Annotated in this window: 60 protein-coding genes (1 of these 60 cut by a window edge); 29 read left to right on the top strand and 31 right to left on the bottom strand. The window is 60.7% G+C overall.

What is annotated here, in order from left to right:
• From JKL48_RS02985 to JKL48_RS02975, 3 genes are all read right to left on the bottom strand, one after another.
• A protein-coding gene (locus JKL48_RS02985; protein WP_201978264.1) for a YggS family pyridoxal phosphate-dependent enzyme crosses the window boundary here: on the bottom strand, positions 1 to 262 show its beginning. The gene continues 404 nt to the left of window position 1, outside the view; the window shows 262 of its 666 coding nt (coding positions 1-262); it begins with the start codon at positions 260 to 262; the stop codon falls past the left edge of the window.
• Between the two features lie 276 nt (positions 263 to 538).
• A complete protein-coding gene (locus JKL48_RS02980) occupies positions 539 to 1,561 on the bottom strand; it encodes a VWA domain-containing protein (RefSeq protein WP_201978262.1) in 1,023 nt (340 codons plus the stop codon).
• 184 nt (positions 1,562 to 1,745) lie between these two features.
• A complete protein-coding gene (locus JKL48_RS02975) occupies positions 1,746 to 2,672 on the bottom strand; it encodes a hypothetical protein (RefSeq protein ID WP_201978260.1) in 927 nt (308 codons plus the stop codon).
• Positions 2,673 to 2,909: 237 nt separating this feature from the next.
• Here JKL48_RS02975 and JKL48_RS02970 point away from each other — a divergent pair, with 237 nt between their 5' ends.
• Positions 2,910 to 3,389: a hypothetical protein gene (locus tag JKL48_RS02970; RefSeq protein WP_201978258.1), complete on the top strand. Its 480-nt coding sequence runs from the start codon at positions 2,910 to 2,912 to the stop codon at positions 3,387 to 3,389.
• Between the two features lie 303 nt (positions 3,390 to 3,692).
• Here JKL48_RS02970 and JKL48_RS02965 read toward each other — a convergent pair whose 3' ends face one another.
• Positions 3,693 to 4,583: a DUF58 domain-containing protein gene (locus tag JKL48_RS02965; protein WP_201978256.1), complete on the bottom strand. Its 891-nt coding sequence runs from the start codon at positions 4,581 to 4,583 to the stop codon at positions 3,693 to 3,695.
• 204 nt (positions 4,584 to 4,787) lie between these two features.
• Here JKL48_RS02965 and JKL48_RS02960 point away from each other — a divergent pair, with 204 nt between their 5' ends.
• Positions 4,788 to 5,192, top strand: a complete 405-nt coding sequence (locus tag JKL48_RS02960; protein WP_201978254.1) for a DUF4296 domain-containing protein — start codon at positions 4,788 to 4,790, stop codon at positions 5,190 to 5,192.
• Between the two features lie 186 nt (positions 5,193 to 5,378).
• Here the strand turns inward: JKL48_RS02960 and JKL48_RS02955 are convergent, their stop codons facing one another.
• From JKL48_RS02955 to egtB, 6 genes are all read right to left on the bottom strand, one after another.
• A complete protein-coding gene (locus JKL48_RS02955; RefSeq protein ID WP_201978253.1) occupies positions 5,379 to 5,723 on the bottom strand; it encodes a tRNA-binding protein in 345 nt (114 codons plus the stop codon).
• Positions 5,724 to 5,833: 110 nt separating this feature from the next.
• Positions 5,834 to 6,469 carry a DUF922 domain-containing protein gene (locus JKL48_RS02950; protein WP_201978251.1) on the bottom strand — a complete coding sequence of 212 codons (636 nt, stop codon included), beginning with the start codon at positions 6,467 to 6,469 and terminating at the stop codon, positions 5,834 to 5,836.
• Positions 6,470 to 7,075: 606 nt separating this feature from the next.
• Positions 7,076 to 8,464 carry an MATE family efflux transporter gene (locus JKL48_RS02945; RefSeq protein WP_201978249.1) on the bottom strand — a complete coding sequence of 463 codons (1,389 nt, stop codon included), beginning with the start codon at positions 8,462 to 8,464 and terminating at the stop codon, positions 7,076 to 7,078.
• Between the two features lie 270 nt (positions 8,465 to 8,734).
• Positions 8,735 to 9,844, bottom strand: coding sequence for a pyridoxal phosphate-dependent aminotransferase (locus JKL48_RS02940; RefSeq protein WP_201978247.1), 1,110 nt, complete (start codon positions 9,842 to 9,844; stop codon positions 8,735 to 8,737).
• An 11-nt stretch (positions 9,845 to 9,855) separates the two neighbouring features.
• Positions 9,856 to 10,818, bottom strand: coding sequence for an L-histidine N(alpha)-methyltransferase (gene egtD / locus JKL48_RS02935; RefSeq protein ID WP_201978245.1), 963 nt, complete (start codon positions 10,816 to 10,818; stop codon positions 9,856 to 9,858).
• Positions 10,819 to 10,952: 134 nt separating this feature from the next.
• On the bottom strand, positions 10,953 to 12,320 hold the full coding sequence (egtB, locus tag JKL48_RS02930; RefSeq protein ID WP_201978244.1) for an ergothioneine biosynthesis protein EgtB: 1,368 nt from the start codon (positions 12,318 to 12,320) through the stop codon (positions 10,953 to 10,955).
• Positions 12,321 to 12,591: 271 nt separating this feature from the next.
• On the opposite strand from egtB, the gene JKL48_RS02925 reads away from it, so the two are divergent.
• The 4 genes from JKL48_RS02925 (at position 12,592) to JKL48_RS02910 (ending at position 15,732) form a co-directional block, all read left to right on the top strand.
• On the top strand, positions 12,592 to 12,849 hold the full coding sequence (locus JKL48_RS02925) for a KGG domain-containing protein (protein WP_201978242.1): 258 nt from the start codon (positions 12,592 to 12,594) through the stop codon (positions 12,847 to 12,849).
• 40 nt (positions 12,850 to 12,889) lie between these two features.
• Positions 12,890 to 13,960 (top strand): o-succinylbenzoate synthase, encoded by a 1,071-nt coding sequence (locus tag JKL48_RS02920; protein ID WP_201978240.1) that lies wholly within the window; start codon positions 12,890 to 12,892, stop codon positions 13,958 to 13,960.
• Between the two features lie 63 nt (positions 13,961 to 14,023).
• On the top strand, positions 14,024 to 15,289 hold the full coding sequence (locus tag JKL48_RS02915) for an aspartyl protease family protein (protein ID WP_201978238.1): 1,266 nt from the start codon (positions 14,024 to 14,026) through the stop codon (positions 15,287 to 15,289).
• Positions 15,290 to 15,354: 65 nt separating this feature from the next.
• A complete protein-coding gene (locus JKL48_RS02910; RefSeq protein ID WP_201978236.1) occupies positions 15,355 to 15,732 on the top strand; it encodes a DUF423 domain-containing protein in 378 nt (125 codons plus the stop codon).
• Positions 15,733 to 15,920: 188 nt separating this feature from the next.
• On the opposite strand, the gene JKL48_RS02905 is transcribed toward JKL48_RS02910, so the two are convergent.
• The 4 genes from JKL48_RS02905 to JKL48_RS02890 all read right to left on the bottom strand — a co-directional run bounded on the left by JKL48_RS02905 (position 15,921) and on the right by JKL48_RS02890 (position 19,178).
• Entirely contained in the window at positions 15,921 to 16,457 is a 537-nt protein-coding gene (locus JKL48_RS02905; protein ID WP_201978234.1) for a DUF1573 domain-containing protein, read from the bottom strand.
• A gap of 187 nt (positions 16,458 to 16,644) precedes the next feature.
• A complete protein-coding gene (locus JKL48_RS02900; RefSeq protein ID WP_201978232.1) occupies positions 16,645 to 18,075 on the bottom strand; it encodes an ATP-dependent DNA helicase in 1,431 nt (476 codons plus the stop codon).
• 165 nt (positions 18,076 to 18,240) lie between these two features.
• Entirely contained in the window at positions 18,241 to 18,696 is a 456-nt protein-coding gene (locus JKL48_RS02895) for a CdiA C-terminal domain-containing protein (RefSeq protein ID WP_201978230.1), read from the bottom strand.
• 17 nt (positions 18,697 to 18,713) lie between these two features.
• Positions 18,714 to 19,178: a PaaI family thioesterase gene (locus JKL48_RS02890; RefSeq protein ID WP_317191885.1), complete on the bottom strand. Its 465-nt coding sequence runs from the start codon at positions 19,176 to 19,178 to the stop codon at positions 18,714 to 18,716.
• Between the two features lie 201 nt (positions 19,179 to 19,379).
• On the opposite strand from JKL48_RS02890, the gene JKL48_RS02885 reads away from it, so the two are divergent.
• From JKL48_RS02885 to coaD, 4 genes are all read left to right on the top strand, one after another.
• Positions 19,380 to 19,985, top strand: a complete 606-nt coding sequence (locus JKL48_RS02885; protein WP_236668585.1) for a DUF4126 domain-containing protein — start codon at positions 19,380 to 19,382, stop codon at positions 19,983 to 19,985.
• A gap of 107 nt (positions 19,986 to 20,092) precedes the next feature.
• Positions 20,093 to 20,599, top strand: coding sequence for an NUDIX domain-containing protein (locus JKL48_RS02880; RefSeq protein WP_201978228.1), 507 nt, complete (start codon positions 20,093 to 20,095; stop codon positions 20,597 to 20,599).
• Between the two features lie 106 nt (positions 20,600 to 20,705).
• Positions 20,706 to 21,578, top strand: coding sequence for a DUF3822 family protein (locus JKL48_RS02875; RefSeq protein ID WP_201978227.1), 873 nt, complete (start codon positions 20,706 to 20,708; stop codon positions 21,576 to 21,578).
• Between the two features lie 86 nt (positions 21,579 to 21,664).
• On the top strand, positions 21,665 to 22,129 hold the full coding sequence (gene coaD, locus JKL48_RS02870) for a pantetheine-phosphate adenylyltransferase (RefSeq protein ID WP_201978225.1): 465 nt from the start codon (positions 21,665 to 21,667) through the stop codon (positions 22,127 to 22,129).
• A gap of 9 nt (positions 22,130 to 22,138) precedes the next feature.
• On the opposite strand, the gene JKL48_RS02865 is transcribed toward coaD, so the two are convergent.
• The gene (locus JKL48_RS02865; protein WP_201978223.1) at positions 22,139 to 22,615 is read right to left on the bottom strand and encodes a hypothetical protein; all 477 of its coding nucleotides are present in this window, start codon (positions 22,613 to 22,615) and stop codon (positions 22,139 to 22,141) included.
• A gap of 16 nt (positions 22,616 to 22,631) precedes the next feature.
• The gene (locus JKL48_RS02860) at positions 22,632 to 23,336 is read right to left on the bottom strand and encodes an NUDIX hydrolase (RefSeq protein ID WP_201978222.1); all 705 of its coding nucleotides are present in this window, start codon (positions 23,334 to 23,336) and stop codon (positions 22,632 to 22,634) included.
• A 136-nt stretch (positions 23,337 to 23,472) separates the two neighbouring features.
• Here JKL48_RS02860 and JKL48_RS02855 point away from each other — a divergent pair, with 136 nt between their 5' ends.
• Positions 23,473 to 23,976 carry a metallophosphoesterase family protein gene (locus JKL48_RS02855; protein ID WP_201978220.1) on the top strand — a complete coding sequence of 168 codons (504 nt, stop codon included), beginning with the start codon at positions 23,473 to 23,475 and terminating at the stop codon, positions 23,974 to 23,976.
• A 133-nt stretch (positions 23,977 to 24,109) separates the two neighbouring features.
• Here JKL48_RS02855 and JKL48_RS02850 read toward each other — a convergent pair whose 3' ends face one another.
• Positions 24,110 to 24,526, bottom strand: coding sequence for a hypothetical protein (locus JKL48_RS02850; RefSeq protein WP_201978886.1), 417 nt, complete (start codon positions 24,524 to 24,526; stop codon positions 24,110 to 24,112).
• 241 nt (positions 24,527 to 24,767) lie between these two features.
• On the opposite strand from JKL48_RS02850, the gene JKL48_RS02845 reads away from it, so the two are divergent.
• The 4 genes from JKL48_RS02845 to JKL48_RS02830 all read left to right on the top strand — a co-directional run bounded on the left by JKL48_RS02845 (position 24,768) and on the right by JKL48_RS02830 (position 28,619).
• Complete coding sequence (locus JKL48_RS02845; RefSeq protein ID WP_201978218.1) at positions 24,768 to 25,811, top strand: threonine aldolase family protein; 1,044 nt, start codon at positions 24,768 to 24,770, stop codon at positions 25,809 to 25,811.
• Between the two features lie 162 nt (positions 25,812 to 25,973).
• On the top strand, positions 25,974 to 27,239 hold the full coding sequence (locus JKL48_RS02840) for a cation:proton antiporter (protein WP_201978211.1): 1,266 nt from the start codon (positions 25,974 to 25,976) through the stop codon (positions 27,237 to 27,239).
• Between the two features lie 57 nt (positions 27,240 to 27,296).
• Positions 27,297 to 27,986 (top strand): metallophosphoesterase family protein, encoded by a 690-nt coding sequence (locus tag JKL48_RS02835; protein WP_201978209.1) that lies wholly within the window; start codon positions 27,297 to 27,299, stop codon positions 27,984 to 27,986.
• Positions 27,987 to 28,619 carry a DNA-3-methyladenine glycosylase family protein gene (locus JKL48_RS02830; RefSeq protein ID WP_201978207.1) on the top strand — a complete coding sequence of 211 codons (633 nt, stop codon included), beginning with the start codon at positions 27,987 to 27,989 and terminating at the stop codon, positions 28,617 to 28,619.
• A gap of 132 nt (positions 28,620 to 28,751) precedes the next feature.
• Here the strand turns inward: JKL48_RS02830 and JKL48_RS02825 are convergent, their stop codons facing one another.
• Together JKL48_RS02825 and JKL48_RS02820 are read right to left on the bottom strand one after the other, a co-directional pair.
• On the bottom strand, positions 28,752 to 29,429 hold the full coding sequence (locus JKL48_RS02825) for a 2'-5' RNA ligase family protein (protein WP_201978206.1): 678 nt from the start codon (positions 29,427 to 29,429) through the stop codon (positions 28,752 to 28,754).
• Entirely contained in the window at positions 29,426 to 29,992 is a 567-nt protein-coding gene (locus JKL48_RS02820; RefSeq protein ID WP_201978205.1) for a DUF1572 family protein, read from the bottom strand. The genes JKL48_RS02825 and JKL48_RS02820 overlap by 4 nt, the downstream gene beginning before the upstream one ends.
• A gap of 171 nt (positions 29,993 to 30,163) precedes the next feature.
• Between JKL48_RS02820 and JKL48_RS02815 the strand changes: the two genes are divergently transcribed.
• Positions 30,164 to 32,371 carry an AsmA family protein gene (locus JKL48_RS02815; RefSeq protein WP_201978204.1) on the top strand — a complete coding sequence of 736 codons (2,208 nt, stop codon included), beginning with the start codon at positions 30,164 to 30,166 and terminating at the stop codon, positions 32,369 to 32,371.
• 351 nt (positions 32,372 to 32,722) lie between these two features.
• Complete coding sequence (locus tag JKL48_RS02810) at positions 32,723 to 33,478, top strand: acyl-CoA desaturase (RefSeq protein WP_201978203.1); 756 nt, start codon at positions 32,723 to 32,725, stop codon at positions 33,476 to 33,478.
• Between the two features lie 67 nt (positions 33,479 to 33,545).
• On the opposite strand, the gene JKL48_RS02805 is transcribed toward JKL48_RS02810, so the two are convergent.
• Positions 33,546 to 34,415 carry a hypothetical protein gene (locus JKL48_RS02805; protein ID WP_201978202.1) on the bottom strand — a complete coding sequence of 290 codons (870 nt, stop codon included), beginning with the start codon at positions 34,413 to 34,415 and terminating at the stop codon, positions 33,546 to 33,548.
• 250 nt (positions 34,416 to 34,665) lie between these two features.
• Between JKL48_RS02805 and JKL48_RS02800 the strand changes: the two genes are divergently transcribed.
• A complete protein-coding gene (locus JKL48_RS02800) occupies positions 34,666 to 36,576 on the top strand; it encodes an ABC-F family ATP-binding cassette domain-containing protein (protein ID WP_201978201.1) in 1,911 nt (636 codons plus the stop codon).
• Between the two features lie 182 nt (positions 36,577 to 36,758).
• Here the strand turns inward: JKL48_RS02800 and JKL48_RS02795 are convergent, their stop codons facing one another.
• From JKL48_RS02795 to JKL48_RS02785, 3 genes are all read right to left on the bottom strand, one after another.
• Positions 36,759 to 36,968, bottom strand: a complete 210-nt coding sequence (locus JKL48_RS02795; RefSeq protein ID WP_201978200.1) for a helix-turn-helix domain-containing protein — start codon at positions 36,966 to 36,968, stop codon at positions 36,759 to 36,761.
• 3 nt (positions 36,969 to 36,971) lie between these two features.
• Entirely contained in the window at positions 36,972 to 37,367 is a 396-nt protein-coding gene (locus JKL48_RS02790; protein ID WP_236668601.1) for a DUF2975 domain-containing protein, read from the bottom strand.
• A gap of 285 nt (positions 37,368 to 37,652) precedes the next feature.
• Positions 37,653 to 38,498 carry a class I SAM-dependent methyltransferase gene (locus tag JKL48_RS02785; RefSeq protein ID WP_201978196.1) on the bottom strand — a complete coding sequence of 282 codons (846 nt, stop codon included), beginning with the start codon at positions 38,496 to 38,498 and terminating at the stop codon, positions 37,653 to 37,655.
• A 278-nt stretch (positions 38,499 to 38,776) separates the two neighbouring features.
• Here JKL48_RS02785 and JKL48_RS02780 point away from each other — a divergent pair, with 278 nt between their 5' ends.
• Entirely contained in the window at positions 38,777 to 39,334 is a 558-nt protein-coding gene (locus JKL48_RS02780; protein WP_201978194.1) for a GNAT family N-acetyltransferase, read from the top strand.
• Positions 39,335 to 39,419: 85 nt separating this feature from the next.
• Positions 39,420 to 40,751 (top strand): type IX secretion system plug protein, encoded by a 1,332-nt coding sequence (locus JKL48_RS02775; protein ID WP_201978192.1) that lies wholly within the window; start codon positions 39,420 to 39,422, stop codon positions 40,749 to 40,751.
• 129 nt (positions 40,752 to 40,880) lie between these two features.
• Here the strand turns inward: JKL48_RS02775 and JKL48_RS02770 are convergent, their stop codons facing one another.
• Positions 40,881 to 41,768, bottom strand: a complete 888-nt coding sequence (locus JKL48_RS02770; protein ID WP_201978190.1) for a hypothetical protein — start codon at positions 41,766 to 41,768, stop codon at positions 40,881 to 40,883.
• A gap of 242 nt (positions 41,769 to 42,010) precedes the next feature.
• Here JKL48_RS02770 and JKL48_RS02765 point away from each other — a divergent pair, with 242 nt between their 5' ends.
• Entirely contained in the window at positions 42,011 to 43,474 is a 1,464-nt protein-coding gene (locus JKL48_RS02765) for a M48 family metalloprotease (protein WP_201978187.1), read from the top strand.
• Positions 43,475 to 43,665: 191 nt separating this feature from the next.
• On the opposite strand, the gene JKL48_RS02760 is transcribed toward JKL48_RS02765, so the two are convergent.
• Entirely contained in the window at positions 43,666 to 44,310 is a 645-nt protein-coding gene (locus tag JKL48_RS02760; protein WP_236668584.1) for a DUF6134 family protein, read from the bottom strand.
• A complete protein-coding gene (locus JKL48_RS02755) occupies positions 44,300 to 45,085 on the bottom strand; it encodes a DUF547 domain-containing protein (protein WP_201978181.1) in 786 nt (261 codons plus the stop codon). The genes JKL48_RS02760 and JKL48_RS02755 overlap by 11 nt, the downstream gene beginning before the upstream one ends.
• Before the next feature lie 124 nt (positions 45,086 to 45,209).
• Between JKL48_RS02755 and JKL48_RS02750 the strand changes: the two genes are divergently transcribed.
• From JKL48_RS02750 to JKL48_RS02740, 3 genes are all read left to right on the top strand, one after another.
• Complete coding sequence (locus JKL48_RS02750) at positions 45,210 to 45,902, top strand: TIGR04283 family arsenosugar biosynthesis glycosyltransferase (RefSeq protein WP_201978179.1); 693 nt, start codon at positions 45,210 to 45,212, stop codon at positions 45,900 to 45,902.
• Complete coding sequence (locus JKL48_RS02745) at positions 45,902 to 46,894, top strand: NAD-dependent epimerase/dehydratase family protein (RefSeq protein WP_201978171.1); 993 nt, start codon at positions 45,902 to 45,904, stop codon at positions 46,892 to 46,894. Before JKL48_RS02750 ends, JKL48_RS02745 begins: the two co-directional genes overlap by 1 nt.
• An 87-nt stretch (positions 46,895 to 46,981) precedes the next feature.
• Positions 46,982 to 47,821 carry an SDR family oxidoreductase gene (locus JKL48_RS02740; RefSeq protein WP_236668583.1) on the top strand — a complete coding sequence of 280 codons (840 nt, stop codon included), beginning with the start codon at positions 46,982 to 46,984 and terminating at the stop codon, positions 47,819 to 47,821.
• Positions 47,822 to 48,039: 218 nt separating this feature from the next.
• Here JKL48_RS02740 and JKL48_RS23700 read toward each other — a convergent pair whose 3' ends face one another.
• The 5 genes from JKL48_RS23700 to JKL48_RS02715 all read right to left on the bottom strand — a co-directional run bounded on the left by JKL48_RS23700 (position 48,040) and on the right by JKL48_RS02715 (position 51,939).
• Positions 48,040 to 48,315, bottom strand: coding sequence for a transposase family protein (locus tag JKL48_RS23700; protein ID WP_201978169.1), 276 nt, complete (start codon positions 48,313 to 48,315; stop codon positions 48,040 to 48,042).
• Positions 48,316 to 48,446: 131 nt separating this feature from the next.
• A complete protein-coding gene (locus tag JKL48_RS02730) occupies positions 48,447 to 48,938 on the bottom strand; it encodes a hypothetical protein (RefSeq protein WP_201978167.1) in 492 nt (163 codons plus the stop codon).
• A 78-nt stretch (positions 48,939 to 49,016) separates the two neighbouring features.
• Positions 49,017 to 50,189: an acyltransferase family protein gene (locus JKL48_RS02725; protein WP_201978165.1), complete on the bottom strand. Its 1,173-nt coding sequence runs from the start codon at positions 50,187 to 50,189 to the stop codon at positions 49,017 to 49,019.
• Positions 50,190 to 50,248: 59 nt separating this feature from the next.
• Positions 50,249 to 51,349: a redox-regulated ATPase YchF gene (ychF, locus tag JKL48_RS02720; RefSeq protein WP_201978164.1), complete on the bottom strand. Its 1,101-nt coding sequence runs from the start codon at positions 51,347 to 51,349 to the stop codon at positions 50,249 to 50,251.
• Between the two features lie 221 nt (positions 51,350 to 51,570).
• Positions 51,571 to 51,939 carry a DUF3276 family protein gene (locus tag JKL48_RS02715; RefSeq protein ID WP_201978162.1) on the bottom strand — a complete coding sequence of 123 codons (369 nt, stop codon included), beginning with the start codon at positions 51,937 to 51,939 and terminating at the stop codon, positions 51,571 to 51,573.
• A 276-nt stretch (positions 51,940 to 52,215) separates the two neighbouring features.
• On the opposite strand from JKL48_RS02715, the gene JKL48_RS02710 reads away from it, so the two are divergent.
• From JKL48_RS02710 to JKL48_RS02690, 5 genes are all read left to right on the top strand, one after another.
• On the top strand, positions 52,216 to 53,133 hold the full coding sequence (locus JKL48_RS02710) for a DUF58 domain-containing protein (RefSeq protein ID WP_201978160.1): 918 nt from the start codon (positions 52,216 to 52,218) through the stop codon (positions 53,131 to 53,133).
• Positions 53,134 to 53,266: 133 nt separating this feature from the next.
• Complete coding sequence (locus tag JKL48_RS02705; protein WP_201978158.1) at positions 53,267 to 53,494, top strand: hypothetical protein; 228 nt, start codon at positions 53,267 to 53,269, stop codon at positions 53,492 to 53,494.
• 98 nt (positions 53,495 to 53,592) lie between these two features.
• Positions 53,593 to 53,790 (top strand): hypothetical protein, encoded by a 198-nt coding sequence (locus tag JKL48_RS02700; RefSeq protein WP_201978156.1) that lies wholly within the window; start codon positions 53,593 to 53,595, stop codon positions 53,788 to 53,790.
• A 63-nt stretch (positions 53,791 to 53,853) separates the two neighbouring features.
• Positions 53,854 to 54,312, top strand: a complete 459-nt coding sequence (locus tag JKL48_RS02695) for a hypothetical protein (protein ID WP_201978154.1) — start codon at positions 53,854 to 53,856, stop codon at positions 54,310 to 54,312.
• A gap of 84 nt (positions 54,313 to 54,396) precedes the next feature.
• The gene (locus tag JKL48_RS02690; protein ID WP_201978146.1) at positions 54,397 to 54,570 is read left to right on the top strand and encodes a hypothetical protein; all 174 of its coding nucleotides are present in this window, start codon (positions 54,397 to 54,399) and stop codon (positions 54,568 to 54,570) included.
• Positions 54,571 to 54,784 lie beyond the last annotated feature (214 nt).

Raw genomic sequence — 54,784 nt, 5'->3', positions numbered from 1 at the left:
TTTGGATGGTGTGCACGAAGGGCGCCAGCAGCTTCACCTTGTTGGTCTGGAGCTGGCCAATGAGGTGCCACTCCACATCGGGCGGCAGCTGGGGCTGCTTGGCGGCCATTTCCTGGGGCCGGTTTTCGCCGAAGCAACGGGCGCCGGCCGCGTAGGCTTCTTCCAGTTTCTCCACGGGGTGGGTTTTGGTGACGACGCACAGGCGGGCGGCCGTGCCCGCCAGTTCGGCGTTGATGCGGTGAATGTTATCGGCGATGGACATGCTTTCAATTAACAATGAGCAATGGGCAATGGGCGATGGGCAATGGGCAATGGGCAATGAACAATGGGCAATGAACAATGGGCAATGAACAATGGGCAATGAGCAATGGGCGATGGGCGATGGGCAATGGGCAAGAGGAACGTCATGCTGAGCGCAGTCGAAGCATCTCGCTCGCTTCGTTCACCGATTTATTTACTACCACACGCGAGATGCCTCGGCTGCGCTCGGCATGACGTTCCTTTTGTTCATTGCTCATTGTTCATTGCTCATTGTTCATCAGTCCTCCAGCGGGTTGCTCAAGAAAGTGCCTTTCAGCAGCAGCCACAGCAGCCAGAAGCCGATGCCGAGCCAGAGGTAGGGCGGGTAAAAATCTTTGGTGTTGCGGAAGCGCAATTGCTTGATTTCGGACTTTTCGAGGCGATTGATTTGGGTGAAGACCTCGCGCAGCGCCCCGGCGTCGGTGGCCCGGAAAAACTGGCCGTCGGCGGCGGCGGCCAGCTGGCGCATGGTGGTTTCGTCGAGGCGGGTTTCCACGTAGCGCGGGTGGCCTTCGTCGTCGTGGCCGTAGGGCACAAAGCCGTCTTTGCCCAGCCCGATGGTGTAGATGCGAATGCCAAACGCGTGTGCCAGCTGGGCGGCCAGCTGCGGGTCGAGGCTGCCGGCATTGTTTTCGCCGTCTGAAAGCAAAATGACTATCCGCGAGCGGGCCGTGGACTCGCGCAAGCGGTTGGTGGCCACGCCCAGCGCCGTGCCAATGGCCGTGCCGTCATTCGGTATCATGCCCACGCGCAGGCCGGCCAGGTCCTCGCGCAGCAGGTCGTAGTCGGTAGTGAGGGGGGCCAGCGAGTAGGCATCGCCGGCAAACGCCACCAGCGCCAGCCGGTCGCCCACGCGACTGCCGAGGAAGTCGGCGGCCAGGCGCCGGGCCGCGGCGAGGCGGTTGGGGCGCAGGTCTTCAATCTCCATCGAGCCCGATACGTCGAGCGCCAGCACTATGTCGATGCCCCGGCCCGACTGCTCCACCCGTTCATCGGTGCGCTGGGGCCGGGCCAGGGCCACCACGATGAAGCTCAAACCCAGGCCCAGCACCACATCGGGCAGGAAGCGCAGCACCGCCGTCCAATTGCGCTGCGCCGGGCCCGGCGCAAAGGCCACCTCCACCCGCGCCCGCCGCCGGGCCAGCAGCCGCCGCAGAAAAAACAGCAGCGGCACGGCCGCCAGCAGCAGCAGCAGGCGCGGGTGCTGCCACTGGTAGCCGGCCAGCGTGGTGTAGCGCAAAAGGGTGAAAAAGTCGTTCAACTTGATTCAATGAGCAGGGAGCAATGAGCAATGAGCAATGAGCAATGAGCAATGAGCAATGAGCAAAAGAACGTCATGCTGAGCGCAGCCGAAGCATCTCGCGTGCCGAAGTAATTCAATCGTGAGGACGAAGCGAGCGAGATGCTTCGGCTACGCTCAGCATGACGTTCCTTTTGCTCATGGCTCACTGAATGATGGAAGCGTATCGGCGCTCGGCAAAGCCCCGCAGGCGCTGAAAGGCCCGGTCGACTTCGGCGGCTTCTTCGGTTTGCAGGTTGCCGTAAATCACTTTGTCGGTGGCGTTAAGGGCTTTGCGCACGTCGTTATCGTTCTCGAAATACGCCACCAGCTCGCGGGTCGTAAAGGAATTCAGGTCGCTGTTTTCCAGGCGAGCGAGGTAGTTTTTCCAGAGCACCACGGCCCGCTCCACGTTGGTGGCGGAGCGCGACAGCTCGAAGCGCTCGACGTGGCGGGCAAACTGGGCCAGGAAGTAGCCGTGGTTTTTGCGCAGCTTGTAGGCCTGGTAGCGCCGCGTGAGCCGCCGATGGAACAAAGCCGCGCCCCCCGCCAGCAGCAGCAGCACCGCCAGCGTGCCGGCCAGCCAATACGGATAGTTGAATACCGGCTCTACGGGCACCAGGGCCAGGTTTTGGCGCAGCCTGGGCGGCGCGGTTGCCCCGGCGGGCAGGGGCCTAGCCGTGCGGCGCAGGCGCACGCGGCTGGGCAGGGGCAGGATGCTCAGCGTGTCGGGGCCTTGCAGCACGGCCACGGGCAGCGCCAGGGTTTGCACCGAATCGAGCCGGAAAGTGCGCAGGTGATAGATGGCGCGGTCGAGGCTCACGCCGTTGCGCGTGCGGGTCGGATAGAAGGTTTTGCCCGCGTACTCAAACGGCGCAAACCGGGCCAGCGAATCCGGAAACACCACTTCCAGGTCGGGGGCGTGGGCGTAGCGCAGCTCGTAGTCCAGCGGCTCGCCCACCAGCACCGTGGGCTTCAGGAAACGGCCCTGCGGCGCGGGCAGCGGCGCGGGCTGGGCCGCCAGCAACCCCGGCAGCAGCAGCAGCACCGGCAGCAGGCAACCCCAACGCAGAAGTAAGCAAACGGACAGCATAGCGGGCAAAACAAGGCCAAATGTAGCCACAGGACTGGGTTGGGGACGTGTGCCGTAGGGGCGGGGCCTGCCCCCGCCCGGCCGTTGAACGGAATCATTGCACCGACACCAGCGTCCGGGCGGGGGCAGGCCCCGCCCCTACTCCAAGCCGTGCTAGGTTCCTAGCAACCCGCCCCTTACCTTGCCCATACTTCCGGCAACGTTGCCGGCTTTCATTCCCCCTTCTTCTACTTTTTTATGCAGAACCTGTTTTCTACCCCCATCCCCGACGCCACGCTGAAAAAGGCGCTGGGCTTCTTCCAGCAGGGCGCCGCCGAGCTGCGGCCCTACCTGCAAGCCCTTACGCCCGAAGAGCGGTCGGCCATGCTGAAAATGGGCGCCAAAACCGTCGACTTCGTGCAGAAGGCCTACGGCTACGCCCTGAGCAACCCCAGCTTCGTGCCCGCCTTCCTCGACCTGGAGGAGTTTGCCAGCGACTCGGCGGCCCTCGCCGGCCTAGCCCCCATTCAGCAGCTGCTCGACGGGCTGGCCCTCGACGCCAGCTCCACGATGATGCTGGCCGGCTCCGACGCCTACGCCGCTGCGCTGGTGCTCTACAACAACATTAAGTTTCTGGCCAAAAACAAGCAGCCCGGCGCCCAGGCCGCCTACGACGACCTGAGCCAGCGCTTCCCCGGCAACGGCGGTGGCCGGCCTCCGAAGCCCCTGAAAGGCTAGGCAACGCCCCGGCCCCGCCAAACAAAGGCCCGGTTTCGACTCGCTGAGGGTTGGAGCCGGGCCTTTGCACGTCCCTTGCTGGGCTCCAAGGGGCGAAATGGATGCTTAAGCAGCTCATTTGCACCCTCGGAGGGGGGTTATGGCAGGGTCGAGGGGGGTTATGGCAGGATTTACTGACAGATTGACACTGCCTATAACCGCGCTAGGCCCCGCCCAGCCGCCGCGCCTCACAGGCGCCGTTGGCGGCTTGCAGGTTGCGGTTGAGGGATTGGGATTGCATAAGAGCGAAGGTAAAAAACAAAGCTACCCCCGCCGCCCGAACTGCTGCCGATGCCGAAACAGATTCACCAGCTGCGGCACAAAGTCCGCTTCGGTGCTCAGGGCCAGAAAGCCGGTGCGGTGGCGGCGGCAGATGTTGAGCAGCTCGGCCTCCTGGCGGTCGGCGGTGGCCTCCACGCTAGCCCGGAAATCGGGGCTGGCGGTGTTCACCCAGCGCGTCTGGCCGGTTTCGGCGTCGCGCAGCGGCACAATGCCCAGGGCCGGAAACTGCCGCTCGCGCGGGGCCAGTACCTGCACCACTATCAGGTCGTGGCGCTGGGCCAGCATGGTCAGCTCCCGCTCGTAGTGGCCGTCGATGAAGTCCGACACCAGCACCACCAGCGTGCGGCGCTTCAGCAAGCCCATGGCCTGCCGAATGCCCGCCCCCACCCCCGTGCGGCGCGAAGCCGGCACCAGCCCAAACAGCCGGTTGATGAGGGCATACGCCGCCCGCGGCCCTTTCACGGGCGGCAGGTACAGCTCCTTCTGGTCCGAAAACGCAAACAAGCCCAGCGCCGAGCCCTGCCGGGCCGCCGCCAGCGCCAGCAGCCCGGCAATGTCGCGGGCCACGTCCAGCTTGCGGCGCTGCCCGTCGCCCACGTCCAGCGAGCCGCTCACGTCGAGCAGCACCAGCACCTGCTGCTCTTTCTCTTCCTTGTAGGTTTTCACGAAGGTGCCGTGGCCTTTGCTGCTCACGGCCCAGTCGATGGCGCGCACCTCGTCGCCGTACTGGTACAGGCGCACGTCGTCCACCTCCAGGCCGGTGCCTTTGAACACGGAGTGAAAATCGCCCTGGAGCTGCGCCTCCACCGCCTTGCGAATGCGGATTTCGAGGTGGCGCAGGCGGCGCACCAGGTCGGTGAGGGGCGAATTCATATGCTAGCGCTTGTTCGTTGTCAGTTGTTCGTTGTCGGCATCGGGCCCTAACGGCAAGTTTCCTCTTTGCTCCCTGCCTAGAGCGGTTTTGGGGTCGCTGTATCGTAGCGCAAACTACAAAGTTCGCGCTACGATACAGCGACCCCAAAACCGCTCTCAAAAACCACCGAAGGCGAAGCTACGGCTTGGGACTAACTTTGCGATGTGAAATCATTCCGTCGTTGCTGCCTGGGCCTGTTGATGGCCGCCTTGCTGGTGGGGGTCTCCGCCTGCCAAACGCCCGAAGAGGCCCCCGTGCCCGCCGATTTGCTCCCAAAAGAGAAAATGATTCCGCTGCTGGCCGACCTGCACGTACTGGAAGCACAGGTCGAAAACAGCCGCCTCTCCCCCGATTCGGCGCGGGCCCTGTTCTTGGTGCAGCAGAAGGCCGAGCTATGGAAGCGGGAGATAACCGATTCGGCGTTTCACCGCAGCTTCCGCTACTACAGCATCCACGGCAAGGATTTGGACGAAATCTACGGGGCAGTCATCGACACGCTCAACAAGCGCGAAGCCAAATTTGCCCCTAAACCCGCGGAGAAGGCCGTGCCGCCGGGCTGGGCCAAGTAACCTATTGGGGGCTGACGAAGCAGATAGAAGCGGGTTGAGCAAGGAAGAACGTCATGCTGAGCGCAGCCGAAGCATCTCTACCCCGTAGGTAATCAGATTTATTCCTGCGGAAGAGCTGCTTCGGCTGCGCGCAGCAGCACGTGCTGGATTGATTGTTCGGGTAGGTTTGTCCCGTCAATCAAATTCCTACACCAGCCGGCTGCCATTGGGCACGGCCGCCGCCACCGCCGCCAGCACAACGTGGCCTTCGGCGTCGGCAAAGCCGGTGACGAGCACCTCCGAGCGAAATTTGCCGATTTGCTTGGGCGGAAAATTCACCACGGCCAGCACCTGCCGGCCCAGCAGCGTTTCGGGCGTGTAGTGGTGCGTGAGCTGGGCGCTGGATTTTTTCAGTCCGATTTCGGGCCCGAAATCAATCAGCAGCTGGTACGCCGGGCGGCGGGCCTCCGGGAAAGGCCGCGCCTCCACGATGGTGCCCACGCGCAGGTCTACCCGCTCAAATTCGGCCCAGGTCAAAGGCGTAGTGGCCATAGGCAATGTTGCTCTGTACTGGAAATGGCAAATTGCTGCCATTCGGCGTTGTTATGCTGAGCGCAGTCGAAGCATGACGTTTCAGCGTCGTTTCAATGATTTCTCCCGGCTTACTGCGGCAGGGCAAAGGCCTGGAGCTGCTCCAGCTTGGCCTGGGTTTGCTTTTCCCAGGAGGCCTGGCGCACGGCATTCAGGCCGTGGTTGGTTTCCTGGTCGTAGCGGTTTTGCTCCTTGTCCCACAGGTCGTACACGCCTTTGGTGAGGTTGTTGAAGGCGGGCTGCAGCTTCAGGCAGTCGGCTTTGGCCTGAAACAGCACCATTTTCTGGCGCATGATGCGGGCGTACACTTCGGTAATGTCGAAGTGGGTTTGCTCGTGCCGCAGCAAAGCCTCCGAGGCAGTTTTGGGGTTCCGAAACCACGACTTATTCGGGTCGAACGTGGCCAGCACCGTGCTGCTGAAGACAAAATCCTTGCACGCCGCGTTGGCTTTGATGTCGCTGGAAGTGGAGGAAGCCAGCGGGTCGCCAGAGCCGGGGCGGCCCAGAAAGTCGGCCACCGCCAGCTTGCGCGTTGCCGACCATTGAATGGGCGGCGCGGGCGCGGGCTTGGCCGCCACCCCAGCCGCAGCCGGGGCCGGCACCGCCGACGCGGGTACGGGCTTGGCCGCAGGACCTTGGCCGGGCTTAGCCGCAGGCCCTTGCAGCAGCGAGGCCACTACCAGAAACGAAGTCAGAAAGGAAAGCATAGTCACGTAATTTAGGGCAGCACCTTTGGTTAATCAGGCCACCGAAACACTTCCGGTCGCACAAAAATTGCCTCTTTAGAGGGAATTAGCATTCGCCGGAAAAAATTTCCCATTGAAGCTGTTTAGAAAGTCAAAATCGTTGTCATCCTGAGCGCAGCGAAGGACCTTATCACGGCAGAACAACGCCTATTCTGCCGTGATAAGGTCCTTCGCTGCGCTCAGGATGACAGATGTGTAAGCAAATCAGACTTTCTAAACAGCTTCATTGGCAATATGCAGCCGCCGCTTGCAAGCGGTGGAAATGGTTTAAGAATTCAACCGTCAGAGCTTGTTTGTCATCCTGAGCGCAGCGAAGGACCTTCTCACCAATGAACAGTTGGCAGTGAGTAGTTAGAGCAGTTTCGGAGTCGGTGTACCGTAGCGCGAACTATGTAGTTCGCGTCCCCGCGCCGTCTTATCGAAGCGACTGGCGCGGGGACGCGAACTGCAAAGTTCGCGCTACTTCCAGCGCCTGTACACCGACTCCGAAACCGCTGTAGGCAATTATTTACGCTACGCAGGCGTGATAAGGTCCTTCGCTACGCTCAGGATGACAAACGCCACTTATCACGCCGCGGCTGGCTCCTCCGCCGCCACGCGCCGCGCCGCCACGTAGCCCGGTGCCGTTTCGCGCCGGAAGCGCAGCAGCAGCACCCCGGCCACTATGCTGAGCCCCACCAGCAACCCCGTCCACAGGCCCGGCGCGCCCCAGTGCATGCGGATACCCAGAAAATAGCCCAGCGGCAGCGCCACCGCCCAATACGCCAGGAGCGCCACCACCGAAGGCACCTTCACGTCTTCCAGCCCGCGCAGGGCGCCTAGCCCCACCACCTGCAAGCCATCGGATACCTGAAACAAGGCCGCGATGAGCAGCAGCGTGGCTGCCTGGGCCACTACCGCCGGGTCAGGCCCGGCGGCCGGACTGTAGAGCAGCGGCGCCACGTGCCGCGTGGCAATAAACAGCACCGCCATGGTGCCCATGAAAGCAAACCCCAGCAGATACGCGGCAAAACCGGCCTGCCGGGCCCCGGCCAGATTGCCGCTGCCAAACAGCTTGCCCACTCGGATGGTAGCCGCCGCCGAAATGCCACTGGCGGCCATGTAAGTAATGGAAGCCAGATTGATGGCAACCTGGTGCGCCGCCAGCGATACCGCCCCCAGCCGACCAATCATGAGGGCCGCCGCCGCGAATGCGCCCACTTCAAAGGCCATTTGCACGCCAATGGGGGCGCCCAACCCCAGCAGGCGCGCCAGGGTGGCGGCATCGGGCAGCCAGTTGTGCACGGCGGCGCGGTACGTATGCAGACGCGGGGCTAGCAGCACGTAAGCCGCCATTAGCACCGCCATCAGGATGCGGGCCATGAGTGTGGCCCAGGCCGAGCCCATCAGCCCCAAAGCAGGCGCGCCCCAGTGCCCGAACACCAGCGCGTAGCACAGGGCCGCGTTCACCACATTGGCCAGCACCGACAACCACATGGCCTGCCGCGTGAGGCCCAGCCCTTCGGCAAATTCCCGAAACCCCTGGAACACCATGAGCGGCAGAAACGACCAGCTGATGACCCGCACCCAGGGCGCGGCCAGGGCCTCCACGGCGGGCGGCTGGCCCAGGAAGTGCATCAGGGGCGGCACCAGCTGGCCCAGGCCCACCAGCACCAGCCCGGCCAGCACGCTCAACCACACCGACGACACCAGCAGGCGGGCCAGCGCCGGGTGGTCGTGGCGGCCATCGGCGGCGGCCACTAGGGGCACGCTGCCCATGCTCAGGCCAATGCCCAGAATCAGGATAACGTTCGTGCTGTTCACGCCCAGGCTCACGGCGGCCAGCTCAACCGTGCCGATTTTGCCCACCAGCACCGAGTCGACAAAACTCACCATAATATGGCCCAGCTGCGAGAGCACCACCGGCACGGCCAGCAGCACAGTTGGCCGCAAATGCGGACGAAGGTCTTTCAACATAACAACAAAAAAGGGCCGACAAAGGTACGGGCCCAGCCGGCGGGGTAGGGCCGTGATGCAGCAGGCTATCCAATTGCCCAGCTACAGCGCTTTCGGCCTCCGTATCCAGGTGGGATGTAGAGACGCATCCTTGCGTCTGCCGTTAGACGAGCGGAACCAACGACGAGACGCAAGGATGCATCTCTACACCCTCCCATATACGGACTATGAATCGGCTGTAAGTCGCAGGCTTCGCCCAGACCCCACCGGCCGGCAACTGAGCGCAGGAGACTAATCTGCCAAGGTTTCCCGCATCCGTACCAGGGCCTGTTGCAGGGCATTCTCATCCACAGCATAGCTCAACCGGACGAAGCCGGGAGCGCCACACGTAGCACCGTCAACTACTTCCACGCCGGCCGCTGCCAGCCGCTGCACCAGCGCCGCCGATGCCTCAATGGCTGGCAACTCCGGGCCAAGAAACCGTGTGAAATCAGCAAACACGTAGTACGTGCCTTCGGGCGCGGTCACCACCGGCGCACCCGGCAGCGCAGCCAGAGCATCCAGCAGTAGCTGCCGTCGCGCAAGAAGCTGCGCGCACAGCATCGCCCCAATGGCATCGGCGTCGCGCGTAGCAGCCAGAGCGGCAGCCTGGTTGGGCAGCGGAACCGGCACGCCGGTACTGAACAGGCGGGCCGCTACCGCCTGCGCCAGTTCCGGCGGCGCCACCAGGCAGCCCACCCCCCAGCCCGCCAGCGCCAGCGACTTCGAAAAGCCGCTCACCACCACGTGCCGCTGGTGCGGGTCGGGCTGGGCCAGCAGCGTAGGCACCGGTACCGAACCAAAGCTGATGCCTTCGTAAATCTCGTCGCTGAGCACCCACAGCTGCGGAAATTCGGCCGTTACGGCCAGCAGCGCCGCCCACTCGGCAGCCGAGTACACGCGCCCCGTGGGGTTGCCGGGGTTGCTGAGGAGGAGCAGGCGGGTACTGGGGCCGAGAGCCGCCCGCAGGGTTTCGGGGCGCAGCGTGTAGTTGTCGGCGGCGGCCAGCGGCAGAGGGCGCACCACCCCACCGGCCCGCCGCACCAGGTCGTAGAAGCCAAACCAGTTGGGCGTGGGCAGCAGCACTTCGTCGCCCGGCGCCAGTATTTCGCTGAGCACGGCGAATAGCCCCGATTTAGCGCCGCCTGTGACCAGTACCTGCTCGGCGGTGGTTGCGCTGGCGCCGCGCTGCCGGTAGCGCTGGGCCAGGGCCTCGCGCAGCTCCGGCAGCCCGGCTGCCGGGCTTATCGCCAGCGGGTTTCCCTGCTGCCCGGCGCTGGTCAGAACGGCCTGCGCGGCAGCCAACGCGGCTGGCGGGATGGCAAAATTTCCGTAGCCGGAAGCAAGGCTGATGCGGTCCATTCCTAAAGGGGTTATTGTTCCTGCGTAGCCAGTACAACGTCGGCAAAGTCGGTGGCCGCGTCCGTGAATGTGGCCACCACCCGCAGGCCGGCTTCGGTGGCCAGGGCCTCAATCTGGGGCAGGGTAAATTTGTAGGAGTTCTCGGTATGAATCACCTCCCAGGCGGCAAAATCGAAGGTTTCTTCCAGCGCCGCAATGTGCACCTGCTGGGCGCGGGTGCTCACCAGAAAGGAGCGCACCGCCCCATTCACCGGGTTGTAGTCGGTGTAGTGCTGCCAATGGGCCAGGTCGAAATCGGCGCCCAGCTCGCGGTTGAGGCGGGTGAGCAGATTGAGGTTGAAGGCGGCCGTCACGCCCTGGGCGTCATCGTAAGCGGCCCGGATGCGGCGCGGGTCCTTCTGCAAGTCGAACCCGATAAGCAGGCGGTCGGCGGGCGTGAGGGGCGCGGCCAGCTGGCGCAAAAAATCCAGGCGCTCGGCCGGACCAAAATTGCCAATATTCGAGCCCAAAAACAGGACGGCTTTGCTGTCCGGCCCGGCCCGCAGTTGCTCCAGAGCGGGGCCATAAGCTTCCACCACGGGCGCCACGCGCAGGGCAGGCAGCTCTTGTTGCAGGGCCGCTACCAGGCCCGTCATGGCACCGGCCGAGATGTCGACGGGTGCGTAGGTGAAGTCCGGGCCACTGGCCAGCAGCTCGCGGAGCAGCAGCTTGGTTTTGGCGCCGTCGCCCGCGCCCAGCTCCACCAGGGTAAACCCCTCCCCTGCTTCGGCGCGCAGCGCAGCCGCAATGGCCGCGCCGTACTCCCGAAAGATGGCAAACTCCGTCCGGGTAGGATAATATTCCGGCAGTTCCATGATTTGCTGGAACAGCCGGCTGCCCACGTCGTCGTAGAAATACATTGACGATAACGCTTTGGGGCTGCGTCGCAGGCCATCAGCAACGTGCTGGGCCAGCTCGGTCAGAACATTTACCATGTAGAAATTACGAGTTTATGGTCCGCCAAACGGCAGCCTTCGGCCAGCGCGTAGCGAAAAAATGGATGCAAAAAATAGATTTAGTAAAACGGCCGGCGCGGTGGCGCTGCTCCTGAAACGTACCCGAGGGTTCGTTAGCTACGCACGGACCTGGCCAGCCGGATGCCGGTGAACTGCCAGCGCTTGTCGGCGTGGAAAAAATTACGGTAGCTAACGCGAATGTGGCTTTCTGGGGTGGCACAGGAGCCCCCGCGCAGCACCAGCTGGTTCACCATAAACTTGCCGTTGTACTCGCCCAGCGCGCCGGCCGCGCGGGCGTAGCCGGGGTAGGCGTGGTAGGCCGAATATGTCCACTCCCAGCAGTCGCCGAGCAGCTGATGGCACTGCGTGGGGTCGGCATCGGCGGGCAGGGGCTGCGGGTCAAACTGGCCGCTTTCCAGCCAAGTCCCGCCTTCGGTGCCGGCACCGAAATGGCGGGCGGCCGTTTCCCATTCAAATTCCGTGGGCAGGCGGGCACCGGCCCAGTGGGCATAGGCATCGGCCTCGTAGAAGCTGAGGTGGGTGACGGGCGCGGCGGGGTCTACGGGCCGCATGCCGTGGTGCGTGAAGCGCTGCCAGCGGCCGTTTTGCTGCACCCAGTACAGCGGCGCCTCCCATCCCTGCGCCTGGGCCAGGTCCCAGCCCTCGCCCATCCAGTAGCGGAAGTCGCGGTAGCCGCCGGCCTCCATAAAAGCCAGGTATTCGGTATTGGTCACCAGCCGGTTTTGCAGCTCGAAGGGCGCCAGCAGCACCTCGTGCGCCGCCAGCTCGTTATCGAAGCAAAAGCCCTCTTCCTGAAAACCCACGCGGTAGATGCCACCCGGCACCGGCAACCAGGACGCTTCACTTAATGAGGAATGAGGAATGAGGAATGAGGAATTATCAGGCGTCCCCAATTCTTCATTCTTCATTCTTAATTCCTCATTAAGCGCAGCGGAACGCGAAGCGTAGGCTGGCGCCAACGGGCTGGTGCTGAGAATGTACTTTATGTCCGTAGCCAACAGCTCCTGGTGCTGCTGCTCGTGCTGCAGGCCCAGCTCCAGTAGCTCAAAGAAAGCAGCGGGCAGGTCCTCCCTTTCGCGCAGCAGCGTGCCGAAGGCCGCGTCGACGTAGGCGCGGTAGGCAAGCACGTCGGCCAGCGGCGGGCGCGAGAGCGTGCCGCGGTCGGCCCGGTTCACGCGCGAGCCCAGGGAATTGTAATAGGAGTTGAATAGAAAGGCGTAATCGGGGTGAAATACCTGGTAGCCGGGGGCATACTCTTTCAGCAGGAAGGTTTCCCAAAACCAGGTAGTGTGGGCCAGGTGCCACTTGGGCGGGCTCACGTCGAGCATGGGCTGCACCACCGTGTCTTCGGGCAGCAACGGCGCGCACAAGGCCTGGCTTTGCGCACGCACAGCAGCGAAACGTTCCAAGTAGGACAATGCAGTACGGGACGGGGCCGCGAGGGCCTGAACTTGGGACATGAGCGAGCGCAAAAAATAAAAACGTACGGCACTAACCGACTTGGCAACCGAGAGGTTGCCGCGGGTTTTCAAAACGGTGGAAAATTCCTACTTAAGGAAAGCAAATTAACACGCAGGCCCCGATGAAAAGTACGTAGAAGCTCCTCGGTAAAAAGTGGTATTTATGGCTTGATATGGCGAAAAACACAACGAAACAGCTCTAAGCGAGTAGGTTTCCCCGACAGTCAATGCTAGCATTGCACTACACATAACCTTCTTTTCCACTATTCCAATGGCCACTCCAACTATGTCCACGGCTTCGGCCGCCAAAAATCCTACCCGCCCTGCCAACCGAGTGGGCACCAAAAGCCGGCGGGGCTTTGCGGCCATGAGCCCCGAGACCCAGCGCCGCATTGCCAGCGAAGGCGGAAAAGCCTCGCACGCTAGCGGCCGGGGCCACCGCTTTTCGGCCGATGAGGCCCGCGACGCCGGCCGCAAAGGCGGCTTGGTGAGCCGCCGCGGCAAAACCACCAACGCCAAGCAGCAATAGGGCCACAGCCGGGCCGGCGCCGGGCGCGCATCTTTGCGGCATGCTCCAGCTCCGCTTCTCGCAGCGCGCCCTGCGCTTCAACTTTCCGGCCCGCACCTCCCGGGGTGCCCTGGCCGAGCACGTTGCCTACTACCTGCAGCTTACCGACGACGCCATACCGGCCGTTGCGGGCTGGGGCGAAGCCGCCCCGCTGGCCGGCCTCAGCCCCGATTACGGGCCTGATTTTCCCGATGCCGTGGCGCAGCTCTGCGCCCGATTCAATGCCGGCGCATTGGCCACCTTCGCGGCGGCCGAGGCGCCGGCGTTCGTGGGTCCGGGCCTGCCGGCCCTCACTTTTGCTCTCGAAACCGCCGCGCTCGACCTGGCCCACGGCGGCCGCCGGCAACTGTACGACAACGCCTTCAGCCGGGGCGAAGCCGCCATTCCCATCAACGGCCTGGTGTGGATGGGCGACGCCGAGTTCATGCGCGAGCAGATTCGGCAAAAGCTGGCGGCCGGCTATTCGTGCCTCAAGCTCAAAATCGGCGGGTTGGATTTTGCCACGGAGCTGGCCTTGCTGGCCGAAATCCGGGCCGTAGCCGGGCCCGAACGCCTCACGCTGCGCGTGGACGCCAACGGGGCTTTTGCCCCGGCCGAAGCCTTGGGCAAGATGGCTCAGCTGGCGGCTTTTCACATTCACTCCATCGAACAGCCCATTGCGGCCGGGCAGGGTGCCACCCTGGCCGCGCTGTGCCGCACCTCCCCCATCCCCATTGCGCTCGATGAGGAGCTGATTAATCTTCCCGACTCCACCCAGCAGGCCGCTCTGCTCGACGAGGTGCGGCCCGCTTATATTGTTCTGAAACCGACCTTACTGGGCGGCCACGCCGCCACCCGCCGCTGGATAGCGCTGGCCGAAGCGCGCGGCATTGGCTGGTGGATTACTTCGGCCCTGGAATCAAACGTGGGCCTCAACGCCGTGGCGCAGCTTACGGGCGAGTACGACGTGCGGGGCTTCCCGCAGGGCCTGGGCACCGGGCAGCTTTATCATAACAACGTGGCCGCCCCGCTGCACATCGGGCACGGCGCTTTGCGTTACGACCCGGCGGGTCCGTGGGAGCATCCCGGCTGATACGGCCCCGGCAGATAATGGCGCGTCTTTTCGCTTTATTTACCGAATCGATTGCGCTTCGCCATGCCTGTTTCGTGCTTTATTCGTTGGTGGCTTTTTCTGTGCTTTTGCGCAGGAATAAGTCCTGACGTGCAGGCCCAGGCCATTGGCCCGGCCGCGCCTTTTCGGTTTCAGAACGCCCGGCGCCACCGCACCATCGTGCCCATGCAGCTCAACCGCAACCTGCTGGTGGTGCAGGCCAAGCTGAACGGCTACGGCCCGTTCAACTTTCTGCTCGATACCGGGGTGGGCACTTCCATCATCACCTCACCTGCGCTGGCCGACTCGCTGGCCCTGCACCACGGGCAGAAATTTCGGGTGGTGGGCGCCGGCGGGCTCGAAGCGGGCCTGCTGGCCTATCAAACCGATAGCGTGCGCGTGACGCTTGCCGGCCTGGAGGCACCCCGCATGACCTGGCTGGTGCTGTCCGAAGACGTGCTTAACCTCTCGGGGTACGTGGGCGTGCCGATTTACGGCATCCTGGGGTCGGAGCTGTTCCACAGCTTCGTGGTGACGCTGCACCCCGAAACCGGCCAGCTGCTGGTGCAGGCCCCGGCCACCTTCCGTGCGCCACACGGCCGGAAGTGGGCTTCCGTGCCTATTTCGCTCGAAAACAACAAAGCCTACTTCACGGCCACCGTGCAGCTCACCGACTCGCTCACCATGCCCCTGAAGCTGGTGCTCGATACCGGCGCCAGCCACGCGCTTTCCGTGGAACTCGACTCCGACCCGTGCCTGGTGGCGCCCACCCCCCGCCTGGCTACTGAACTCGGACGCGGCCTCACGGGCACGGTGCGCGGCTTTTTGGGGCGGGTGCGGTCGTTCCAGTTGGGGCGCTACACCATGCGCTCGGTCCTCACCTCCTTTCCTAACGCGGCCGATGTGCACCGCCGCGTCGATGTGCCCCGCAACGGCAACGTGGGCTACGAGCTGCTCAAGCGCTTTTCACTCGTCATCGACTACCCCCACCAACGCCTGCTGCTGCGGCCCAACCTGCAATACTCGCAGCCCTTTGAGCACGACATGTGCGGGCTGGACCTGCTGGCCACCGGCCCCGACTACCGCCGCTACCTCGTGCTGCGCGTCGAGCCCAACTCGCCGGCCGCCCTGGCGGGCCTGTCCGCCGATGATGAGCTGGTCAACATCAACCTGCTGCCCGTCAGTTTCTTCTCCCTCACCCAGCTGGGCCGCCTCATGCACTCCGAAGACGGCCGGGTGCTGCTGTTCGTGGTCCGGCGGCCCAACGGTGAACTCTACACCACCAACGTGCGCCTCAAGCGGCAAATCTGAGCCCGGCTCAGGGCCTACCTTTGCGCAGGCTTTTAGGCCGCATCATTTCCCTGGTTGCTATTTGTATGACTGCTCGACTTCTGATTCAACTCGCGGCCCTGTTTGGCGGGCTCGGCGTAGCCGTTGGGGCCTTCGGCGCCCACGCTCTGCACGATACGCTGGTAAAAGCCGGCCGCCTCGACACCTTTGAAACCGCCGTGCGCTACCAGTTTTTTCATGTGCTGGCCCTGCTGTCCGTGGGCGCGCTGTGGGCTGCCCGGCCCGAGCTGCGGGCACTGGGCACCACCGGCTGGCTTTGGCTGGGCGGCATTGTGGTATTCAGCGGCTCGCTCTATGCGCTGTGTTTCACGGGCGTTACCAAGCTGGGTGCGGTAGCACCCATTGGCGGGCTGCTTTTCCTGGCCGGCTGGGTTAGCCTGATTCTGGCCTTGCGGGAGTTGTAATCCCTACCGTAGTCATGCTGAGCGGAGTCGAAGCATCTCTACTGCGCGGCTAACCCTTTCGATTGGATTTCTCTTGCGGTAGAGATACTTCGACTCCGCTCAGCATGACGACCTCAATGAAATGCCAATAAAAAGGCGATTCGCACCTGCGAATCGCCTTTTTTGTTGAACTCAGCAGCGGTTGAAGCTTACTTCACTTTGGCTTTCAGCTTGCTGTCGCCGCTTTTCTCTTTTACTTTTTTGCCGTTGTCCTTCACGCTAACCGCTTCGGTGGTGGGGGCTGCAGCCGGAGCAGCAACGCTGGCCGAAGCCGAAGCTTCTTTCACTTCGCCTACCAGCGATACGGTGGTGCTGCCAGCAGTGGCGTTCGACTCAATGGTCAGCACTTTGTTCTGCATGCCCATTTTACCGGCCGAGTTGAAGTGGGCCGCGATGGTGCCGGTTTTGCCGGGCATCACCGGGTCTTTGGTCCACTCGGGGGTGGTGCAGCCGCAGCTCACGCCGATGTTGGAAATCACGAGCGGCGCCGTGCCGGTGTTCTTAAATTTGAAGGTGTGGTCCACGGTACCACCTTGTACTACGGAACCGAAGTCATACTTCACTTCTTCGAAGGTGATGGCGGGACCAGCGGTGGCACCGGCTTTGGCGGCAGCCGGGGTAGCCTGGGCCTGCGCGGTGTAAGCGGCAGCGGTCAGGCTCAGGGCGAGGAGCAAGGTTTTTTTCATGAACGTAATTGGGTTGAGGAGAGTAAAGAGGAATGTGGGGTTTAACAAATTTACTGGTTTCGCCCGTACTCACAAATTTCCTACCAAACTAGCCGGGCGGACCTGAAGAAAGCGTGAAGTTTAGTAAACGTAGGGCATCGCCGTTAAATTCCGCTTGGGCGCTGCCGTTTCGGCAGCACTTCACCGGTCAGTCTTCCTCCGGAGCGTCACTGATTAGCTTTTGCTGGAAATTCAGTAGAAATAACCGCTCCGACGCGCGGGTGATGGCCGTGTAGAGCCAGCGCGCAAACTCGCCCGCCAGCGGCTCGTCGGGCTTTAGAAAACCGTGGTCGACAAACACGGCCTGCCACTGCCCGCCCTGCGCCTTGTGGCAGGTAAGGGCGTAGGCAAATTTAATTTGCAGGGCGTTGAGGTAGGGGTCTTTGCGCATTTCCTTGTAGCGCTCGGACTTGGTTTTGAGGTGGGCATAGTCCTCGTTCACGGCCATATATAGGGCATTGTTGCGGTCGGAAGGCAGAGCCGGGCTTTCGGTGTGCAGCGTATCGAGCAGGAGCTTGACTTCGATTTCGGGCTCGTCGGGGTAATCCACCAGCCGGACTAGTGCCTGCGCAAAATGAAAGCCGTATACCTCTTCGCGCCGAATGACCTTGCGGATTTCCAGAAAGTCGCCGTTGGCCAGGAAGCCGATTTCTGATTCTTTGGGCAGCCAGAAATAGTTGTTGCGCACCACCATGAGGTAGTCGCCGCCTTCAATCTCCTCCTCCGCATCAAACAAGGCCCGCCGGATGAGCTGGTTGTACTGGTTGGCGTTGCGGTTGGAGCGGCAGATAATGGTGGTGTTTTCGTGCCCGAACTGGCGGTAGGCCCAGCGCAGGCCGTCTTCCAGCTTGTCGCCGCCCATCTTGAAAATGTCCCGAAAGCCCTTGGTGTGCAGCTGAACATTGGGCTGCTCCTCGCGCAGTTCCTCGCGCAGCTCGGTGGCATTCACCAGAATGCCCGACTCCTGGGCCTGGCGCATCACTTGGCGCAACTCCACGCTGCCCACCGTGGCGCGGAAGCGGTGGGCCAGCAGCTCCGGGTCGAGGGCGGGGCTCAGAAGCTGGCCCACCGGCGGCAGCTGCGCCGTGTCGCCAATGAGCAGCAGCTTGTTGCTGGTTTTCTCAAACACGTAACCCATCAAATCATCGAGCAGGCCATTTTCACCAAAGGCTTTCTCGTCCGAAATCATGGAGGCTTCGTCCACGATGTAGAGCACCTGCTCGGTGCGGTTGGGCTGGCGCTGGAAGTTGAGCCGCTCGGAAGGCGCGCCGGAGGTTTGGCGGTAGATTTTCTTGTGGATGGTGCTGGCGGCCACGCCCGCGTAGCCGGCCATCACCTTGGCGGCGCGGCCGGTGGGGGCCATCAGGGTGTATTTGCGCTGCATTCGGTGCAGCCACTGCACCAGGGCACTCACCACCGTGGTTTTGCCGGTGCCCGCGTAGCCGCGCAGCACAAACACCTTGCGCCCCGGCAGCTGGTCTTTCAAAAACGCATCGAGCTGCGTGAAGAGCAGGGCCTGGTCATCGGTAGGCTCGTAGGGGAAATAGTCGCGAACGGACGGGGTGCGGATGGAGAGCACGAAGAAATCTGGATAGAACGAACAAATGTAAGCTTGAGGGAGAGGAGAACTTAGTACCCTTCAGCAGTGTATATTTGTGCAGGTTGGTGCTTCGGCACCAATTTAGGCCGGGGCGAAAGCCCGGGCCCCAAAGGGGTGCATGGTCGACCATGCACCCCTATTTTTTTACTGCAGGATGCCGCGGAAACGGTTGCTGACTATTTCTGAACGGCTGAATGTGTACAACGTTTGCCCCAGCAATACCGCCACGGCCGCGATATTGGGGGTGCGCTGCGAACGGTCGTAAATGCCATCTTCCAGCCACGGCAACGGAAACTCCGGGGGCAGCCAAAGTAAAATGCGGTCCGCCTGTCGACTACCATCCCGCAGGGCTTTGTCAATGGCGTTGCGGCTGATTGCCGACGGTTTTTTGAATTCCCAAATGCTGTCATCGCGAGTAGCGTCGGGATTCTTTGCGCCGGTTGCGGCGGCCACCGGCAGCAGGCGCACCCGTTCCCCGCGCGCTGCCAGGAACAAGGCAATGGGAATGTTCTGACGGCTTTCGAGCTTGCCGTGGGTTTCGTGCATATCGACAAAACTGCCGTCGACGCCCTGAAATAGCCGGAAGTAGCCCGGCAACAACTCAGGCACTACTTGGCTCATGTTGCCGGCTCAATCACCGCCATGGTGGCGCTGGCCTTGGCAATCAGGAGGTCGTCGCACCATACCTCGGCCTCGCAGAAGTGCAGGCGCCGGCCGGCTTTCAGCACCCAGCCAATGGCTTTGATGCGCTGCCCCACGCCGGGGTGCAGGTAAGAGATTTTCAGGTCAGAAGTGACTACGCCAAAGTTGTCGGGCACGAGGGTGACGGCAGCGAAGCCAGCCACCAAATCAGCCAGCGTGGCAATGAGGCCGCCGTGGGCAAAGCCGCGCTGCTGCAGGTGCTTGTCGGCAAGTGCCAGTTCGGCCTCGACCCGGCCGGGGGTAATCACCGTCAAATCAGCCCCGATGAGGTGCATGAAATTCTGACGAACCAGCTTGCGCCGAATGCGGGCTTCGAGGTCGTCGGCAGGTAGAGACGCAGGAGTATGTTCGGAGCCAGGGGCTTGGTTAGCAATTGACACGGTGAATCAGAATTATTGGCTAGCAGTAAGTTATAAGAGGAATCAGGCTTGTGAATATTTTGTGCCGCTTTGTACTGAACAGTAGAAATTAAAACCTTCTTGAGCTAAAATGCTCCTCCTGCAAGGTCTGACGGACATTTTGTGAGGCAAGGGCCAAAGGTACTGGCTTCGGGGTGGCGCCCGTATCTTTCCGCTTCACATTTGCTTCTGATACCGATGATGGAACAGGTGCCGGCAATACAGTTTTTGGTGGCGGGCGCGTTGGGCCTGGGGCTGGCGGCGTGTAGCGGGTTTCGGGTGTTTGTGCCACTGCTGGCGGCCAGTCTGGCTTACCACACGGGCTATTTGGTGCCGGCTGGGGGCTTTGCGTGGCTGGGCAGTTGGGCGGCCCTTATCACCCTGGCCACGGCTACGGTAGTTGAAATTGCGGGCTACTACATTCCGCTGGTCGACCACCTGCTCGATACCCTCACCACCCCGGCCTCGTTCGTGGCGGGCACTATTTTGATGACTTCGGCCCTGCCCCACCTCGACCCTACCCTGCGCTGGACGCTGGGCGTGCTGGTGGGCGGTGGCACGGCCGGGCTGGTGCAAACCGGTACGGCCCTGTTGCGCGGGGCATCAACCGCCGCCACCGCCGGCCTTGCCAACCCCGTGCTGGCCACCGCCGAAAACACGCTGGCCGTGGGCGGCGTGGCCCTCACGCTGCTGTTGCCGCTGGTAGCGGCCGGACTGGCGTTGCTATTGGTGGTGGTTATTCTCAGCCGGCTGCGGCGCTGGCGGGCACGGCGGCGAAATGCTGCTTGAGGGAAGAGCGTTGGGGATGCAGAAAATAACAATGGCGAAAAATCGGCGTTAACCGTACACGACTGCGCGCTGGACTTAACAGCGGCGCTAACTGGAGGAATACACCTATGCCCAATTCAACAACCAATTTTCCCGACGACTTGCTGCGGGCCTACTCCGGGCAGGTGCGTGTGCGCGTGGGCGGGCTGCTGCTACGCGACGGCGCCATGCTGCTAGCCGCCCACCGGGGCTTGCTGCCCAAGGGGGCACCGTTCTGGTCGCCGCCGGGTGGGGGCTGGCAGTTTGGCGAGAGCATTCGGGGGGCACTGGTGCGGGAGTTTGCCGAAGAAACCGGCCTGACGGCCCAGGTGGGCCGTTTCTTACACCTGCACGAGTTCAGCACCAGCAAGCTTCAGGCGCTGGAGCTTTTTTTTGAGGTGCAGGTGCCCGATGCGCACTCGCCCAAACTCGGCCACGACCCCGAGCACGCGCCCGACCAGCAGCTCCTGACGGAGCTGGCCTGGTTCACCCCGCGCCAGCTGCTGCAGCTGCCTCCGGCGCAGGTGCACCCCATTCTGCGCATGGTGCTGAGTCCCGACGATGTGTTCGTCCCCCAAACCCGGTTTGTTGATTGAGGCTGTTCGCAGGCGTTTCCCACCTTGCCTTGCTCCTTTTTCACACTCAATCCTAAGCGCGGCGTTATCTTTAGCCCCGGCCACTGTGCCGGTTTAGCTCTGTTTCGTGCCTGCTTCTATTTCCACGTCTTCGGCAGCCTCAGCCGCCCCCTCCACCCTGCTGCGTCTGCGCGACGAGACGTTTGAGCCGGCCAATCCGGCCGCTTACAACCTCTACCTGCTGGCCGGCCCCGCCCGCCTGCAGGTAGCAGCAGCCGATGTGGAGCGCCGCAAATTCGTAGCCCTCGAAGAATACCAGCTGCCGGTGGGTGGCGTGCCGGCGCTGGCGGCGCAGCACGATTTTTTGGAGCACCGGGGCTGGAACGCGGTGCGGCTGGCCGTCACGGGGCGGGCCTTCACGTTGCTGCCGGCCCCGCTGTTCCGGGCCGGCGACGAAGAGGCGGCACTGCGGCTGCACCATACCCCCACTTTTTTCGAAACGGTCCGCCACACCACCCACCCCAGCCTGGAGCTGGTGAACGTGTTTGCGGCCGATACGGCGGTGGCCGACTGGCTGGCATTCACGCATGGCACGGCGGGCCGGCTGCTGCACCACACCAGCGCGCTGCTGGCTGGCCTGGTACATCAGCGCGGGGCCAACTCGCCCCGCCGCCTCTACCTCAACCCCGGCCAGCAGGAGCTGACGCTGGTAGTACTGGGCCAGCAGCTGGAATATTGCAACGTGTTTTCCTGCACCACGGCCGAGGATGTGGTGTACTACACCATTTTGGTGATGCAGGAGCTCGCCCTCGACCCCGACCAGGACGAAGTGACCGTGTGGGGAGATTTAACCCCTGATTCCGCCATTTTCAGCCTGCTGCGCACCTATGTGCGCAACGTGCGCTTCGGCTCGCGCCCCGGCAACGCGCAGTACAGCTACCGCCTCAACGACGTGTTCGAATACCGGTATTTCGACCTGTTCAGCCTGCATTTTGCCTAAAAAAAGTTGCGTTTTGAATGTTGAGGATTGAATGCGGCACCTTCTTTTCAACTCAACATTCAACCCTCAACATTCAAACCTTCCCCATGTCCCGCATTGCCCTTTTTCCCGGCTCTTTCGACCCCTTCACCAACGGGCACCTCGACATTGTGCAGCGGGGCCTGGGGTTGTTTGATGAGGTAGTGGTAGCCATTGGCACCAACAGCAGCAAGCAACGTTACTTGCCCGTTGAGCAGATGCTGGCAATACTCAACAACTTATTTCAGGACGAGCCCCGCGTTTCGGTGCGCACCTTTACCGGGCTTACGGCCGAATTTGCGCGCGAAACCGGGGCCCGCTACCTGCTGCGCGGCCTGCGCAACAGCCCCGATTTTGAGTACGAGAAGCCCATTGCCTTCGGCAACCAACACGTGAACCCCGGACTGGAAACCGTGTTTCTGCTCACCTCGCCCGCGCTGGCCAGCGTCAGCAGCACCATTATTCGCGACATTCACCGCTTTGGTGGCAACGTCGATGCATTTCTGCCCTTTGCATTGCCGCCAAAGGCATAATAGCCTGGCCTATTGGTTTAAGTGAGTCGACAGCACTCGCAGGCCCAACAATTTGGTGGAGCGCCGCGCCTCGAATACGGGCAGCACGAGGTATTCCGTCGCCCCAAGTTTGAGTTTAGCCCGACTCATCAGCGCGTCCTCGTTCGAGCCCAGCAGCAGCAGATTGTTCACCCGGCGGGTGCTGTAGCTGTAGGCCACCACCATGGCCAGGCCCCGATAGCGAAAGAGGCACATGGAATCCGGCGTTTCCTGCCGCTGCTGGAGCGGGGTTAGCGTAGGGTCCTGGAAATTTGCAGGCACCGGCAGCAGCGGACCCACGCGCTGGCTCAGCTCATCAATGGACAACGGCAGTAGATTGGGCACGTCAAGCTCAGCGGCCTGGGGCGGAGCTGCCTGGTGGGCACGCTCATGCACCGGCTCGTGCGAGCCCGAGCAGGCGCCCAGGCCCAGCCCGACAATGAATAACCCTGCAAATACCGGCCGCATAGGCCGCAATATACGGCTACTTGCCGGCAGCCGGTTTTTCCTTGGATGGCTTGCCCGCCATGTTGCTCAGGTAATGGCGCACCACCAGGGCAATGGACGCGTAGGAATCCTCCAGCTTGGCCAGGGCCTCCTGGGGCGACATCCAGCGTACTTCTTCGATGTATTCCTCGGTCTGAGGCTTCATCAGCGAATCATCGAGGCACTTCATCAGAAACCAGCTGGTTTTCTTCAGCATCTTGTTGCCTTTGTAGGCGTAGCTGTGCCAGGTGCTGGGCAGCTTTTCGCCCAATTCCAGCTTGATGTTGGTTTCTTCTTCCACTTCGCGCAGGGCGCCAGCGGCCTGGTCCTCGTCGCTCTTGAGCTTGCCCTTGGGCAGGTCCCATTTGCCGAGGCGGTAAATCATCAGCACCTGGTCGCCCTTCACCACCAGCCCACCGCCGGCTTTGGCAATTTTGAACTGGTCCTTGAAATGCAGGGTGATGAATTTTTTCTTTTTGACCAGCATGGTCAGCGACTTCAGCTTTTTCAGCTTCTTCACTTCCATCAGGCGCAGCAGCCGGTCGATGAACAGCGGGCCGGCGTCGCGCACCAGCACGTCGCCCACCAAGTCCTTGGACGTGAATTCGTCGTCGGGGCTAAGGATGAGGTCGAACTTGTGCTTGTACACTTTTTCGCTGAGTTTTTTGATAACCAGCGGAATGTCGTTGATGAAAATATTCATCGGGAGGAGCGGCTTGGGGAAACGATAACGGGCAACACGGGCCGCCGAAATCAGAAAAAAGGAAGAATACAGCTTTTGGCAGCGGCTGCAAGATAAGGGGCCCGGCCGATTTACGGCCCGGCCCCATCTTTGCGGCATGACGCGCATTGGCCTGCTTTCCGACACCCACGGTTATTTCGACGAGCGAATTGCGCATCATCTGCGCGGCTGCGACGAAATCTGGCACGCCGGGGACTTCGGCGATGCCCACGTGGTGGACGAACTGCTGGACCTGGCGCCGCGCTTCCGGGGCGTGTACGGCAATATCGACGGCACGGACGTCCGCCGCACCCAACCTTTGGTGCAGGATTTTGAAATTGAGGGATTGCGCGTGCTCATGACGCACATTGGCGGCTACCCTGGGCACTATGCGCCGGCGGCCCGCCCGCTGCTGGCCAACGCCCGGCCGGGCCTGTTCATCACCGGGCATTCGCACATTCTGCGTGTGATGCCCGATGCCAGGCTGGGCCTGCTGCACCTCAACCCCGGCGCGGCCGGGCAGCACGGCTTCCATCAGGTGCGCACGCTGCTACGCTTCGGCATTGACGCGGGCAAGGTGGTCGACCTCCAGGTGGTGGAGCTGGGCAAGCGCGGCCACTAGCCTGGGCTAAGCCGATGCAAAACCAACAAGCCCCGCCACCTGCCGAAACAGGAAACGGGGCTTGATGCAAAGCAGCGGGGGCAGCCACAACACTACGGGTGTAGTTGAGAGCGGGGCCCCGGCGGCAGATTTTTTAGAGCGCGATTTCGGGCTTGGGGTGCTCGCCTTCCTGGCCGTCTTCGTTCACGGGCTTGGTTTCGGCATCGGCAGCGTCGAACGCCTTGGCGTTGTCGGCTTTCTCGTCGGTGCCCGAAACAGCTTCCTTCACCGAGTCAACGGCGTCGGCTACTACTTCTTTGGCTTTTTCAACCACGTCGCTTTGCACAACGGCATCGGCTACTTCTTTCACTTTTTCAACGGCAGCGGCAGCGGTGCTTTTCACGGCAGCCACGGCGCCGGCTACGCCGGTGGGAGCAAAGCGCGACTTCAGCTCTTCCAAATCCACGTTTTTCAGAACGGGCGTACGGAGCAACTCTTTGATGATGTGCTGCTTGTTGTTGGCGCGGGCAATGTTCTTGCGGTGTTTGCGCTTGAGGCGGGTAACGGTCATGGTACCGGAATGATTAGAATCTAGGGCTTACGAAACGGAGGGCAAAAGTAAGGCTTTCTTGTTGAAAGTGCAAGCCCATGAGGCATTTTGCTGAATTACTGCGCATTCGGCGGCTGGGCCAGCCAGTGGCTGCGGGGGCTACTTTTGCTTTTCCGCTGCGCGCCGGGGCTGGGGGCGGCGCAATCCATCCTGCTGTTTATCATTTTCCTTTTTTTCGCCCTGCTATTGCCTGCTGCTTATTATGACCACAGAAAACCTTTCCCTGCCCTTGGTTGACCTGCGCTCGGATACCGTGACGCGTCCCACGCCAGCCATGCTGGCCGCCATGCTGGCCGCACCCGTTGGCGACGACGTGTACGAAGAAGACCCCACCGTGCGCCGGCTCGAAGAAATGGCGGCGACCCGCTTTGGGCTGGAAGCCGGCCTGTTTTGCCCCTCGGGCACCATGACCAACCAGATTGCCATCAAGGCCCACACCGAGCCGCTGAGCGAGGTGATTTGCGAGCAAACGGCCCACGTATATCTGTGGGAAGTGGGCGGCATTGCGTTTCATTCCGGCGCTTCGGTGGCCCTGCTGCCCGGCGAGCGGGGCCGCCTCACGGCGGAGCAGGTCGAGGCCGCCGTTCGGCCCGAAAACGTGCATTACCCCATCACCCGCCTTGTGTGCCTCGAAAACACCCACAACCGGGGCGGCGGCAGCTGCTACGCCCTGGCCGACTTGCGGGCCATTAGCGAGGTGGCGCAGCGGCACGGCCTGGCCCGGCATCTGGACGGCGCCCGCATTTTCAACGCTTTGGTCGCCACCGGGCAGCGGAGTGAGGAATACGGCAAGCTGTTCGACTCGATTTCGGTGTGCTTGTCGAAGGGCTTGGGGGCGCCGGTGGGCTCGGTCCTGCTGGGCTCGGCGGCGTTTATTCAGCGGTGCAAGCGCATTCGCAAAGTGATGGGGGGCGGCTGGCGACAGGCCGGCTACCTGGCAGCGGCGGGCATTTACGCCCTAGAAAACAACGTGGAGCGCTTGGCCGATGACCACCGCCGCGCCGCCCGCCTGGCCGAGGTGCTGCGCCAGCAGTCCTACGTGGCCGAAGTGCTGAACCCGGAAACCAACCTGGTTATTTTCCGGCTGCACGAGGCCGCGCCGGCCGCTAAATTTCTGGCCACGCTGGAGCAGCAGGGCATCCGGGCCAGCAGCTTCGGGCCGCAGTGGATTCGCTTCGTGACGCATTTGGACGTGGACGACGCCGGGCTTGCGCGAGTGGAAGCGGCGCTGGCGGGAATATCATAGTTCTCTGCTGCTGAAAAAACGTCATGCTGAGCGAAGTCGAAGCATCTCTACCGCGCTACGTAACTGTTTACTGTTGCAGTAGAGATGCTTCGACTTCGCTCAGCATGACGTTCATTTTTCTTTTCCTGTACTCCTTATCTCCCTGCATTTCCCCTAACTAATTTGGACCTCTACACCGCCCTTGCGCTGCTGCTCGTCATCGCCGCCGCGTTTGCCTACGTCAACCACCGGTTCCTGAAAATGCCGCCGGCCATTGGGCTGATGGTGCTGGGGCTGGCGGCTTCGTTGGCGCTGGTGGGGCTGGCGCGCTTCGAGGTGCAGCCGGTGCTGCATCTGGCTAAGCTGGTCAACAAGCTCGATTTCAGCACCATTGTGATGCAGGTGATGCTGGGGTTCCTGCTGTTTGCCGGCGCCATTCATGTGGATGCGCGGCGGCTGGGCAAGCTGCGCTGGCCGGTGGGCGTGCTGGCGCTGGTGGGCACGCCGCTGAGCACGGGGCTGGTAGCGGGGGCTATGTACGGGCTGCTGCCGCTGCTGGGACTGCCCACGCCGTTTATTTACTGCCTGCTGTTTGGGGCGCTGATTTCGCCTACCGACCCGGTGGCCGTGCTCAGCATCCTGACCAAAGCCAACATCTCCAAGTCTTTGGAAACGAAGATTGTGGGGGAGTCGCTGTTCAACGACGGCGTGGGTGTGGTGCTGTTTGTGGTGACGCTGGAAGTGGCCCTGATGGGCCCGCAGGACTTCACCTTGGGGCACGTCCTGGCCGTGTTTGCCCGCGAAACGCTGGGCGGGCTGGCGCTGGGCACGGCCCTGGGCCTGGGCACGGCGTGGCTGCTGCGCACCATCGACAACTACCAGGTGGAGGTGCTGATGACGCTGGCGGTGGTGGCGGGCGGCACGGCCCTGGCCACGCGCCTGCACACCTCGGGGCCATTGGCCATGGTGATGGCCGGGCTGCTGGTGGGCCACTTCAGCCGCAGCCGCGGGGTGCTCTCGGATGAGTCGCAAGACTACGTGGACAAGTTTTGGGAGCTGGTAGACGAGGTGCTGAACGCCCTGCTCTTCGTGCTGATGGGCCTGGAGGTGCTGGTGCTGGACCTGCCGGGGCGCACGGTGCTGGCGGGCGTGGTGGCCATTGGGGTGGTGCTGCTGGCGCGGCTGGTGGCGGTGTGGGTGCCGCTGGTGCTGCTGCGGTTGGTACCGTCGTTTGAGCCGTCGGACCACGGCGTGGCGGTGCTCACCTGGGGCGGGCTGCGCGGCGGGCTGGCTGTGGCGCTGGCCCTGAGCTTGCCGGCCACCATGCCGCGCGAGCTGCTGGTGGGCATTACTTACGTGGTGGTGGTATTTTCCATCATCGGGCAGGGGCTGACCATTGGGCCGCTGGTGCGCTGGCTGGGCGTGGGGCGGGCGACGCCAGCCGAATAACTGGCAAAACGCCCACGAAACCGGACCAAAAACCGCGCTTTTAACGTTGTTCCGTCCATGAATCTGTTCATTATTGGCGACGTGCACGGCTGTTTGCTCACGTTTCAGGAGTTGCTGAAGCACTGGGACCCGGCTACCGACCACCTCATTCAGGTGGGCGACCTGGTGGACCGGGGCGCCCACAGCCCGGCCACCGTGGAGCTGGCCCGCAGCCTGAACCAGCAGTACCCGGACTCGACCACTTTCCTGATGGGCAACCACGAGGACGCCATGCTGCTGCACTTTGGCCCCAGCGGCCCCTACCCCGGCTGGCTGGGCTGGGGCGGCCGCAGCACCAATGCCCAGTACAAGCGGCATCCCGAGCTGCTGGCCCGGCACCTGCCTTGGCTGCAAGAACGCCCCCTGCTCTGGCAAAACGCCCACGTGCTGGTGAGCCACGCCGGCATCAGCGCCTCGCCGCACGCCTTCGACCCCGAAAGCGCCGACGGGCTGCTGTGGGCGCGCGGCCCCCTCCGGCGCCTCGACCACCAGATTCAGGTGGTGGGCCACACACCCATGAGCGACGGCGAACCCGTGCACGACCCCGAGTCGCACACGCTGTACATTGACACCGGGGCCGTATTTGGCGGCAACCTGACCGGCCTGCGCCTCTCCCCGACCGGCACCGTCCTCGACATTATTCTGATTCCCGTTAACCCCGACGATTTGCTGGAGAAACCCCGCCTTTCGCCCCTCACGCCCCGCTAAATGCTGAACCAAGCTGCCATCGAACACCTCTCCGCTGCCGACCCCGTGCTGGGCGGCGTTATTGCCGGCGGCCGCGCAATTCACCCGCGGCCCCACGAAGATTTGTACCTGGCGCTGCTGCGCGCCATTGTGAGCCAGCAGATTTCGACCAAAGCAGCGGCGGCCATCTGGAAGCGCTTCCAGTCGCTTTTCCCGCCCGAAGGCTACCCCGAGCCGCGCGAAGTGCTGGCCCTGAACGAGGAAGAGCTGCGCGCCGTGGGCCTCTCGCGCCAGAAAGCCGGCTACCTCAAAGCCATTGCCGAGTACAACGAGCGGGGCCTGCTCGACTACGAGCACCTCACCAGCCTCTCAGAAGAAGCTTTTACCCAGCACCTCACCGCCATCAAAGGCGTGGGCCGCTGGACCGCCCAAATGCTGCAAATGTTTGCCCTCGACCAGCCCGACGTTTTTTCGGAAGGCGACCTGGGCGTGCAAAACGCCATGCGCAGGCTATATGGCCTGGAGGAAACCGGCCGGGCGCTGCAAAAGCGCATGCTCGTCATTGCCGAAGCCTGGCGGCCCTACCGCACGCTGGCCTGCAAATACTTGTGGCAAAGCCTCGACCAAGGCACGCAGATTCCGCCGACGGTATAGGGCTTTGGTGGAAAAAGCAGGAAAACGTCTGTCATCCTGAGCGCAGCGAAGGACCTTATCACCTGCGAACAATTCGTTTCAACAAGATAAGGTCCTTCGCTGCGCTCAGGATGACAGACGCTTAACTACTCCCTATTTCACCACGCTGGCCCCCATTTTAAACACTTCCTCTTTCACAAACCGCTCGCCGTCCTGCCGCAAAATGGCGAGGTTGTCGATGCTGATTTTGAGGTTGTAGGTTTCCTGGTTGAGGTAGGCGAGCACGGGGCCGAGCAGGTCGGCGGTGGTGTCGTGCAGGGCCAGGGAGATGTGCGGCAGCCAGCAGTCGGGCCCACTGAACTTGTCGGTACGCAGGCACAAGGGCGCGGTGGCGGCCAGAATGCGCCGGTGCAGGGCGTTGAGGGCATCGGAGCGCAGCACGGGGATGTAGATGACCGGCCGCTCGCCCGGAAACACGCCCAACCCCGTGGTAAAGGCCGGAAACGGCTCGGTCGTATCGGCCACCTCGGCCAGCACTTCCTTGAGCGAAGCCAGCTTTTTGACGCCGGCCAGCTGGTAGGTCAGGTGCGGGTCGAGGGTGGCCTGCACGTCATCAAGGCCGAATTTCTCTTCCAGGCTTTTGATAATGGCGTTGATGCGCACGGCGTGGGCCTGGCTGAGCAGTGAAGTAATTGCGAGCATGGGGCTGGTACGTTCGTTGGCGGTGGTACGGTGGTTGGCCGGGTCAAATTTTCGGCGCAACAGGTCCGAGACGGAGGGCTCGGGGTGGGTGTGCTCGGCCCGCAATTGGCCTTTCAGGTTGAAGCTCATGCGTGGGAAGCAGTGGTCATTCGCTGGTTGAATTGTTCGCTCTGCCCCCGCGGAATGCTCAACGACTGAAAGCCTTCACCTCGGATGAGCTTGGCCAGCTGCACCAGCTGGCCGGCGTGGTAGGCGTAGTGCGCCACCTGCCGCTGCACAGCCGCCAGCACCGTGTGGGGCTCGGCCCGAATGGTGACCGTGCGCAGCAAGTTGGCCGGCGTCAACTCATCAAGCAGGGCAAACAGCACCTGCCAGGCCGCTTCCCATTCGGCCTGCAGGGCGGGCACCGCGGCTGCGGTGGCGGGCTCCTCAAATTCCAAATCGCGCTGACGGGTGGGCTTTTCGCCGTCGGTGGTCAGAAAATCGGTGAAGCGCGAGCGCAGGTTGCCGGCCATGTGCTGCACGATAACGGCGGCGCTGTTGCTGCCCGGCGCGGGCCGGTACAGCCATTCGGCGGCACTGAGCTGGGCCAGGGCGCGGTCGGACAGGGCTTTGTATTGCTGAAAACTGTGGCGAAACGTGGCCAGCAGGGCCAGGCCCACGGGGTCGGGAAAAGGCGACGGTGTTTGCATAAGCCCAAAGTAACGCACTGGGCCAGCCCCGCGCCACCAAAACTTTCCCGCCGCCAAGTCCTTGTATAAAGCGTCACGGTCGGGAGATTCCCGGCTTCCATCGACTTTGCCCATTCTTGCTTCATCCCAAACGGATTAATTCCCGTTACGCAAACCGTAACCCCTGACTTCGTGCTCGAAACACCTACCGCTGCCGACTCTTCCGCTGCGACTACTGCCGCGCGGCCCCGCCACTGGGGCCGCTGGCTGCTGGTGGGCCTGCTAGCACTGGTGGGGCTGGTGGGTGCGGCCTTGCTACTGCTCGACCCCTGGCTGCGCCGCACCCTGGAAAAGCAGGTTGCCAAGCAAACGCATGGCCAGTACAGCCTGCAAGTGGGCGAGCTGCACACCAGCCTGTGGTCCAAAAGCATTCGCCTGGGGCACTTGCGCCTGCACCCCGCCGCCCAAGTGGCCGATACCCTCCCCCGCCTGCGCCTCGATTTGGCCCAGGTGCACGTTACGGGCGTAGGTCTGTGGGCGCTGCTGCGCAAGCAAGTGGTGCCCATCGACAGCGTGGTGCTCGACTCGGCCAAGCTGGAGGTGCTGGCCCTGCCCCGGAAGTCTGGCAAAAACGCCGGGCAGCCCTGGCAGGAGCGCCTGCCCTTGCACGTTAAGGGCTTACAAATTGGCTATTTCGGTCTGTTGCACGCCCAGGGCGGCTACCAGCCCGACGCCCCGCTCACGGGGCGGCTTGGGCAAGCCACGCTCACGGCCCAGCACCTGCTCATGAGTCCGGCCGGCGCGGCCGATACCCAGCGCGTGGCTTTTGCGCAAGCCTGGCAAGTGGCCCTGCACCGGTTGCAGGTCCGCGCGGCCGGCCACCGCATCAGCTTCGGGCAGTTGCGCTTCACCACGGCTTCCCGGCGCGCGACACTGGATTCATTGCGCATTCGGGAGCCGGCCCCCGGCCAGGGCAAGCCCGGTGCCGTACGCATCAATTTCACTGAAAATCGGGTGGTGCTGACCGGGCTGCGGGCGGCCGAGTGGCAGCACCAGCGCCGCTTTCGGGCCGATTCGCTGCTTTTTGACGCGCCGGACCTAGCCTTCACGCCGCCCGCCAAGCGCCCGCCCGACCTCTGGAAGCTGCTGGCCCCGCTGGCCCGGCGCTCGGACCTGGCCTACCTGGCCGTACGCCACGGCCACATGAAGGTAAACGGCCTCGCCCACGCCCCCACCGTAGAAACCGTGGACGCCACCGGCTTCGGCATTCGCATCGACTCGGCGGCGAAGCAGATGCCCGCCCGCATTGCCTACGCCCGCGCATGGAAAGCCAGCCTGGGCGGCTTGGCGGCCAATTTTGAGGGCCCCGAATACCGGGCCAAAGGCGCCCACCTGCACCTCAACACGACGGCCCGCACCATTCGCCTCACGGGGCTGTCGCTCACGCCGCATTTCACGCCGGTGCAAATGAACCTGCGCCACGGCTACCAGATTCCGCAGTTCAGCGTTCGGGTGCCGGAGCTGGCAGTGGCGGGGCTGGATTTTGCCACCCTGATTCGGCACGGCGATGTGCACGCGAGCCGGGCCACGGTGCGCGGCGCGGTGTTTCACCTGGCCTCCGATGGCCGCGGCCCCATCAACCCGCACCGCTCCATTATCACGCCGGAAGAAATGCGCAAGGTGCATACCGTCATCGATGTGCGCCGGCTCGACCTGGTGGGCGGCAACCTCTACACCCGCTACCGCAGCCCGCTGAGCCCCGTGATTGGGACCATGAACATCAACCGCTTCAGCGGCACGCTCTACAACGTGAGCAACGACCCGCGCCACCAAACCACCGCCCACCCGCTCACCGGCACGGCCACCGCCTACCTCCAGAACCAGTGCCGCATGACGGTGCACGCCGCCATTCCGCTGCTCGACCCCAGCGGCCGCCACCGCGTGTGGGGCAATTTTGGTGCGGGCGCCTTCAGCAGCCTGAATGCCATGACGGTGCCCACCCGGCTGATTGAGTTCAAAAAAGGCCAGGTGCAGCGCATCGATTTTGCCTTGCAGGCCGATAAAAAACAGGTAACCGGCACCATGACGGCCCGCTACTCCGGCCTGCAGCTGGAGCTGCTGAGCTACAAAAAAGGCGAGGTGAAGCAGTCGCTCGGCAAGAAAATTATTTCCAAGGCCGCCAACGTGCTGGTCATTCGCGACGAAAATCCGCGCAAGGGTGGCCGCGTCGTCACCGGCGACATGACTTCGAAGCGGGAGCCTCGCTTTTCGGTGTTCGTGCTGTGGCGGCAGGGCGTGGTAAGCGGCTTGCTGAACAATATTGGCCTGCCCAAAGGCATTGCCCAAAAAATCAGCCAAAGCCAGGACGTGGCCCCCTTGCCGCCCGCCGGCAGCCGCTAAGAAGGTGTTTGGGTTAACAAAAACGGTCATGCTGAGCGCAGTCGAAGCATCTCTATCGCTGCGTTGTCACAATTGGATTACTACTGCGGTAGAGATGCTTCGACTGCGCTCAGCATGACGGGTTGGATTGTTTTCGACTAACTCAAACAGCTTCTAAAAGGGCTTCAGAGAAGCTTTTCTTCATTCGGTAGCAAACCCCATTCAGTATAGCTTCCAGGGAGGCCAACCCAAGCCCAACCGTGGGAAACGCCGTACCTTGCCGGGGCACTAGCCAAAGCGAAGCAACAGAGCCGCCATCGGGCCGCCGGGTTTCTTTTTATCGACCTGCGCGTCCGACCTCACTGTTGTTGTATGGCTGTCCTCCTGTTTTTTGTGGCGCACTGGTACCTGTCGCTCTTTACCCAGACGTTTTTCCAGCACCGCTACGCCGCGCATCGCATGTTCACGATGTCGCCGCTGATGGAACGGGTGTTTTTTGTGCTCACCTACCTGGCGCAGGGCAGCAGTTTCATGTCGCCGCGGGCCTATGCTTTGCTGCACCGCATGCACCACGCCTACTCCGACACCGCGCAAGACCCGCACTCGCCGCACCACAGCACCAATGCGTTTGTGATGATGTGGAAGACGCGCACAACCTACCAAGACTGCATCAAGGGGACTTCGGTGGCCGCCCAACGCTTTGCCGGCGACTACCCGGAATGGATTTCGCTGGAAGATTTTGCCCACAGCGCCTATTCGCGGCTGGCCTGGGGACTGGTGTACGTGCTGTTTTACATCAACTTTGCCACGGCCTGGTGGCAATACCTGCTGCTGCCCATCCACCTGATGATGGGGGCCGTGCACGGCGCCATCGTGAACTGGGCCGGCCACAAATACGGCTACCAGAACTTTGACAACCACGACAAGAGCCGCAATTCGCTGGTGTTTGACTTCCTGACCGGCGGCGAATTATTTCAGAACAACCACCACAAGCTGCCCAGCCGCGTCAATTTCGGCGTCAAAAAATGGGAAGTCGACCCCTCCTACCCCATCATCTGGACGCTGGATAGGTTAGGCATCATTCAGCTGAAAACGCCGAAATCAGCCGTGGAAGGAGTTGCGGCTTAGTCTCTCCCAAGCGACCAGCCGGCTTCGCGCCAGCAGTTCGCCTCATCAACCTGGCTCCGGTACAACCCTAATACCGCCGCCCCCAGAAGCGCGGCACCCATTCATATCCCATGAAGGTATGGCAGCGCCCGTACCGCGCCGTTTTGCGGAACAGCAGCGCCCGCACGGGCAGGCGCACCGGCGCGGCGGCCCACACCAGCGCCTGCCCCAGGCGCTTGGCCCGGTAGCCCAGGCTCAGCCGGCGCAGCTTTTCGTCGAGCGGCCGGGGCTCTTCCAGCGCGTGGCGCACGGCGGGGCGGTAGTGGGTGGCTTTGGTGGTCACGGTGTATTGGCGGGCTGGCAGGCGGAAACGTTGGTCACGCAACGCCTTCAGCATCAGGCTACGGCTCCGGCGCGTCAGGCCGGTCTTGGTGCGGTTGGGGTCTACGCCCACATCCACCACTTTGCCCACGCTATCGAGGGCAAACACCAGCACGGGCAGCGCGGCTTCCAGTTTGCGCATTTTGCTGGCCTTTTCGCGCAGCACCATGCTCAGGCGCTCGTATTCCACCGCCCGGCGGTCCAGGTCGAGGTTGTCCATCTGGTTGTTGAGCTGCCGCAGCGCCGCCGTGGGCTGCCAGCGGTAGGGCCCGCCGTAGTGCAGCCAATAGTTGCCGGCCAGCGGATGCTTCGAGCCGCTGTCGAGGTTGGTGGGGCAGCGCAGCAGCCGGTCGCGCAACGACACGTAGCCGCTGCCAATGCCCGTCCACACCGGCTGCGCCCGGAAGCGCAGCGTGGCCGAAACCGCCTCCCATTTGGGCACGTCGAACACCGGCCCCAGCGCATACACCTGCCGCGTCAGGGCCGAATCGAGGCCCGGCCGGCCCGGATTGGGGCCCGCCGTGGCCGGGCTGGCGGCTGAAAGCACGAGCAACCCAGCCCCCGCGATACAGGCCATGAAATGAGCTTTCCAAGAACGCAATGAAGTAGAATTGAGCATAGTCCAAAGCTACAACGCCGGCCGCATTATCAAAACCCCAACGCTTTTTCCGGAAAAGCACACTGTTCTCAACCGCGAGGTGGCTTTTCAGGGATGCAAGGTCGATTCGTAGCCCCGCGCCGCCATTAAACAGCCGCTTATTTCGCCCGGGAGCAAAAAACGCCGGGGCCGGGTTCCGTACCTTTGTGCCTGAATACCCCGCGACCCCATGATTTCAATCACCGACCTCGACTTCCACTTCGGCTCCCGCACGCTGTACGACAACGCCAGCCTGCACATCAAGCCCAAGGATAAAATCGGCCTCATCGGCCTCAACGGCACCGGCAAATCGACGCTGCTGCGCCTGCTCGTGGGCGAGTACAAGGCCGACGGCGGCTCTATCTCGATGAGCAAGGAAGTGAGCCTGGGCTTCCTGAACCAGGATTTGCTGAGCTACGATACGCACGAGAGCATTCTGCACGTGGCCATGCAGGCCTTTGAGGAAGCGCTGGAATTGCAGAAGAAAATTGACGACCTGCTGGTCCTTTTCGAAACCGATTATTCCGATGATTTGGTCGATAAGCTGGCCACCATGCAGGAACGGTTCGAGGCGCTGGGCGGCTACACCATGCAGGCCCGTGCCGAGGAAATTCTGGAAGGTCTGGGCTTCTCGACGGAGGATTTGCAAAAGCCGTTGAAAAGCTTTTCGGGCGGCTGGCGCATGCGCGTGATGCTGGCCAAAATCCTGCTTCAGCAGCCCTCCCTCCTGCTCCTCGACGAACCCACCAACCACTTGGACTTACCGTCAATCAAGTGGATTGAAAACTACTTAGCTGACTACGAAGGTGCCGTCATCATCGTGAGCCACGACCGCGCCTTCCTCGACCGCACCACCAACACCACCGTGGAAGTGACCGGCGGCAAGCTGGTGCCCTACGCCGGCAACTACAGCTACTACCTCGAAGAAAAAGAGGAGCGCAACCTTATCCAGAAAGGCGCTTTCGAGAACCAGCAGGCCCAGATTCGGCAGGCGGAGCGCTTCATCGAGCGTTTCAAGGCCAAGGCCAGCAAGGCCAAGCAGGCCCAGAGCCGCGTGAAGGCATTGGATAAGCTCGAACGCATCGAAGACGTGGCCCAGGACGCGGCCAAAATCAACATGAAGTTCACCTTCAAAGTTGAGCCCGGCCGCCACATTCTCCGCATGGAGCACGTGACCAAGAAATACGACCAGAAGCTGATTTTCCGCGACACCAACGTGCACATCGAGCGCGGCGACAAAATCGCCCTCATCGGCGCCAACGGCAAAGGTAAGTCGACGCTGATGCGCCTAGTGGCGGGCACTGAAGCGCCCACGGCGGGCAAGCATCAGTTGGGCCACAACGTGATTATGTCGTTTTACGCGCAGCACCAATTGGAGTCGCTGACGCTCGACAACGAGATTCTGCAGGAGATGAGCGAGGCCGGCTCGAAGCGCAACGACATGGAATTGCGCTCGGTGCTGGGCTCGTTCCTGTTCACGGGCGAGGAGGTTTTCAAGAAAATCAAGGTGCTGAGTGGCGGCGAGAAAAGCCGCGTGGCCTTGGCCAAGACCCTGATTTCGGAAGCCAACTTCCTGCTCCTTGACGAACCGACCAACCACCTCGACATGGTATCGGTAAACATCCTGATTCAGGCCCTGGAGCAGTACGAAGGCACGTTCATCGTCATCAGCCACGACCGGTACTTCGTGGAAAACGTGGCCACCAAAATCTGGTTTATCGAGGATTTCCAACTAAAGGAGTATCCCGGCACCTACGCCGAGTACGAGCTCTGGCAGGAAGACCGCGAGAAAGCAGCCAAGAAAGCCGGCCTGCCCAGCCCTAGCGCCAATAAGCCCCAACCCAAGGAAGAGAAAAAACCCGAAGCCACACCCGCCAAAACCTCCTCGCCCGACCAGAAAAAAGCCCTGAAAGAACTGGCCGAAGTCGAAGCGAAAATCGACTCGCTGGAAAAGGAATTGGCCGGCTACGAAAAGGAATTGGCCGACCCGAAGATTTACCAGAACGCCGCGCAGTTGAAAGACACCACGCTGAAATTTGAGCAGGTGAAAAAAGAGCTGGCGAAGCTTAATGACCGTTGGGAAATCCTGGCCGAAATGTAGCAGCAAATCCACCTAAAAAAGCCTCTTCTGAAGCATCTTGCTTCGGGAGAGGCTTTTTTTATGAGCAACAAACAGAACACATTCCAGGAATTTGCTAAGTGCGAAATCCTGAGCTGATGCCTAATTAATTACTAAACTCAGGCCTGCTTAATTGATGCAAAATTTGTATCAGCGGTTCATTTTTACTTCTCGTTTACATATTCCAAAAGGTCGCCTGGCTGGCAATTCAATGCTTTGCAAATTGCCTCCAGAGTGCTGAAACGAATTGCTTTTGCCTTACCTGTTTTCAAGATAGAAAGGTTTGATAACGTCAAATCAACTTTTTCAGAAAGCTCATTTAGAGAGATTTTTCGCTTAGCCATCATCACGTCTAAGTTTACAATGATTGGCATTGCTCAAATTGTTAAGTCATTTTCGGATTTCAAATCGATGGCATTCTGCAATATTCTTTCAAAGATTGCCGCAGCAGTTGCCACTACAATCGATACGAAAGAAATTACCATACACATCGCCAGAAAACCCGCTGGGTCGTCGGCCTTATTGTGGAATATTTTAATAGATATTCCTGCTGTCACAATTGACGCGCATAAGACCAGTGCGCAATATTTAATGCTCTTTAAAGCCCCGACAGAATTTAGTGAGAATACCTCATTTCGCCCAATGTATTTGAGCAATTTGAACGCTTTATATAGCGCGACAAAAAAAGCAATTGATGCCGCGTACCCATACAGGATAAACGGGTCGGAGTAAATACCAACCCAATCCAGGTTGGCAGCTCGTCCCTCGGTCATGGGAAGCCGAATCAAAAGGGTAAGCGCCACAACGCCAACAAGCACGACGACTGCCTGAAGAAATGTTATTGAAATTCTTTTCATAACGGCTTGACAATCTTAAATCCGAGACAAACATAACAAAAATTTATTGATAAACAATAAATTTTTGTTGCTTAAAATAAAAACTCATCCGGCGTCCGTTAGGCGAGGCTTTTCTCCCGAACGATTGGGATATGCCCCGGCCAGTGGACGCCGGATGAGCATGACGTATTATTGAAATTCGGCCGTATTTCCAGCCATTTTCTACTTCTCCCCGGCAATCACCAGCGTGCCGGCCGGAATTGCCACCTCGCCGTTGGGGTAGCGCTGCTCAATCAGGGCCAGCACTTCGTGCTCGATGGCGGCGCGTTGCTCGGGCGTGGCCTGGCTGAGGGCGCCGGCTACGGGCGCGGCCACGTCGGTCATGATTTCCCAGTAGCCGGCGGCTGTGCCGGCGGGCAGGGCGGTGGGCACGGGGGTTTCGGCTACATTTTTCAGGCCTGCCTGCCGGAACAGGTTGGCGATGAAATCGGGCTGGGCGCAGCGGAACATGCCGGGCACGCCGGGTGGTGGTGGCGTCAGCTGCAGGTGCTTGTTGATGATGCCCATGCTGGCCGTGACCCAGAAATTTTGCTCGGGGCCGGCCCACACGGCGGTGGAAACGCGGCCACCGGGCCGCAGCACCCGCGCCATCTCGTTGGCCGCCAGCTGCATGTCGGGGAAAAACATGAACCCAAACCGGCAGCTGATGGCATCGAAGGAATTGTCGGGGAAGGGCAGCTCGCACACGTCGGCCACCTGGGTTTCAAAGTTGTGAAGGCCGCGCCGGGCGGCGTTTTCGCGGGCCACGGCCAGCATGTCTTCGGCGATGTCGATGCTGACGACTTTGCCGCTGGACAGCATCCCGGCAATGGTCAGGCCGGGCTCGCCGGTGCCGGAGGCTACGTCGAGCACCACGTCGTCGGGCTGGACGTGCAGCTGCCGGATAATTTCATCGCCAATGGGCCGCATGAAGTTCATCATCAGCGTGTCCCACTTTTTCCAGCCGGGCGAGAATTTGTTCCAGGAGGCGCGCTGCTGCTCGCGAATTTGCTCAAGTTGCTGTTCCATGGTGGTGGTACTGATGAAGTGAAGTCGCTGGCGATAGCGCGAAAATCGAACGCGTAAATATATAATAAATACCTTGCTTATCAGCATGGATTCTGCGCCCTTTGTAAAGGCGCAATGCGCTCACTGTAAATCACATAAAAACAAGGCGCGGGGCTTTTCGGTCGTTTGCCACCAGCGTCTGCCGCCGGTAGCTCCTTCAGCGCGAGCCACGGACTTTACATTCGCAGCTGCTGCCGCACAAGCCGCATTGCGGCCAGTGCTAAAACAATGCTCCAGCCATGCTGACTTTCCATTTCACGCCCTTCCCTACCCTCCGTACCGAGCGCCTAACGCTGCGCCCGCTCATCGGCGCCGACGCGCCGGCATTGTTTGTTCTGCGTTCCGACCCGCAGGTGATGCAGTACATCCCGCGGCCCCTGGCTACGTCGGTGGCCGACTCGGCCGCTTACATCGAGACGATGAACGAGGCCATGAGCCGCAACGACTTGCTTAACTGGGGCATTGCCTTGCGCTCGTCGGACGAAATCATTGGTACCATTGGTTTCTACCGCCTGCAGCCCGAGAACCACCGCGCCGAGATTGGCTACCTGCTGCACCCGGCCCATCAGGGCCAGGGCCTGATGCAGGAAGCCGTGGCGGCGGCGCTGGCCTACGGCTTCGGGGAGTTGAACCTGCATTCGGTAGAGGGCGTCATCGACCCACGAAACGTGGCCTCGGCGCAGGTGCTAAAACGTGCGGGGTTTGTGCAGGAAGGGCTTTTCCGTGAGAATGGGTTGTGGCAAGGTAAATTTCTGGACACGGCTTACTACTCCCTGCTCTGCCCCGCCCGCCGGTGAGCCGCCGCCGGCACGGCGGGCGCGCCGCCACCGAAGCCCGGCTCCGAAGTTGACCCACAATCCCGGTTACCGTACCTTTCGGGCCATGCGCCTTCTTCCATTTGCCTCCCTCCTGCTGCTGGCCGCTGCCTGCGTTCCCCTCGGCACCCCCATCACCAGCACCACGCCCGGCACCCAGCAGCCCCCGGAGTACTACGCCGACAAGACCCTGCGCTACCAGGACTACACTTACTCGCCCGAGGTGCGCAGCGTGCAGTGCTACGTGGCCACGGGCCAGCCCAACGAAGTTTTTCAGCCGCCGGTGGTGCCGCTAGGGCAGTCGCCGTCCATCACCCTGGAATTTGACGTGCTGAACGGGCAGAGCCAGCGCTACACGGCTAAGCTGATTCATTGCGATGCCGACTGGCAGCCCTCGGTGCTCACCAACATGCAGTTCCTGAACGAGATAAACGAGTTTCTGATTACCGACTACCGGGTGGGCTCGGGCACCAAAGTGCCGTACTTCCACTACCGGATGCAGGCGCCGCAGGTGAAGCTGAGCGGCAACTACCTGCTGGTGGTGCAAACCACGGCCGGCGTGCCGGTGGTATCGCGCCGGCTGCTGGTGTACGAAAACCAGGTGCAGGTGAGCCTGAAGCCGGGCATCGTCATCGGCGGGCAGCAGCGAATGACCATGCAACAGCTCGATTTCAGTGTGGGCTACGCCAGCGTGGAACTGGTGAACCCGGCCGTGGAAGTGAAAACGGTGCTGCGCCAGAACTTCCGCTGGGACAACGCCAAGTACAACCTGCGTCCCACCTTCGTGCGCGACCTCGACCGCCGCCTCGAATACCAGTACTTCAACTTTGAAAACGCTTTCCCCGGCCTGAGCGAATACCGGTATTTCGACACCCGCTCGGTGCAGGCGGCGGGCATGGGCGTGCTGCACGTCGACCCGCGGGCTGCGCCCGTCACCACCGTCACCTTGCAGCCCGAAGTGTCGCGCAGCCCCACGGCCTATAACCAGTACGTGGACTCCAACGGCCAGCGCGTGTTCGAAAGCCGCGAGTACGGTAACGGCGCCACCAATGCCGACTACGCCGACGTGACCTTTCAGCTGAAGGCCGACCAGCCCGCGCCCGGTCCCGTGTATGTGCTCGGCGCCCTCACCGACTGGCAGCTGAAAGACGAGTTCAAGCTCACCTACGACGAAACCAAGCAGCTTTACACCGGCCACGCCCTGCTCAAGCAAGGCTACTACAACTACGATTTTGCGGTGGCCGGCGCGCGCGGCACCGCGCCGAATGAAGCGTACTTTGAAGGCTCGCACTACGAAACCGAAAACCAGTACGACCTGCTGGTGTACTACCGCCCACCCGGCACCCGCGCCGACCTGCTCATCGGCTACCAGATGGTGGACATGAACAGCCGGCAGTAATGCGGTTGTAGTTGTCGGTTGTTTGTTGTAGGTTGTTCGTTGTCAGTTGCCAGTTGTCAGTTAGTAGTTTGCTGGTCAGAAATTGTATCGAGCTCTGACAACTGACAACGAACAACTGACAACTAAATCCTAATGGCTGCTGAGCTGCACGCTGGTTTTCAGGGCCAGCGGGGTCATTTGCTGCCCGCCGCCGTAGCCGCCCCCGCCGCGCATGCCGCCCCCGCCACCGCGCATACCACCGCCTCCACCTCCGCGCATACCTCCACCGCCCATCCCGCCGCGCATACCCCCGCCGCCCATGCCGCCGCCTTGCATGCCCCCGCCGCCACCCTGGCTGGGCATGGTGAACTTGCCCCCGGCCACGCTTACGCCCACCACGGCGCTTTGGCCCGTGGCCAGGGCCGGCAGCTTGCGGTAGAGCAGGCGCATGGGCACGGCCAGCTCGTAAATCAGGTCTTCCTGCTCGTTGAGACCAATGGCGGCCTTTACGCCCAGCTGCGATTGAGCATCGGTGAGGGTGGGCTCCTTGCTGCCTTTGTAGTTGAGCAGCTCCATTTCGCGCATGTCGGCCAGGGCTTGGGTGAGGCGCGCCCGGCGCGAGGCCTGGCGGTCAGTGCCCGAGGCATCGGGGTTATCGGGCCGAGGGGAGTTGCCCTCTCCGCCCGCCCCGCGGCCGGCCTGCAGGTTGCCCAGCGGGTAGTGCACCCCAAACTGGTGCTGGTTGCGGCCCGTGGTATCGAGCCACACCGTGAGGCCCAGGCGCACAATTTTGGCCTGCGTGGCCGGGTCGGCCGCTTTGAGGCGCACGTACACCATGCGGCCGTCGTTCAGCACCTGGTACTGCAGCTTGCTGCCGGGGTCGTAGCGCAGCGAGTCGGTCCAGTCGGCGGCTTGCCCGTCGATGGTAGGCGGCGCGGGCACGTAGCGGCTGGCGCTACTGGCCGTGGGCTGGCGACTGCAAGCCGCAAACAAAAAAACACCGGACAAAGCCAGTGGGCACAAACGAGAAAAGCGCATCAGCAACAGGGCGGGGAAGTGGGCCGAAACCGATGCGATACTACTCGCGGCCACGTGTGCTTTGGGTGAAAGGAATACCCTGAACTGGAAATTGGCAGGAAAATGGCGTAGGCGCCGGTGGGTGCGCGTCTTGGCAGTGGTTCCGGCCCCTGGCCGGGGGGCCGGCGTAACCGCATGGCGCCCGCTGCCGTTGCAAGCGCATCCGTAGTCCTTCACCGGGTAATTCCGCTTTATTTATTCCTATGAATCTTCCGCTTTTCCAAGTCCTGCGCACCGGCGCATTTTTCTGTCTGCTGGCCCCGCTGGCAGGTTCTTCCAGCGTTAACAACTGGCTGGAGCACCGCGCCCCCGAACGTGCGCCCGCTGCCCGCCCGCTGCAGGGCGCCAAGCCCGACCCGGCCGTAATTGCCCAATTCGGCCTTTACCAAAGTGCCACCCTGCAAAAGCTCATCGATGCCAAAGGCAAGCAGATGACGGCCGTGTCGGACCGCCCCGGCGACTACGGCTTCACGGTGGTCGACTCGCCGGTTATCAACGCCTTTGCTACCCCCGATGGCCACGTGTACTTTACGCGCGGCATCATGGCTTACTTCAACGATGAAGCCCAGTTTGCCGGCGTGCTGGGGCACGAGCTGGGCCACATCACCGCCCAGCACGGCAAAAAGCAGCAGACGCGCAGCACCATCGCCGGCATTGGCATGATACTGGGCTCGGTGCTGGCGCCCAAAATCATGCAGTCGGTGGGCGGCGTGGCGCAACAGGTGGTGGGCCTGGGCATGCTCAAATACGGCCGCGACGACGAGAACGAAGCCGATGGCCTGGGCGTGAAGTACTCGACCAAAATTGGCTACGACGCCAGCCACATGGCCGACTTTTTCCGGACCTTGCAGCGCACCGAAGCCCAGAGCGGCGCCGGCAGCATCCCCACCTTCCTCAGCACCCACCCCAACTCGGCCGACCGCTACACCCGCGTGAAGCAACTGGCCGCGCAAGCCAAGCAATCCGTCGGCAACCGCCCGCTGGCCGTGAACCGCGACCAGTACCTGCGCCAAATCGAGGGCCTGACGTTTGGCGAAGACCCGCGCCAGGGCTTTGTCGAAAGCAGCGTGTTTTACCACCCCGATTTGAAATTCCGCTTCCCTATTCCGTCGGGCTGGAAATCGCAGAATTCACCCGAGCAGTTTCAGATGGCCGAGCCCAATGGCAAGGCGCTGCTCGTGTTTCTGGGTGCCAGCGGCAGCTCGCTGGAAGAAGCCGGCCAGTCGCTGGCCAAATCCATCGGCCTGACGTCGGCCAATGCCAGCAAAACCACCATCAACGGCTTCCCGGCCCTCGTGTTTGAAGGCGACCAGCAGGCTTCGGACCAAAGCTCTAGCACGCCGGCCCACGTGCTGGCCCAGCTTATTCAGGACGGCAAAAGCATCTTCGCCTTCGTGGGCCTGGCCGCACCGGCCTCGTTTAGCACCTACGCGCCCCAGTTCCAGCAAGCCGCCCAGGGTTACAGCCGCCTCACCGAAGCCAATAAGCTGAACCGCCAGCCCGAGCACGTGCATATCCGCACGGCCGCCTCGGCCACCACGCTGGCGTCGGCGCTGGCTTCCGCCGGTGTGCCCTCCAAGCGCTACGAAGAGATGGCTATTCTCAACGGCATGCAAACCACCGACCGCCTGAGCAAAGGCATGCTGTATAAAGTGGTCGGGAAATAACGAACTTATCCGACAATGGAAAAAGCCCGCCGCAGTAATTGCAGCGGGCTTTTTTTTAGTGTTTTTTGCGGTCATGCAGAGCGCAGCGAAGCATCTCGCGTGCAGTAGTAATCATTTACTATTGCACGCGAGATGCTTCGCTGCGCTCTGCATGACGGTTAAGAGCAGTTGTTTTCCCCGCCCAGCAACGGCTACGGCTCCAGTCGAATAATAAAATTCTTGAGTGAATTCTTTTTGATGATACTGACCAGCTGGCCGTTGGCGTAATGGTATTCGTCCTCCCGGCCGTCGCGGGTGGCATGGTAAATGCCCGCCCCGGCCGGCACGACACGGAAGAAATCCCCGAAATACTCGGCAAAGGCCCGCGGACGGCTATGCGGTTCGCCAAAAAACATATCCGTGACGGTGTAGGCAATGGGCTGCGTTTCGGTGGCCTGGTAGTGGTGCTTGTACTGGTCGGCCCGGATGTCGTAATGGTCGCCCTTCCACTCGGCGCGCGAGCTGAAATCACCTTGGTTGGTGTGTGCCTCCACGGTCGAGAGCAGGAGTTGCCCATTGTGCATCCGATTGATTACCTGATAATATATCTTCAGGTGATAGAACAGGAAAGTCACTTTCACGTCGCTGGTGAGTGTGCAAACAACGTCGCCGACGCTGGCCTGGGGCTGGCGGGTGGCCGTCATGGTGCCCACGCGCAGGCCCGCCACCTCAATGGCGTAGCGGCGGGTTTCCGCGGTGCCGGGCTTCGGGGTTTGCGCGTGGCAAGTGGCCGGCAGCACCGCCCCCATTCCCAACAGCAACAGCCAGCGCCAGCCAGCTCCGCGCTCACTGCTCATTCAGCTGCCAGTTGTAGTCCAGGTAGGTGATTTTGGTTTTGTCATCCATTTTGGTGGCCGAGTACTTGTTCACCCATTTCGCCACCGACTGGCCGTTCTTTTCCCAGTCGCCTTTGTACCAGTCGAAATACTTGGAGAGCTGAGCCGCATCTTTGCCGACCTTGTTCTTGGCCGGGTTGTTCAGGAAATCGTGGCCCTGGTCTTCCAGCTGCTTGTCCAGCTTGTCGGCGGTATAGGCCTCGTTGCGCAGGCGCGGGCAGGACATGGAGGCGCACACCAGCGCGAAGTGAATGCGCGGGTCGTCATATTTTTTCCGCAACGTGCCGTGCTCGATATTATCGAGGCTCATTTTCTCGCCACCGATGCTGAAGAACTTGATGGCCCAGGGCGTGGTCACGAAGGGAATCTTGATTTTTGAGCCGATGTCCTTGATACTGCCGATGGGGTAATGGTCGAGCACCAGGCGAATGGTGTAGGCGTTGTAGGCGTTTATCCAGAAGGCCATTTGCTCGGCTTTGCTCCAGCTGCTGGCGGGTTTGTTTTTGCTCAGCAGGGCCAGGTACTTGTTCAGCTCTTCCTGGTCGGCCTTGAGGCCCTTGTAGTTGACGAGGCCTTTTGCGCTGACGTATTTTTTGAGCAGCCGGTCGTAGGCGCTGTGGTCGACGGCCGCCACGGCCCGGCTGTTGGCTGGTGCTCCGGTGCCGGCCGAGGCAACTACTGGAGTGACAAAGGTGCCCAAAGCGGCGACGGCCACAGCGGCGAGGGAAATGCGCATGGAGGTTATCATTAGCGTGCTCATGAGCTGCAGTATACGAGGCCGGGCCGTAGAATAGATGTTCGGGCGCTGCCGTGCTTTCCGGGATGAACACTAAACTTGCAGCGCCGTACAACTCCGCCGTATGACTGTCAGCGTAATCATTCCTACCTACAACGAAGCGGCCAACATTGGCGGCCTCGTGAGGGAGTTGCGGCGGTTTGCCCCCAACGGCCAGGCCGAAGTGCTGGTGGTGGATGCCCACAGCCCCGACGGCACCGCCGAGGCGGCACGGCAAGCGGGCGCTACCGTGCTGCTTGCGCCCCGCCCCGGCCGCGCGGCCCAAATGAACTTTGGCGCCGCCCAGGCTACCGGCGACTTGCTGTATTTCGTGCACGCCGATGTCGGCATTCACCCCGACTACGTGGCCACCATCCGGCGGGCCGTGGCCGATGGCTTCGAGGCGGGCTGCTACCGGTTTCGGTTCAACTCGCCGCATCCGCTGCTGCGCATCAACAGCTACGGCACTCGTTTCAAAGGCATTATGAGCCGGGGCGGCGACCAGACTTTGTTTATCACCAAAGCCTTGTTTCAGCGGCTGGGCGGATTCAACGAGCGGTTTGTCATCATGGAAGACTTCGAAATCATCCAGCGCATTCGACGGGTGGCCGCCTTTTACATTGTGCCGCAGGACGTGCTGGTGTCGGCCCGCAAATACGAAACCAACAGCTGGCTCCGGGTGCAGCTGGCCAACCTGACCGCGTTTTCGATGTTCTTTCTGAAGGTGTCGCCCGCCCGCATCGCGCGCACCTACAAGGCCATGCTCAACTACCGCTGATGGCACCACAACCCGTGCTGGTGACCGGCGCCGGCGGCTTTTTGGGCTGGCACCTGGTAGCAGAGCTGCGGCAACGCGGCCATTCGGTGCGGGCGTTGCTACGGCCGGGCTCGGCCTCCCCTTTTCCGGCTGCGTGGGACATTGACTGCCGCTTTGCCGACGTTACCGAGCCTGCCCAACTGGCCGGAGCTGCCGATGGTTGCGCCGCCATTATTCACGCCGCTGCCTTGGCCCAGGTAAACCCGGCCCGTAACCCAGCCGTGTGGGCCGTGAATCTGGCTGGCACTAACAATATACTCCAACTGGCCCGAAAGGCCGGCATCAGCCGGTTCGTGTACGTGGGCACGGCCAACGTTTTTGGCTTCGGCACCAAGCAAAAGCCTGGCGACGAAACCCGCCCCTACGCCGGCCCCCGATACGGCCTCGACTACATGGACAGCAAGCACGACGCTACCACTCTGGTACTGCGAGCTACCGCCCAGCAACATCTGCCCGCCATTTTGGTCCATCCCACGTTCATGCTGGGCCCCCACGACGCCAAGCCCACGTCCAACGCCCTGCTGCTGGAGCTGTACCGGGGCCGCCTGCCCGGTTATCCGCCCGGTGGCAAAAACTACGTGCACGTGCGCGACGTAGCCGTGGCGACGGTCAATGCCCTCACGCTGGGTCGCATTGGCGAGTCTTATATTCTGGGCAATGAAAACCTGAGCTACCGCGACGCCTTCCGCCTAATGGCCAAGGTGATGAATGTGCCACCGCCCCGCTGGCCCCTGCCAGCCGGGCTGGCCTACCTCTACGGCCAGGCTTGCGATGTAAAGGCCCGCCTGACCGGCCGGCCAGCCCAGCTGAATGCCGCCATGGCTGCCGTGGCCAACGACGGCCATTACTTCAGCGTGCAGAAAGCCCGCGCCGAGCTAGACCTGCCCGCCACGCCCATCACCCAAGCCGTGGCCGAAGCTTTCGCGTGGTTCAGGGCGCATGACTATGTTTGAAGGACGGGTGGTGCAAAACGGTGTTTCGCACCACCCGCGTAAATCCGAACCGGCGGGCCATTCCGTTTTTCTATTTTCCCCGAAGTCTTGCCCTCACCCTCCTCGCCGGCCCGCGCCGGTTTCTTCGCCGGCCAGGTGGCCATCGTTACCGGCTCTGAATCGGGCATTGGTCGCGAAACAGCCCGCGCGCTGTGCGCCGCCGGGGCCGCCGTGGTGCTCAATGGCCGCAATGCCGAGCGCCTCGAACAAACGCGCCTGACCTTGGCGGCGGCCGGCTATGCGGTGGCCAGCTGCGTGGCCGACGTGACGGATTATGCCGCGTGCGAACTACTAATCGGCACGGCCATTCAGCACTTTGGCCGGCTCGATGTGCTGGTCACCAACGCTAGCATCTCGCAACGGGCCTACTTCGCCGATATGCAGCCCGAGGTATTCGCCCGCGTGCTGGACAGCAACGTGTATGGCTCGGTGTACCCGCTTAAAGCCGCGCTGCCACACCTCATCCGGAGCCGGGGCAGCGTCACATTTATTTCGTCCATCTCGGCCCTCAACGGCATGCCCAGCGGCTCGGCCTATTGCGCCGGCAAGGCAGCCGTGGCCAATCTGGCCCACACGCTGCGCCTGGAGCTGGCCGAAACCGGCCTGCACTTCGGCGTGGTCCACATCGGTTTCACCCAAAACGACCCCGACAAGCGCGTACTCGATGCCGCCGGCCAGCCTGTCCCCATCGCGCACCGCCCACCCCGCTGGCAGAAGTCGCAGGCCGAAGTAGCGGCCGTCATTGTGCACCACATCCAGAAGCGGAAGCGGCGCACAGTTATTTCGTTTCTGGGCCGCATCATCGTACTGGTGCACAATACCCTGCCCCGCCTGGGCGACTGGGTGGTACTGACGACTATTCGGCGGATGCGCCGGTTTTATGAGTAACAAAGACGTTTCCTATGGATTAGCAGCTTGTGAAAGCAATTTTATCTTACTTCAAAAGCTAAAAAAATGCATAATTTCATGTATAAATACCCAAAATCGTGTATGATATATTTTCACGCAATGGCATTAATACCAATTATGATGTTACAACTATTGCGCCGAATATGGCTGCTATTATAATTCCAGCAGAACTACTATAGACTTGTTGTACTGAATTATCAATGAGTTAAGCAGAAGTTCCACAGTCCGGCGCATACCTCCAGTGCCGTATCAAACTGTTCCAGATTATGCATGCGCAAGCGGTCGGACAAAATACGATACCGTTTTAGGCCCCCGATGCTGTGTTCCGCCACGACTCGTTTGCGGGCTTGTTGCGTATTGCGAAATTTATGGATTTTGGTTAATTGCCCACCGCGTGGTTTCTTGGTTGGCAGAAATAATTTCGCGCAAGGATACGCTTTGTTGAAGCCCTGAAAGCCGGAATCCAGGCGCACCGTCAACCTGCTAAATCACTGCTTATCTGGTGGAAAATCCCGTTTTAACAACGTAAAATCGTGCATTGCCCCCGGCACTAACCGGCCCACGTACATTAGTTTCCGTTCGGCATCAGCCAAGATAAGCGCTTTTAAGGTGTTGCGTTTTTTTTACCGCTGTACTGCGCTTTTTGGGCTGCTTTTTCCTGTGGCCGTTGGGTCGCCAATTCGGTGGCATCCAGCAACACGGCCCGCCGTTTGGAAAAATAGCGCTGTAATTCAGCCGGGGATTGAAATTCGCGTTCGGGCAAGCAGTTGGCCAGGCGCAAGGCTTCGCGCAGCACGGCCAGGCCTTCGTCTTGCCGGCGCTTGGCCGTGGCCCCATCCAGTCCGCAGACCAGTCCCAGCACGTCATACGTCAGGCCGGATTTGCAGCTGAAAAGGGTAAAGAAAAGCAAGTCTTCTTCGTCCTTCATGCGTGTTCCGTCAGGATGAATCACTATTCGGTCAGCCAGTTGCATTTCGTGTAATGCCGCGTAAGCCCGGCGAAATACGAGCAGGAGCTGGGCGAAATGATGGGCATCACACCCCAGGGCCGACCGCCATTGCCGGGGCGTTTTTAAATCCGGAATGGAGATTTTCATGCTCAAATATCCTGCCTTGATGCCGCTGCAACAAGTCTAATGTATAAATTGCAATTACTAATATTGCTACATTCATACCTAGGTCATTGCTATAATTTTATGCTTACGCATAAATGGTTTTTCAGCAATTAGAAAAAATACATACGAAGCTATAATCACTACTAATAACCCCAAAGAATCCATAATGACAAGCTGATAAAACGGTGAAAGCTTTAACCTTGTTATCACAATCAGATAAAATATTTCAAGTATTGGCACATGAACCAGATATATACTATAAGCAAATATTCCAATTTTACTAATCACCTGACTGGAAAGTATTTTCATTAACAGGCGAAAATTGCCAATTGAAAAATTAATAAGTAGACATGACGTACATAATCCAATCAGGATATCAAGGAAGACAAAATTTGTTCCTAACAGCCAATTTTCAAATGGTTCCCATTCAGTTCGCCAATCCGCAATGAGCGTAAACAGAACTAAGCCTGCTATAAGACTGCGCCATGAAGTATTATTTCTGAAATTATTAATATTTTTTAGACTTGAATAAGATATTTGTGCACCAATAACACCCGTGCCAAATAATAATAGGTAATGTGGGCTAATACCAGTAATACCTAAATAAAATTCAGCGTTTTTCTTTAACAAGAACAAAAACAGAGATGAGAAAATAGCAGCAAAAATCATCGTTGTAATTAGTCCATAACTGCGAATAGACCATATTATTGCCGGAAATAAGAAATAAATACGCCACTCAACAGAAATAGACCAGAATGCATGATTAATCGAACCTGCCGTATCTAAAAACACATCTTGCAATAAAAACAAATGAATCAGCAAGTCACGGCTGGTAACTGATGTAAAAGACTCTAATCTAACAGGGACCTCACCACCTATCGCAAACAAAGAAGCAATTAGCAATGAAAATATAATCGCTATATAATATGTTGGCAATATTCGCTTTGCTCTTCTTTTCACGAAATCCCAATAGCTGTTCTCTCGCATAATTCCACCATTCTTCACCACAGGTAAAGCCAAACAGAAACCAGAAATAACAATAAAAATATCTACTGCATAATGTCCCTTACTACTAACCATGTAGAAAATGTGATAAGGCATTGTTGCCTCCGCTTTTAAACCGAAGTAGTGGCTGGCGTGATGTATTACAACATAGAGTGCGGCTATAGCTCTGAAACCATCTAAATATCTCAAATGATTTATCTGCAAGCTATTTTTTTCACTATCGCTCATGTATATTGCTAATTACAATTATTACCCATTTATCCATCAAAAAATAAAAAAGAGTCACTCTACACGTTGAACCGGAAGTGCATGATGTCTCCGTCTTGCACCACGTATTCCTTGCCTTCCACGGCCATTTTGCCGGCTTCTTTGATTTTGACTTCGGTTTTGTATTCCTGATAATCCGGCAGCTTAATCACCTCGGCGCGGATGAAGCCTTTCTCGAAATCGGAGTGAATAACACCAGCCGCGGCGGGCGCTTTGTCGCCGCGGTGAATGGTCCAGGCGCGCACTTCCTGCACGCCGGCGGTGAAGTAGGTAATCAGGTTCAGCAACTCGTAGCTGGCCCGGATGAGCTTATTCAGGCCCGACTCGGTGAGGCCGTATTCGCCCAGGAACATGGCTTTTTCCTCGGGGTCTTCCATCTCGGCAATCTGCGCTTCGATGGCGGCCGACACCAGCACTACCTGGGCGCCTTCGGCTTTCACGTGCTCGCGCAGAGCCGTCACGTGGTTATTGCCGTTGCTGGCAATGCTGGCCTCGTCCACGTTGGCCACGTAAATCACGGGCTTGATGGTGAGGAGCTGCAGGTCGGCCACAGCGGCGAGGTCGTCTTCGGAAGCGGCCACGGCGCGGGCATTTTCGCCGCCTTCGAGCGCCGCTTTGAATTTCTGCAACGACACCACTTCCTTCTTGGCTACGGCGTCGCCGGCCTTGGCGCTGCGCTCCGATTTCTGCAGCTTCTTCTCTACGCTTTCCAGGTCCTTGAGCTGCAACTCGGTGTCGATAACGTCTTTGTCGAAAACGGGGTCAACGCCGCCGGCGACGTGGACGATGTTGGGGTCGTCGAAGCAGCGCACCACGTGGATGATGGCGTCCACCTCGCGGATGTTGGCCAGGAATTTATTGCCCAGGCCTTCGCCCTTGCTGGCGCCTTTCACGAGGCCGGCGATGTCGACAAACTCAATGATGGTGGGCAGCACGCGCTTGGGATTCACCAGCGCTTCCAAGATTTGCAGCCGCTCGTCGGGCACGGTGATGACGCCCACGTTGGGCTCGATGGTGCAGAACGGGTAGTTGGCCGATTCGGCCTTGGCGTTCGAGAGTGCGTTGAAAAGGGTGGATTTACCGACGTTCGGCAAGCCGACGATACCGCAGCGGAGGCCCATTTATGTAGGGTTGAGTGTTGAATGTTGAGTGTTGAATTGCGGGCAATTCGGCCGCAAAGGTACGGCTTGCAGCCATGGCTTCCGGAAAAAAGAACGTCATGCTGAGCGCAGCCGAAGCATCTCTACCGCAGTAAGTAATTATTTTACTATTGCGGTTGAGATGCTTCGGCTGCGCTCAGCATGACGTTCTTTTTTCCGGACCGTTTGGTCAAACGAATGCCTTAAAAAGCGTCGTCGGCCCGGTTGGGGTCGAAGGCCGGGCGGTCGAACTCGCGGCGGGGCTGGTCCCGGTCGTCGTAGTCGCGGGGGCGGTCGAGCTCGGCCACTTCCTCGGGGGTCAGCAGTTCCTCGCGCACGTAGTCCACGGCATCTTGCAGGGCATCCACGAATTTGAGAAAATCCTCCTTGTAGAGGAAGATTTTGTGCTTTTCGTACGAAACGGAATCGTCGCCGTTCTGGCGACGCTTGCTCTCGGTGATGGTCAGGTAGTAATCCTGGCCGCGGGTGGCTTTCACGTCGAAGAAATACGTGCGCTTGCCGGCTTTAATGCGTTGGGAATAAATTTCTTCCTGTTCGTGACGGTCGTCCACGGGAATGGGTTGGGGGTATGGGTGGGAAATAGGTTGGTCGTTTGGTTGGAAGGCCTAACTTACGAATTCTGGGGCAAAGATAAACGGCGGGCCGGGCGTTGGTGTTGAGGGTATCTTTGAGCGTTTGTCAACTGTGACTGTCATCCTGAGCGCAGCGAAGGACCTTATCACGACTGCACAGCTTGCAACAACCTAGCCGACACAGACGTGGTAAGGTCCTTCGCTGCGCTCAGGATGACAGACATTCCCAATTGCCCTTTTCTCCTGCCGCCCCCCATGCCCCTTGACCTCGCTTCCATCCGCTCCTTCGAAAACCTCGAATTCCTGGCCCGCCAGCTGGTTGATGGGTTTATTACCGGCCTGCACCAGTCGCCCTATCACGGCTTTTCGGTGGAGTTTTCGGAGCACCGCCTCTATAACCCCGGCGAAAGCACGCGCCACATCGACTGGAAGGTTTTTGCCCGCACCGATAAGCTGTTTGTGAAGCGCTACGAGGAAGAAACCAACCTGCGCGCCCACCTGCTGCTCGACGTGAGCCCCAGCATGTACTACCCCGCGCCGAGCTACGATAAGCTGAAGTTCAGCATCCTGGCTTCGGCGGCGCTCACCACGCTACTCACCCGCCAGCGCGATGCCGTGGGCCTGGTCACTTTCGCCGATACTATTGAGCTGCAAACGCCGGTGCGCTCCACCAGCACCCACCGGCACACCCTGCTGCTGGCCCTGCAGCAACTGCTGGAGCGCCCGCCGGCCCTCAAGTCGGGCCGGGGCACCGATGTGGCCGGCACCATCCACGCCATTGCCCAGCAGATTCCGAAACGCTCGTTGGTCATTATTTTCAGCGACATGCTGGGGCGCGGCGCCGCCGAGCAGGACGCCGCGCTGGCCGCCCTCCAGCACCTTAAGCACCAGCACCACGAGGTGCTGCTCTTCCACATTCTCGACCGCGCCACCGAAGCCAATTTCGACTTTGCCGAGCGGCCCTACATTTTCGAAGACGTAGAAACCGGCCTCGAAATCAAGCTCCAGCCTTCGCAAATTAAAGAGCAATACCAGGCGGCCATGACGGCCTACGAGCAGGAACTGGCCCAGCGTTGCGGCCAGCTGCGCATCGATTTCGTGCCCGTAGATGTGCGCGAGCCGTTTGAGAAAGTGCTGTATGCCTATTTGGTGAAGCGCGGCAAGGTGCGTTGAAACGTCCTGCTGAGCTTGTCCAAGCATCTCTACTGCGCAACTAACTGATTTTAGTATTGCACGCGAGATGCTTCGACTGCGCTCAGCATGACCGTGCTAATTCATAAACAAGTAAGCCTTTCTCTCCATTCTCGTGTTTTTCCTTCGCCTGCTGCTCATTTTCGGGGTTTCCCTGCTGGTCTTCGCGCCCATCACCGGCTACATTTCTTACAACTACGGCCGGTCGTTTTGGCGCTGGTTTGGGATTGGGTTGCTGTTGCCGTTTATATCCGTATTTATCGCACTGTTTATGGCGATGCGGACCAAGTGGGCCGAGGAAAAAGCCGAGCAACAGCAGCGCCGAATGCCTCCCCGGCCGTAGCGCCCGCCGCAGCCAGAGCGGTGCAGGCAGCGCTGGAAAATCGGCCATCGGCCCTGCGGCCGTACCTTTGCCGGGTTGCTCGCTTATGTTTTCGTCCAATGCTTGAGGCCCTTGTTGTCATTCTGACGCCCCTGTTTTTCATGCCGCTGATGACGGCCTTCATGGCGTATAATCACGGCCGCTCGTTTTGGCGGTGGTTTGGCGTGGGTTGCGGGCTGCCTTACGTGTCGCTGTTCGTGATTATGTTCGTGGTGCACCGCGACAAAAAGCGGCTGGCCGTGACCGTAGCCGCCTAAAGCACTCACGCGCTGCCTTGGTGCGGGGGCAGCCGTTCATTTTGCTCACTTCTTCCCTTTTTTATGTACCCAACCCTACTTGTTCTGCACTCCTGGTCCCGCTGGTTCGTGCTCATCTTTGGCCTCATTGCCGTGTACCGCGCTTATGTGGGCTGGACCGGCCGCCGCCCCTTTGTGAAGGCCGACAATGGCATGAGCGCCGCCTTTTCGGGCTTTATGTGGCTTCAGGTTCTCATTGGGCTGGGCCTGTATTTTATGGGCAACTGGCCGGCGCGGGTTACCTCGGCCGCTATGGATGCCGCCACCCGCAGCGAAAACCGCTTTTTCAAAATGGAGCATATTGCCATCATGATTCTGGCGGCCATTCTGGCACAGGTAGGCCGCATTGCGATGAAAAAAGCCGGCGATGATACCCTAAAGCACAAAAAGCTGTTCACGTATTTTGGCGTGGCCCTGCTGCTGGTGCTGCTCATGATTCCGTGGGGCATCTGGAATCCGGCTCGGCCGCTCTTTCGTTTCTAACTTTTACCTACTAAGTTTGAACGTGCTACGTACAAGACGCAGCCGCCTTGCTATACTGCCCGGTTTCCTTTTGTTGTTCCGCCCGTGACCACCGCGCCGAAACGTTCCTACACCGTAGAAGACTTCTCCGACCTGATAAGCTCTCGCCTGAAGCGCCTGGAAGGCACCAAAGAAGCCCGGCAGCGCTACGGCAGCCTGCTGGCCGTGCTGCGCCAGCAAGTCGATTCGTACCGGCAGCACAAAGCCGTTGGCAAGTAGCCAATCTTGATTCACTTTCAACACGAAAAAGCCTTTCCATTTGATTATGGGAAGGCTTTTTTATGCTGACGCTCTTGCCGCTGGCCGCAAGGCCGCTCCCGACGGGCGCCTTTTGCAAAGACAGGCCTGCGTTGATGTGTAGTACTCCCCAATAGTTGGACAGTTAAGGCGGGCTATCTTAGTCAACGCCATGAGTCCCAAACGCACCCGCCGT

It is taken from the genome of Hymenobacter rubidus, assembly GCF_016734815.1.
Taxonomy (GTDB): domain Bacteria; phylum Bacteroidota; class Bacteroidia; order Cytophagales; family Hymenobacteraceae; genus Hymenobacter; species Hymenobacter rubidus.
Note: the sequence above shows the minus strand (reverse complement) of the source record. Positions and strands in the feature narration are given on the sequence as shown.

Coding starts and splice junctions, on each gene's coding strand:
- JKL48_RS02850 (WP_201978886.1), bottom strand. CDS start 24,526: ATGACCGTTACCCGCCTCAAGCGCAAACACCGCAAGAACATTGCCCGC.
- JKL48_RS02950 (WP_201978251.1), bottom strand. CDS start 6,469: ATGCTTTCCTTTCTGACTTCGTTTCTGGTAGTGGCCTCGCTGCTGCAA.
- JKL48_RS02760 (WP_236668584.1), bottom strand. CDS start 44,310: ATGAGCAGTGAGCGCGGAGCTGGCTGGCGCTGGCTGTTGCTGTTGGGA.
- JKL48_RS02965 (WP_201978256.1), bottom strand. CDS start 4,583: ATGAATTCGCCCCTCACCGACCTGGTGCGCCGCCTGCGCCACCTCGAA.
- JKL48_RS02925 (WP_201978242.1), top strand. CDS start 12,592: ATGGCCACTCCAACTATGTCCACGGCTTCGGCCGCCAAAAATCCTACC.
- JKL48_RS02790 (WP_236668601.1), bottom strand. CDS start 37,367: ATGACCGAGGGACGAGCTGCCAACCTGGATTGGGTTGGTATTTACTCC.
- egtB (WP_201978244.1), bottom strand. CDS start 12,320: ATGTCCCAAGTTCAGGCCCTCGCGGCCCCGTCCCGTACTGCATTGTCC.
- JKL48_RS02775 (WP_201978192.1), top strand. CDS start 39,420: ATGCGCCTTCTTCCATTTGCCTCCCTCCTGCTGCTGGCCGCTGCCTGC.
- JKL48_RS02845 (WP_201978218.1), top strand. CDS start 24,768: ATGACCACAGAAAACCTTTCCCTGCCCTTGGTTGACCTGCGCTCGGAT.
- JKL48_RS02970 (WP_201978258.1), top strand. CDS start 2,910: ATGCAGAACCTGTTTTCTACCCCCATCCCCGACGCCACGCTGAAAAAG.
- JKL48_RS02910 (WP_201978236.1), top strand. CDS start 15,355: ATGACTGCTCGACTTCTGATTCAACTCGCGGCCCTGTTTGGCGGGCTC.
- JKL48_RS02945 (WP_201978249.1), bottom strand. CDS start 8,464: ATGTTGAAAGACCTTCGTCCGCATTTGCGGCCAACTGTGCTGCTGGCC.
- ychF (WP_201978164.1), bottom strand. CDS start 51,349: ATGGGCCTCCGCTGCGGTATCGTCGGCTTGCCGAACGTCGGTAAATCC.
- JKL48_RS02975 (WP_201978260.1), bottom strand. CDS start 2,672: ATGCTGTCCGTTTGCTTACTTCTGCGTTGGGGTTGCCTGCTGCCGGTG.
- JKL48_RS02765 (WP_201978187.1), top strand. CDS start 42,011: ATGAATCTTCCGCTTTTCCAAGTCCTGCGCACCGGCGCATTTTTCTGT.
- JKL48_RS02795 (WP_201978200.1), bottom strand. CDS start 36,968: ATGCCAATCATTGTAAACTTAGACGTGATGATGGCTAAGCGAAAAATC.
- coaD (WP_201978225.1), top strand. CDS start 21,665: ATGTCCCGCATTGCCCTTTTTCCCGGCTCTTTCGACCCCTTCACCAAC.
- JKL48_RS02830 (WP_201978207.1), top strand. CDS start 27,987: ATGCTGAACCAAGCTGCCATCGAACACCTCTCCGCTGCCGACCCCGTG.
- JKL48_RS02725 (WP_201978165.1), bottom strand. CDS start 50,189: ATGAGCGATAGTGAAAAAAATAGCTTGCAGATAAATCATTTGAGATAT.
- JKL48_RS02825 (WP_201978206.1), bottom strand. CDS start 29,429: ATGAGCTTCAACCTGAAAGGCCAATTGCGGGCCGAGCACACCCACCCC.
- JKL48_RS02780 (WP_201978194.1), top strand. CDS start 38,777: ATGCTGACTTTCCATTTCACGCCCTTCCCTACCCTCCGTACCGAGCGC.
- JKL48_RS02865 (WP_201978223.1), bottom strand. CDS start 22,615: ATGCGGCCGGTATTTGCAGGGTTATTCATTGTCGGGCTGGGCCTGGGC.
- JKL48_RS02710 (WP_201978160.1), top strand. CDS start 52,216: ATGCCCCTTGACCTCGCTTCCATCCGCTCCTTCGAAAACCTCGAATTC.
- JKL48_RS02955 (WP_201978253.1), bottom strand. CDS start 5,723: ATGGCCACTACGCCTTTGACCTGGGCCGAATTTGAGCGGGTAGACCTG.
- JKL48_RS02770 (WP_201978190.1), bottom strand. CDS start 41,768: ATGCGCTTTTCTCGTTTGTGCCCACTGGCTTTGTCCGGTGTTTTTTTG.
- JKL48_RS02860 (WP_201978222.1), bottom strand. CDS start 23,336: ATGAATATTTTCATCAACGACATTCCGCTGGTTATCAAAAAACTCAGC.
- JKL48_RS02700 (WP_201978156.1), top strand. CDS start 53,593: ATGCTTGAGGCCCTTGTTGTCATTCTGACGCCCCTGTTTTTCATGCCG.
- JKL48_RS02695 (WP_201978154.1), top strand. CDS start 53,854: ATGTACCCAACCCTACTTGTTCTGCACTCCTGGTCCCGCTGGTTCGTG.
- JKL48_RS02785 (WP_201978196.1), bottom strand. CDS start 38,498: ATGGAACAGCAACTTGAGCAAATTCGCGAGCAGCAGCGCGCCTCCTGG.
- JKL48_RS02820 (WP_201978205.1), bottom strand. CDS start 29,992: ATGCAAACACCGTCGCCTTTTCCCGACCCCGTGGGCCTGGCCCTGCTG.
- JKL48_RS02855 (WP_201978220.1), top strand. CDS start 23,473: ATGACGCGCATTGGCCTGCTTTCCGACACCCACGGTTATTTCGACGAG.
- JKL48_RS02905 (WP_201978234.1), bottom strand. CDS start 16,457: ATGAAAAAAACCTTGCTCCTCGCCCTGAGCCTGACCGCTGCCGCTTAC.
- JKL48_RS02810 (WP_201978203.1), top strand. CDS start 32,723: ATGGCTGTCCTCCTGTTTTTTGTGGCGCACTGGTACCTGTCGCTCTTT.
- JKL48_RS02835 (WP_201978209.1), top strand. CDS start 27,297: ATGAATCTGTTCATTATTGGCGACGTGCACGGCTGTTTGCTCACGTTT.
- JKL48_RS02880 (WP_201978228.1), top strand. CDS start 20,093: ATGCCCAATTCAACAACCAATTTTCCCGACGACTTGCTGCGGGCCTAC.
- JKL48_RS02915 (WP_201978238.1), top strand. CDS start 14,024: ATGCCTGTTTCGTGCTTTATTCGTTGGTGGCTTTTTCTGTGCTTTTGC.
- JKL48_RS02750 (WP_201978179.1), top strand. CDS start 45,210: ATGACTGTCAGCGTAATCATTCCTACCTACAACGAAGCGGCCAACATT.
- JKL48_RS02800 (WP_201978201.1), top strand. CDS start 34,666: ATGATTTCAATCACCGACCTCGACTTCCACTTCGGCTCCCGCACGCTG.
- JKL48_RS02755 (WP_201978181.1), bottom strand. CDS start 45,085: ATGCGCATTTCCCTCGCCGCTGTGGCCGTCGCCGCTTTGGGCACCTTT.
- JKL48_RS02745 (WP_201978171.1), top strand. CDS start 45,902: ATGGCACCACAACCCGTGCTGGTGACCGGCGCCGGCGGCTTTTTGGGC.
- egtD (WP_201978245.1), bottom strand. CDS start 10,818: ATGGTAAATGTTCTGACCGAGCTGGCCCAGCACGTTGCTGATGGCCTG.
- JKL48_RS02920 (WP_201978240.1), top strand. CDS start 12,890: ATGCTCCAGCTCCGCTTCTCGCAGCGCGCCCTGCGCTTCAACTTTCCG.
- JKL48_RS02730 (WP_201978167.1), bottom strand. CDS start 48,938: ATGAAAATCTCCATTCCGGATTTAAAAACGCCCCGGCAATGGCGGTCG.
- JKL48_RS02940 (WP_201978247.1), bottom strand. CDS start 9,844: ATGGACCGCATCAGCCTTGCTTCCGGCTACGGAAATTTTGCCATCCCG.
- JKL48_RS02805 (WP_201978202.1), bottom strand. CDS start 34,415: ATGGCCTGTATCGCGGGGGCTGGGTTGCTCGTGCTTTCAGCCGCCAGC.